The sequence below is a fragment of the Sphingobacterium haloxyli genome (assembly GCF_002980525.1).
Taxonomy (GTDB): Bacteria; Bacteroidota; Bacteroidia; order Sphingobacteriales; family Sphingobacteriaceae; genus Sphingobacterium; species Sphingobacterium haloxyli.
Genome location: NZ_PVBQ01000020.1, coordinates 1 through 57,671 on the forward strand (window position 1 = coordinate 1; position 57,671 = coordinate 57,671).

At 45.7% G+C, this 57,671-nt stretch carries 43 protein-coding genes (1 of these 43 running past the window's edge); 32 read left to right on the forward strand and 11 right to left on the reverse strand.

Annotated features, from left to right (window positions below):
* Positions 1-142 precede the first annotated feature (142 nt).
* The gene (locus tag C5745_RS17980; protein ID WP_133166382.1) at positions 143-385 is read right to left on the reverse strand and encodes a helix-turn-helix transcriptional regulator; all 243 of its coding nucleotides are present in this window, start codon (positions 383-385) and stop codon (positions 143-145) included.
* Between the two features lie 335 nt (positions 386-720).
* Here C5745_RS17980 and C5745_RS17985 point away from each other — a divergent pair, with 335 nt between their 5' ends.
* From C5745_RS17985 to C5745_RS17995, 3 genes are read left to right on the forward strand one after another with little or no spacing between them, the layout of a single operon-like run.
* Positions 721-1,044: an import component protein gene (locus C5745_RS17985; RefSeq protein ID WP_105718403.1), complete on the forward strand. Its 324-nt coding sequence runs from the start codon at positions 721-723 to the stop codon at positions 1,042-1,044.
* A 15-nt stretch (positions 1,045-1,059) separates the two neighbouring features.
* On the forward strand, positions 1,060-1,749 hold the full coding sequence (locus C5745_RS17990; RefSeq protein ID WP_105718404.1) for a hypothetical protein: 690 nt from the start codon (positions 1,060-1,062) through the stop codon (positions 1,747-1,749).
* Positions 1,750-1,780: 31 nt separating this feature from the next.
* Positions 1,781-2,335, forward strand: coding sequence for a hypothetical protein (locus C5745_RS17995; RefSeq protein WP_105718405.1), 555 nt, complete (start codon positions 1,781-1,783; stop codon positions 2,333-2,335).
* A 29-nt stretch (positions 2,336-2,364) separates the two neighbouring features.
* Here the strand turns inward: C5745_RS17995 and C5745_RS18000 are convergent, their stop codons facing one another.
* Positions 2,365-3,393 (reverse strand): hypothetical protein, encoded by a 1,029-nt coding sequence (locus C5745_RS18000; protein ID WP_105718406.1) that lies wholly within the window; start codon positions 3,391-3,393, stop codon positions 2,365-2,367.
* A gap of 302 nt (positions 3,394-3,695) precedes the next feature.
* Here C5745_RS18000 and C5745_RS18005 point away from each other — a divergent pair, with 302 nt between their 5' ends.
* Complete coding sequence (locus C5745_RS18005; RefSeq protein WP_105718407.1) at positions 3,696-4,196, forward strand: hypothetical protein; 501 nt, start codon at positions 3,696-3,698, stop codon at positions 4,194-4,196.
* Between the two features lie 108 nt (positions 4,197-4,304).
* Here C5745_RS18005 and C5745_RS18010 read toward each other — a convergent pair whose 3' ends face one another.
* Positions 4,305-5,087, reverse strand: coding sequence for a glucose 1-dehydrogenase (locus tag C5745_RS18010; RefSeq protein WP_243403388.1), 783 nt, complete (start codon positions 5,085-5,087; stop codon positions 4,305-4,307).
* A 150-nt stretch (positions 5,088-5,237) separates the two neighbouring features.
* Here C5745_RS18010 and C5745_RS18015 point away from each other — a divergent pair, with 150 nt between their 5' ends.
* From C5745_RS18015 to C5745_RS18025, 3 genes are all read left to right on the forward strand, one after another.
* Complete coding sequence (locus C5745_RS18015; RefSeq protein ID WP_105718409.1) at positions 5,238-6,059, forward strand: helix-turn-helix domain-containing protein; 822 nt, start codon at positions 5,238-5,240, stop codon at positions 6,057-6,059.
* Between the two features lie 63 nt (positions 6,060-6,122).
* Positions 6,123-6,695, forward strand: a complete 573-nt coding sequence (locus tag C5745_RS18020; RefSeq protein WP_105718410.1) for an NAD(P)H-dependent oxidoreductase — start codon at positions 6,123-6,125, stop codon at positions 6,693-6,695.
* A 157-nt stretch (positions 6,696-6,852) separates the two neighbouring features.
* On the forward strand, positions 6,853-7,746 hold the full coding sequence (locus C5745_RS18025) for a bestrophin family protein (RefSeq protein WP_105718411.1): 894 nt from the start codon (positions 6,853-6,855) through the stop codon (positions 7,744-7,746).
* 53 nt (positions 7,747-7,799) lie between these two features.
* On the opposite strand, the gene C5745_RS18030 is transcribed toward C5745_RS18025, so the two are convergent.
* A complete protein-coding gene (locus C5745_RS18030) occupies positions 7,800-8,645 on the reverse strand; it encodes an SDR family oxidoreductase (protein WP_105718412.1) in 846 nt (281 codons plus the stop codon).
* A gap of 56 nt (positions 8,646-8,701) precedes the next feature.
* Positions 8,702-9,112 (reverse strand): Rrf2 family transcriptional regulator, encoded by a 411-nt coding sequence (locus C5745_RS18035; protein ID WP_105718413.1) that lies wholly within the window; start codon positions 9,110-9,112, stop codon positions 8,702-8,704.
* A gap of 285 nt (positions 9,113-9,397) precedes the next feature.
* On the opposite strand from C5745_RS18035, the gene C5745_RS18040 reads away from it, so the two are divergent.
* The 21 genes from C5745_RS18040 to C5745_RS18140 all read left to right on the forward strand — a co-directional run bounded on the left by C5745_RS18040 (position 9,398) and on the right by C5745_RS18140 (position 46,354).
* Positions 9,398-12,232, forward strand: a complete 2,835-nt coding sequence (locus C5745_RS18040) for a TonB-dependent receptor (protein WP_207795844.1) — start codon at positions 9,398-9,400, stop codon at positions 12,230-12,232.
* Positions 12,233-12,271: 39 nt separating this feature from the next.
* Positions 12,272-13,885 carry a hypothetical protein gene (locus tag C5745_RS18045; RefSeq protein WP_133166383.1) on the forward strand — a complete coding sequence of 538 codons (1,614 nt, stop codon included), beginning with the start codon at positions 12,272-12,274 and terminating at the stop codon, positions 13,883-13,885.
* A gap of 15 nt (positions 13,886-13,900) precedes the next feature.
* Positions 13,901-15,472: a hypothetical protein gene (locus C5745_RS18050; RefSeq protein WP_105718415.1), complete on the forward strand. Its 1,572-nt coding sequence runs from the start codon at positions 13,901-13,903 to the stop codon at positions 15,470-15,472.
* A gap of 37 nt (positions 15,473-15,509) precedes the next feature.
* Positions 15,510-16,730 carry a purple acid phosphatase family protein gene (locus C5745_RS18055; RefSeq protein WP_165793136.1) on the forward strand — a complete coding sequence of 407 codons (1,221 nt, stop codon included), beginning with the start codon at positions 15,510-15,512 and terminating at the stop codon, positions 16,728-16,730.
* Between the two features lie 96 nt (positions 16,731-16,826).
* Positions 16,827-20,903, forward strand: a complete 4,077-nt coding sequence (locus C5745_RS18060; RefSeq protein ID WP_105718417.1) for a hybrid sensor histidine kinase/response regulator transcription factor — start codon at positions 16,827-16,829, stop codon at positions 20,901-20,903.
* A gap of 133 nt (positions 20,904-21,036) precedes the next feature.
* Complete coding sequence (locus tag C5745_RS18065; RefSeq protein ID WP_105718418.1) at positions 21,037-21,603, forward strand: RNA polymerase sigma factor; 567 nt, start codon at positions 21,037-21,039, stop codon at positions 21,601-21,603.
* Between the two features lie 47 nt (positions 21,604-21,650).
* Positions 21,651-22,832: a FecR family protein gene (locus C5745_RS18070; RefSeq protein WP_105718419.1), complete on the forward strand. Its 1,182-nt coding sequence runs from the start codon at positions 21,651-21,653 to the stop codon at positions 22,830-22,832.
* A gap of 37 nt (positions 22,833-22,869) precedes the next feature.
* Positions 22,870-26,208, forward strand: coding sequence for a TonB-dependent receptor (locus C5745_RS18075; protein ID WP_105718420.1), 3,339 nt, complete (start codon positions 22,870-22,872; stop codon positions 26,206-26,208).
* Positions 26,209-26,215: 7 nt separating this feature from the next.
* A complete protein-coding gene (locus C5745_RS18080; protein ID WP_105718421.1) occupies positions 26,216-27,811 on the forward strand; it encodes a RagB/SusD family nutrient uptake outer membrane protein in 1,596 nt (531 codons plus the stop codon).
* 10 nt (positions 27,812-27,821) lie between these two features.
* The gene (locus C5745_RS18085; RefSeq protein ID WP_133166384.1) at positions 27,822-28,835 is read left to right on the forward strand and encodes a DUF6528 family protein; all 1,014 of its coding nucleotides are present in this window, start codon (positions 27,822-27,824) and stop codon (positions 28,833-28,835) included.
* Between the two features lie 100 nt (positions 28,836-28,935).
* Entirely contained in the window at positions 28,936-30,090 is a 1,155-nt protein-coding gene (locus C5745_RS18090; protein ID WP_165793137.1) for an FISUMP domain-containing protein, read from the forward strand.
* A 363-nt stretch (positions 30,091-30,453) separates the two neighbouring features.
* Positions 30,454-31,065 (forward strand): RNA polymerase sigma factor, encoded by a 612-nt coding sequence (locus C5745_RS18095; protein ID WP_105718424.1) that lies wholly within the window; start codon positions 30,454-30,456, stop codon positions 31,063-31,065.
* Positions 31,066-31,141: 76 nt separating this feature from the next.
* Positions 31,142-32,323: a FecR domain-containing protein gene (locus tag C5745_RS18100; RefSeq protein WP_105718425.1), complete on the forward strand. Its 1,182-nt coding sequence runs from the start codon at positions 31,142-31,144 to the stop codon at positions 32,321-32,323.
* A gap of 113 nt (positions 32,324-32,436) precedes the next feature.
* Complete coding sequence (locus tag C5745_RS18105) at positions 32,437-35,763, forward strand: TonB-dependent receptor (RefSeq protein WP_105718426.1); 3,327 nt, start codon at positions 32,437-32,439, stop codon at positions 35,761-35,763.
* Positions 35,764-35,774: 11 nt separating this feature from the next.
* Positions 35,775-37,460, forward strand: a complete 1,686-nt coding sequence (locus C5745_RS18110; RefSeq protein WP_165793138.1) for a RagB/SusD family nutrient uptake outer membrane protein — start codon at positions 35,775-35,777, stop codon at positions 37,458-37,460.
* Between the two features lie 18 nt (positions 37,461-37,478).
* A complete protein-coding gene (locus C5745_RS18115; protein WP_105718428.1) occupies positions 37,479-38,687 on the forward strand; it encodes an endonuclease/exonuclease/phosphatase family protein in 1,209 nt (402 codons plus the stop codon).
* A gap of 48 nt (positions 38,688-38,735) precedes the next feature.
* Positions 38,736-39,884, forward strand: a complete 1,149-nt coding sequence (locus C5745_RS18120; protein ID WP_105718429.1) for a fibrobacter succinogenes major paralogous domain-containing protein — start codon at positions 38,736-38,738, stop codon at positions 39,882-39,884.
* 55 nt (positions 39,885-39,939) lie between these two features.
* The gene (locus tag C5745_RS18125) at positions 39,940-41,859 is read left to right on the forward strand and encodes an FAD-dependent oxidoreductase (protein WP_105718430.1); all 1,920 of its coding nucleotides are present in this window, start codon (positions 39,940-39,942) and stop codon (positions 41,857-41,859) included.
* Positions 41,843-43,435, forward strand: coding sequence for a LamG-like jellyroll fold domain-containing protein (locus C5745_RS18130; RefSeq protein ID WP_165793139.1), 1,593 nt, complete (start codon positions 41,843-41,845; stop codon positions 43,433-43,435). The genes C5745_RS18125 and C5745_RS18130 overlap by 17 nt, the downstream gene beginning before the upstream one ends.
* Before the next feature lie 7 nt (positions 43,436-43,442).
* Positions 43,443-44,510, forward strand: coding sequence for a hypothetical protein (locus C5745_RS18135; RefSeq protein WP_133166386.1), 1,068 nt, complete (start codon positions 43,443-43,445; stop codon positions 44,508-44,510).
* A gap of 62 nt (positions 44,511-44,572) precedes the next feature.
* Positions 44,573-46,354, forward strand: a complete 1,782-nt coding sequence (locus C5745_RS18140; RefSeq protein ID WP_105718433.1) for a DUF4091 domain-containing protein — start codon at positions 44,573-44,575, stop codon at positions 46,352-46,354.
* A gap of 47 nt (positions 46,355-46,401) precedes the next feature.
* On the opposite strand, the gene C5745_RS18145 is transcribed toward C5745_RS18140, so the two are convergent.
* Together C5745_RS18145 and C5745_RS18150 are read right to left on the reverse strand one after the other, a co-directional pair.
* Positions 46,402-47,184, reverse strand: a complete 783-nt coding sequence (locus C5745_RS18145) for a TerC family protein (protein WP_105718434.1) — start codon at positions 47,182-47,184, stop codon at positions 46,402-46,404.
* A gap of 106 nt (positions 47,185-47,290) precedes the next feature.
* Positions 47,291-48,772, reverse strand: a complete 1,482-nt coding sequence (locus tag C5745_RS18150) for an aminotransferase-like domain-containing protein (protein WP_105718435.1) — start codon at positions 48,770-48,772, stop codon at positions 47,291-47,293.
* A 65-nt stretch (positions 48,773-48,837) separates the two neighbouring features.
* Here C5745_RS18150 and C5745_RS18155 point away from each other — a divergent pair, with 65 nt between their 5' ends.
* Together C5745_RS18155 and C5745_RS18160 are read left to right on the forward strand one after the other, a co-directional pair.
* Positions 48,838-49,464 (forward strand): FMN-binding negative transcriptional regulator, encoded by a 627-nt coding sequence (locus C5745_RS18155; protein ID WP_133166387.1) that lies wholly within the window; start codon positions 48,838-48,840, stop codon positions 49,462-49,464.
* A complete protein-coding gene (locus C5745_RS18160; protein WP_105718437.1) occupies positions 49,461-49,922 on the forward strand; it encodes a GNAT family N-acetyltransferase in 462 nt (153 codons plus the stop codon). The genes C5745_RS18155 and C5745_RS18160 overlap by 4 nt, the downstream gene beginning before the upstream one ends.
* Before the next feature lie 22 nt (positions 49,923-49,944).
* Here the strand turns inward: C5745_RS18160 and C5745_RS18165 are convergent, their stop codons facing one another.
* Positions 49,945-51,108, reverse strand: coding sequence for an iron-containing alcohol dehydrogenase (locus tag C5745_RS18165; RefSeq protein ID WP_105718438.1), 1,164 nt, complete (start codon positions 51,106-51,108; stop codon positions 49,945-49,947).
* Positions 51,109-51,636: 528 nt separating this feature from the next.
* On the opposite strand from C5745_RS18165, the gene C5745_RS18170 reads away from it, so the two are divergent.
* Positions 51,637-51,999: a hypothetical protein gene (locus C5745_RS18170; RefSeq protein ID WP_105718439.1), complete on the forward strand. Its 363-nt coding sequence runs from the start codon at positions 51,637-51,639 to the stop codon at positions 51,997-51,999.
* A 181-nt stretch (positions 52,000-52,180) separates the two neighbouring features.
* On the opposite strand, the gene C5745_RS18175 is transcribed toward C5745_RS18170, so the two are convergent.
* The 3 genes from C5745_RS18175 to C5745_RS18185 form a co-directional block, all read right to left on the reverse strand.
* A complete protein-coding gene (locus C5745_RS18175; RefSeq protein WP_105718440.1) occupies positions 52,181-53,257 on the reverse strand; it encodes a tyrosine-protein phosphatase in 1,077 nt (358 codons plus the stop codon).
* 59 nt (positions 53,258-53,316) lie between these two features.
* On the reverse strand, positions 53,317-56,163 hold the full coding sequence (locus C5745_RS18180) for a TonB-dependent receptor (RefSeq protein ID WP_105718441.1): 2,847 nt from the start codon (positions 56,161-56,163) through the stop codon (positions 53,317-53,319).
* Positions 56,164-56,304: 141 nt separating this feature from the next.
* A complete protein-coding gene (locus tag C5745_RS18185; protein WP_105718442.1) occupies positions 56,305-57,390 on the reverse strand; it encodes a helix-turn-helix domain-containing protein in 1,086 nt (361 codons plus the stop codon).
* A gap of 131 nt (positions 57,391-57,521) precedes the next feature.
* On the opposite strand from C5745_RS18185, the gene C5745_RS18190 reads away from it, so the two are divergent.
* Positions 57,522-57,671, forward strand: partial view of a hypothetical protein gene (locus C5745_RS18190; RefSeq protein ID WP_133166388.1) — the 5' portion only. 147 nt of this gene lie beyond the right edge of the window; only the first 150 of its 297 coding nucleotides appear in the window; the start codon lies at positions 57,522-57,524; its stop codon lies off the right edge, out of view.

Sequence of the window (57,671 nt, forward strand, 5' to 3'; positions counted from 1 at the left end):
TACATATTAAATTTGGGGATAGGATTAAAGCCTTCGGCAACTCCTTTTAGGGTTCGCACTCGAGGCTTTCAGCCTCCGAGAACGAACCCTAAAAGGAGTGATGTGACACAGTTCAATTTACACTACCCTATTTGACACTAAATCACTTAATATTTGTCAGAAAATCTTCTAAGTCTACCTCCTTGTCCAGCCCAAATTTTTGTTTTAACCGATACTTAAACATCCGTACACTCTGAGGTTCAACATGCAGTGCCTGAGCGATTTGTTTGGTCGTCATTTTGAGATACAGGTAAGTGCAATATTTCTGATCAAGAAGGGTGAGTTTTTGAATGGCCTTATCACTCAGCCGCTTAAAAAAGTCCGGATGAAGTTTCTGTATCTGCATTTTGATGTCTTCAAAATCGGAATTCAGCAACATTTCCTCTTTGATTAATTTCTGTATATGTCCAGCCTCACCACTTTGGATCTTATATAGGTTCTTTTCATGCTGTTTCTATCTACAATCAGAACAAAGTAATGAAAAAAGCAGGTCATATGCGAATAGTACCCCGTCGAATCGGTCGGTATGAATTATTGAAAAAACACTCATTATCAGTTAATTGTACTATTTGTATATACTTTGTATATACAAATATAAATGGTGTAGATGGTTTGTTCGGGGTGTATGGATGATTGTCTGTCTGTTTATTCGGATTTTTGTTCAAACAAAATTATCAAATCATGACTCCGAAAGTACAATCTATTTTAAGCTACCTTGGCATTTTATGGCTGATCGCCTATTTTGGTGGAAAACAGGAAAGAAATGATCTGAGCAAGTATCATTTAAAACAAGGTCTTGGCCTGTGGATAATTGCTGTTATTTTTAATATCGTAATATACATCGTTGTGATGGTCGTACCTTCTCTGGCTGCAATCCTTAGTGCTGTCAGCATCATTTTTCTTATCCTGATGATATTCGGGATCATCAATGCCGCTAATGAGGTGAAAAAACCTTTGCCCGTTATCGGCAAGATGTTTGAAGACAAGTTTAATTTTATTGGCTAATAAAACACAAAAATTATGTGGATAAGAGTAGCAGACATCGGCCTTAAACAAATAGACGCAAACCAGTTGGAAAATCCGAAAAACCTTGGCACGCCAATGGTACTCGATTTATTCCAGCGGGAAACCGGAACTGCGTTTTGGATTGTTAAAAACAAGAAAGTTTTTACTCGATTTTTAGAAATACCGTCCGGAAAAACTATTCCAAAAAGAAAGTGGACGGACAAAATGAAAACTTTTGCCCAAAGCGAAATGGAAAAAATATCTCCGCAAAAAGGTCGAATTAAAGTAACCATTTTTGGTTGGCTGCTGCTTTTGTTCGCCTTTGGCACACTGGGGTATGTTGCTTACGAAGGTTTACAGGCTCCTGGAAAAGCAGCAAAATTTCAACAAAGAATGGCTGAAGCATCCACTGTTCACGAAGGTGATATTTATATGGGTCGCATAGGAGTGTACAAAGAAAAAGGAAATTCACTCGGAATGGAAGGTGGTTTTGGTTTTTTTAAAGTGGTGAAAATAAACGGAGACACCTACCAGATTGCAAAAAGCGTAGAAATGAGCAAAACCGCTAAGCCTAAAGAACAATTGAACAGTACCGATTTTGAACAGGAAACGTTTGCTGTTAAAGCAAAAGAATTGGAGGCCTATCAAAAATCATTTGTTTCGGAGGATGGGCTTGTAGAAATTTATTTCAGCGAAAAAAAATAATAAAGTATTAGCGATTTAAAATGATAGAGACATGAAATATATAGCTAAGACAATAATGCTTCTTACCGTTGTGATAAGCATATTTTCCTGCAACGGAGTTTCACCCGATAAACTAGTGGCGCAAACCTGGCTAAATGTCAACAATATCACATCACACTACTCGCCTAATTTTTTTCGCAATTTGCAGGAAATGAAATCAAAGGACAATATTACTGTAATCCGCAACAATGAAGTAGTCAAAGGTACTGCGGTAGAATACGTCAACCAATATGTAATCACTCCGCTAGTCGAAGCCCAGAAAAAAGTAGAAAAATTACCGGTAAAGGAAGACACCGAAGAAATAATAACGGCGTCGCTGGCAGTTTATCAATATGGAAAAACGGTTTTTGAAAATGAATACCTTACTATCGCTACAATGATGGACGAGGGAAAGCCCGAGGCTGAAATCTATGCCGCTATTGAAAACCTATATATTGTTCACGACCCTGTTATGGAAAAAAAGCTCGATAGGTTAGATGAGTTGGTATTCCCATATGCCAAAAAACACAACATCCAGATAAAGACTTACGGGAAGGGACTACAGTAGGGTAAATAATGCTTGCCCCACAAGTAGAACTACTTGTTCTTAACGAGGTATTCGTAGGTGTTATCGTATCGTAGGGTTACGCCAAATGCATCTTTCATCAAGTAATAATATAGCGGATAATCGTATTGGGTATTTTTGTCATCCCATTCTTGATGGAACGTATTGATCAACGTTAGAATATCCTCTTTACCATCAGCTTTTGCGACCAAGCTTTCCTTCTTGCCGCCACGATAGTATAGCAGCATCTTACTAGCCGCTACGGTTTCTTCATCTGTCTTATCTAAGCTTTCACGTCCAATCAATTTGCGAAACGCCGAATTGATACTACCTCGTACAGAATCGCTTTCTACCATGATCACATACTTTTTGCCGTATGCTACTGACGAAACCATATAAAGGGACTTATTCATCGCCTGCATAGCTTTTCGGTCATCGTCACTCATCTTATCGGCCATATCTGTAAAATCGATATTCATGTGGGTAGCTATCTCGCCATTAAAAGAAGAGGAATAGGGTTTGCGAATTACCGTAGAGTCGTTTACGGTCGCTAGCGCAAGGAACTTCTGACGATCTACATTGTCGGGCAAAATACCTTTTATAAGTGCGTAGTCGTCAAAGCTGCTCCCAGACCCTGCTGACGCCTGCGATCCTATAGCGGGTTTCGCCGCGACGATATAATCCCGCATCGCCTTGAAACTGGGAATCGCTGTTGTACTCAAGATGCCCGGGCCCTCAAAGAACAAGGCGCATTCAAAAAGCGGAAATGGGAATTTTTGTTTCTCGAGTATTACTTTATCGGTTGTATCCTGCAAATGCCACAGGCTGCCAAGGTATAAATCTTGGTTGATGTCACTTGCTGTATAATGACGTATAACAGAATTTCTTCCTTGCTTTATAGTGTACAGCTCTTGAGGTGATTCGTTCTCATTGTCATCGTCATCGTCGCCGTCTTTTTCTGGTTCTGGTTCTTCTTTCTCGGTTGGTGGTGGAGTGAGCGGTGATTTGCTACACGCGGCAAAGCATAATGTAATGGCGAAAACGTAATATATTAATTTCATTGTCGGTTGTTTTTGCGAGTTGCATGCCAAATATACAGTTTTTCAAAAATGTACGAAAATTTCTTTTTCCGGCAACAAAATCGATCAACTCGCATTCAAAAAAAACAACCTATGCAATAAGAAATTCTACCTATTTTCCGGCAGCTAAATATGTCCCGAAAGGGGTTGAAAATTCCCTCTTTTCGGGGATTTTTATTTAGCTTGCTTTGTTGTATTTTAGTCATTCAATCATATAAAGCTAATCATCTACTTTTAAACTTATAATGATGCGGCACAGTAAACATTTTTTTATAGTCCCTTTGATGCTTTTGCTTGCAACGCTTGCACAAGCACAGAATCAAGATGCTACCACATCTAGCAGAAGTCCCCTTAAATCGGGATTTGTGCTTTTACATAGATTGGGGGTCGCAAATCAAAACAGTTGGAGCGTTGATTTGGGTTTGGCATCCTTCAGTTGGTACAGGGACAGCGCCGAGAAGTTATTTGATGTTTCGTTTGGGGTGGAATCGCATTTTATAAAACCTTTTGGCATTGCACCCAAAGTTAACTTTGATATGGGATTTGAAGTAGGTAATAGTATGTATTTTATAACTGGCGGTTTAGACGCTGGGCTACTGACAGATTTTTCAAATAATTCGTTTTTTGTTACTCCAAAAGTGGGTTTTAGCGCAGCGTCGATTGTGCGGGTGTATTATGGCTATCACATTTTGCAAAAACCGACGGATTTCCCCAAAATAGGTAACCACCGCATTTCTTTGGAAATCAATATGGCGGCATTTCACAATTTTAAAATTATACAGTAATTCGTATCCGTTTGTTAACTCTTACATGAACTCCCGGGGCGCAGCCTCGGGAGTTTTTTTTGTTTCGGCATATAGGGCAATGTATCTGCTGATGCGGCCTAGCTTTCACTACGAATTTCCGTAGAGATTGGATTCACCTCCATCGATAGCAATAGTCTGTCCATTTACGTAACCATTTTCTTCACCGATAAGAAAAGCTACTAGTTTAGCCACATCTTTTGGCTGTCCCAAAGCACGGGTGGGATTACGTTGCGAATATTCGCGTTCGGCAGCTTCTGGGTTATCAGGATTTACTTGTTTGAAAGCTTCGGCGACCATGGGCGTCAATATGGCGCCTGGAGCAATGGCGTTGGTCAGTATACCATCTTTTCCGTATTCGATGGCCGCATTTTTTGTCATACCACTTACGGCGTGCTTGGTGGCTACATAGGGCGTCTGGTTTACGACGCCTCGAATACCGCCTACAGAGGCTACATTCACAATACGACCGTACTTTTGTTTTTGCATAACCGGGATAACATGTCGCATGCCAAAGTACACACCCATAAGGTTAATATCGACGACTTTACGGAACACATCAAGATCGTATTCGGCAAGCGGAGCCTGACGGCCTTCGATACCTGCGTTATTGTAGAGACCGTCTATCCTGCCAAATGTAGATTCGGCAAGCTCAATATAGGCCTTTACATCTTCTTCTTTGGATACGTCTGCGACGTGGGTTACAATTTCTACATCAGGAAATTCCGCACGGATCTCATCTGCTGCTTTTTCAAGCGCTTCTTTATTGTAATCTACCAATACTTGTTTGGCACCTCTGGCAGCAAACTCCTGGGCTGCAGCAAGACCTAGTCCCATAGCTGCTCCCGTGATAATAATTACTTTTTTATCCATCTCTTTAATGTTTAAACCAGACTACAAAGGGTGTAGTTGCTGGATGTCATATCAAATATACTGCTTCTATGTTAGTGTTTTGTTAATGTAGGGTAATAATGCCATGTCGGAATTTCGCCGATATTGACGAACTTTGCTGGGAGGTGTACAATGACGCAACACGGCGAGACATATAAAGATTTCCGGATAGCTGTTCCGACAGGCTATGAAAATGTATTTTCTCATTTCTATTTTGCCCAAAATCGGACCAATGAGACAATAACAAAAACGCTATTGCCTTCTTATCAAACGATGTTGATTTTCAGTTTTGGAAAGAAAGCACTGCTTAAATCCAAAAATAATAGGCAAGTAGAGGTGGACAAGTGCCTTGTATTGGGAACAATTAGAAGGGCTTTTGATTATTCGTTGCCGCCACAATCGACAATTTTAGTCGCCAACTTTAAAGATGATGCGTTTTATCGGTTCTTCGGTAGTAGCGCTTGGGCTAAAAATTTACTAATAAATCCCGATGAACTGCTGGACGAAAACTGCTTCACGGCATGGTGGTATGAACTTAGCAAAATGGATGATGTACACCAACAGGTAAGTTATATGCTTCATTTTTGCAGCCTCTATTTACGAGAACAAGATCCGATTGCAAAACAATTGGCAGATTGTAAGGAACAATCATTAGATCCGGTAAAAGCAGTTGCCAGTAACAACAATCAAACGGAGCGCAATATCCAGATTAAACATAAAAAACACTTTGGGTATTCTGCGAAAGAAATTAACCGATACCAACGGTTTTTAAGAGCGGTTGAATACATAGAGAGCATGACTTCCAAGATGACAAAAGAAGATTGGTTCACCATCATTAATTCGTGTGGTTATTACGACCAAAGCCACCTGATCAAGGACTTTAAACATTATCTTAACCTCAGCCCAACAAAATACCTGAAAATCCAACAGGACATATGTAATCCTATAATCTAATTTTCGTTTTCTTACAATTTTGGCAAAGTGCGATGCAATAATTTTGCTATAAAATAACAGAAAATGAAACACTTAATTATTTACGCGCATCCAGATCAACAAAGTTTGAACGGATATCTAAAACAAGTGGTGGTAGAACATCTTACTAACAACGGACACGAAGTAAAGGTTCGGGATTTATACCGGCTGAATTTTAATCCTGTTCTTTCATCGCAAGATATAGCAGGACAGCGCATGGGAAAGGTTGACGAAGATGTAAAAATGGAACAGAATTACATTGTCTGGGCCGATTGTATTACATTTATACATCCAATCTGGTGGACGGGGCTGCCGGCTATACTGAAAGGTTACATTGATCGGGTTTTCAGCTATGGTTTTGCTTATCGATATGAGCAAGGCATTCAAAAAGGCCTGCTTGGCGGCAAACAAGCCATCATTATTAATACGCATGGAAAGTCGCACGCCGAGTACAGCGATATGGGAATGGACAAAGCGCTTTCGCTTACATCGGACAAAGGTATCTACACCTATTGTGGTTTAGAGGTAAAACAACATTTTTTCTTCGATAGAGCGGATAGAGCTGATGTCGAAACTATTGGACATTGGACAGAACAAATCACATCGAAGATGGAGTAACCACCCCAAGGAACTTCTTGGATTTTACGGGATATCGTTCTGCGGGTGTGTTATTGCTGCTGACGGAAGCCAGCAGTTCAAACCATGGTGGGAAGGACTTCGATAGCAAAGTGGAAACTTTGACAAACACATCCAAAATATATTTGTTTATCATAGTATGATACTGAATTCTTCTGGTGTTCCCTTAGGCTATGTACTTAACAAAATCAAAAGGGAAGTGGCCACAGTGGCTACTGTGGGCTTGATCTTCAATGCCTTTACGTATTTTCTGGGTGATCGCCTTCCAGACATGCCTTTGGGTGTTCCGGCATTTTTAGGTACAGCAATATCGGTGTTATTGTCTTTTAAGATGAGTCAGTCGTATGAACGCTGGTGGGAGGCACGCAAAATATGGGGCGCAATTGTAAACGATTCTCGTTCGCTCGTCATACAACTTCAAAGTTATGTGGACAGCGCATACGAAGACGTGATTAGGGACGTCGCTTATAAACAGATCGCGTGGTGTTACGCCTTAGGCGATTCGCTGCGGGGGCTGAATCCATTGAGCAGACAACTGAACTTCACGTCGGTAGAAAAGGATGCGCTTCGAGATCATAAAAATGTGCCGTTGGCCATAACCCAGATGCAGGCAGCCCGTATAAAGGAAGTCGCAGACAAACAGGCAATCCCCGAATTTTACAGGGTCCAACTGGATCAGACCTTAGTGCGCCTTGTGGATTCTATGGGCAGGGCAGAACGTATAAACACGACCGTATTTCCAGTAACATATCGTTTTTTTCTGCATGCAGCTATTTATCTTTTTCTGATAACGTTATCGATTGCGATACAAGATGTTCACGCAATTTTCGAAATTCCGCTGTTGGTACTTATCGCCGCCTTGTTTTTTCTTGTCGAAAAAACCGCGTACAACTTGCAAGATCCTTTCCGCAATCGACCTAGTGATACACCTGTAACGGCCATAGCGCGCAATATCGAGATTAATATCAAGCAGTTGCTAAAAGATACAGAAATTCCTGAGCCGCTAAAACCGAAGACCTTCTTTATTCTTTAATAGCGGCAGGCTTCCGCACAACGGTGTCGAAAGCCTGCCTTGTTTATTGCTCATTAAATCAATGCAGCTTTAACCGACTCGGCTAACGGTGTGGTAGGCCGCCCAATTAGATCGGACAGGACTTTCTTATCATTAAATAGATCGCCTTTGGAGGCGCCTACATCCCAGCTGGCGATTGCTTCTGCGATACCCTGGGGTAGACCTAGCGAGGTGAGTACACCTGCGTACTCCGCTTCGGGCAGGTTATTGTACGGAATGTTTTTACCCGTTTGCTTGCTAATTTCGGCTGCAAGATCCTGTAGGGTATAAGCTTCGTCGCCGGCTAGTTCGTATACATTGCCGATATGGCCATCGCTGCTCAGTACTACTGCGGCTGCTTCTGCATAATCGGCGCGTGCGGCAGAAGAAATCTGACCTTCACCGGCACTACCGACAAAAGCGCCCGCCTGCAAGGCTCCGGGAATCGAGCCTGTATAGTTTTCGGTATACCAGCCGTTTCTTAAGATGGTGTAGGGGATGCCAGAAGCCTGAAGTAGTGCTTCGGTTTCGACATGTTCTGCTGCCAAACTCAACGTGGATGTAGCTGCATGGAGCAAGCTGGTATATACGATCCATTTAACACCGGCCTTACGTGCGGCATCGATAACACGTTGATGTTGTACTTTGCGTTGGCCTACCTCGTTTCCGGAAATGAGCAGGAGATGTTCGATACCGTTTAACCCTTCGACTAATGTCTCGGGTTTGTCGTAGTCAAACACGGTTGACGCAATACCAAGATCTGCAGCTTTCTCGGGCGAGCGCACCAAGGCGACAAGGCTTTCAGCGCCTAAGCGTTGTTTTAATTGTTCTACTACCAAACGACCTAGTTGTCCGGTAGCTCCGGTAATTCCTGTTTTCATATTGTATTCTTAAAGTTATTGTAATAAAAATTGTTACATTAATATAGAAAAAAATTTTATTCAAATTGTTGCACAAAATTTTCGAGTGTCCTGTGGGAAAGAGCTGCATACAGCAATTCGTCCGTTTCGATAAAGAGCTGCTCTAACTGGCCGTTAACTAGTTTCCCTACCGGGCATTTGGGATTGGGATTCTGATTTTTTTTTCCCAGCACGTGCGAGCTTTTTACCGCGTGATAAACATCAGCTAGGCTTATTTCACTGCTTGGTACACCCAGCATGGATCCACCTTCCTTACCTTTTTTGCTGATCACCCAGCCCCGATCCTGCAGCACGCCCAGTTCTTTACGGATAATCGCTGGGTTTATCTGGATGCTGCCTGCAATCCAATCGGAACTTAACCATTCGCCTGGCGCTTTGGCCAGGAGTGTCAAAATATGGATAGCCGTTGCAAACCTCGTGTTACTCATAGGGCAAAGATACAATAAATATTTAAATGTAATAATTATTATTACATTTTAAAACATGCGTTAAAGAGACAGACTTCCTTGCGGTAGTCTCAGACAATAGGGGACAAAATGCTAATTATGAGTTAATACCGCTGCGTTAAGCGCGTATTAACGCAATATCAGCAGGATATTAAATTATACCGAAGTAACATTTTTACCCTATTTATGTAACGATTTTCCGCACGACTTCACAGACTCCCGTATACTTTTGTACACAAACTTATTCTGTAAAGGAGGACAAAAAACGTGAAGAAATCCACCCTCGTTAATTTATTTTTATACTGCGCGCTGTTGTTGTTTTTGCCCGTATTGTTACACGCGCAACAGGATTTTCGTATCCGTGGCTTCGTTGTAGATGCAGGGACAGGAAACCCATTACCGGGGGCCTCCGTCCAGATCGAATCGACGCCGTTGGAGGTTACAACGGATTTAAACGGTCAGTTTGTTTTTGGGAGGGTTCAGGCTAAAACAATCGGACTGAAAGTCTCTTACATGGGATATAAGGAAGAGCATGTGGTCTTGACACCTGAACGGATAGCAAACGGTATCCGTATAAGTCTACAACCCATGGCTAACGTCATAGATGAGGTGTTGGTTTCGGCAAATCTGGAAGGACAACAAAAGGCCTTGAACCAGCAACGAAATGCAGATAATATCAAGAATATTATTTCCGCCGATGTGATCGGCCGTTTCCCAGATTTGAATGTCGCTGAGGCGTTACAGCGGGTTCCGGGGATCAACATACAGCGCGATAAAGGGGAGGGTTCAACCATTTCCCTGCGAGGTACGCCTGCACATTTTACAACGGTGCAGATCAATGGTGAACAATTGCCCAGTGTGCAGCAAAGTGGTTCCCGGAACGAAGCGCTTGACCTGATTCCGGCAGATCAGCTGGCGTCAATTGAGATCATTAAAGCGCCCACTCCTGATCTGGATGGTGATGCAGTGGGCGGAATTGTCAACCTGCGGACACCCACGGCAAATAAACGGAGATGGACCGGTAAGGCGGAAGGTGCGATGGGGTACAACGATATTTCTGGCGGGCTTAACGGTATCGGTAAATTACGTATCGACCGGCGCTTTTTAGCGACAGATAAAGTTCCCGAAGGGAAGATCGGCGTCATGCTGAGCGGTTCTTACTTTAGCTCCAACAATTCGGAAGACCGCTTGGATGCGGTGTGGGGTGGTGCGGATATTGTTGGCCAGGAGGGAACTTGGGTCCTTCCTCAAAACTATGGCTTTCGTAAAACTGAAAATGAGCGGAAACGTGCCGGTCTGACAGGTACTTTCGACTATAAACCGGACGGTTTTAACCACCTCGTGTTTAACTATATGTTCAACCAGCGGACCGACCACGATGTCCAAAACCGGCAGCGTTATGATTTCGACAGGAGCGGCTCAGAATGGGTCTCCCTGAATGAAGCGACAGGTGCACGCGCGCGTAGAGATATTAACCTTTGGGACGAGGATAAAAACAATCATAACCTGAGTGTGCAAGGCTATCATACCATGCGGTCGTGGCAGCTCGACTGGGCTGGATCCTATACACGTTCCTCCCGGAAATTCACGTCGACCCGGGGCGATTTTTCCTATGACGATATCGATCTGCGTGTGGCGGGCGAAAATGATATTTATAACGCGTATCCCGTCTTTGAAGCGACCCAGCCTCAGTTGGACCTCTACAATCCGCTATTGTATAATGACTTTAGGCGTTATGAGGAAGATGCTGAAAATACGACCGCAGACAACTTCGTGCTGCGTGCGGACCTGACAAAGCAGACGTGGCTATGGGGCTTTCCGTTAGCCATAAAGGTAGGCGGAAAGTACCGGACGCAGTCGAATAGCAAATTGCGCAATAATCAGGTGCTGGCGTTCTGGGATCCAAACGAGGTACTGAATCTAAATGAAGCCTTTACACGTGTAATAGGAAATAAAGAACCTGCGAATTTTCTGTTCCGTGATTATCGTTTCGGCCCGCTTATCAACGAGGAGAAGTTCACCAGCTATATACACGAAAACAGATACCTATTGACGGAAGGAAGTGATGCTTGGGATGCGGAACGATTGTCTCTGAATGACACCTATGATGCCTTTGAAGATATCTACGCAGGATATGCGATGGGGCGTTGGCAAAGGGATAGATTAATGGTGCTTGCTGGGCTACGCTTGGAGTCTAACAGTGTCCGGTACGATGCATTTGACGTATTCCGTACGGGGACGGTCGTGGAGGCCTCGCCTATATCAGGGGATAAGGATTATGTTTTTTTCTTGCCTCACCTCCATCTAAAGTATGGGTTGGACGAGTGGTCTAACCTGCGCTTTTCGGTATTGCGTAATTATGCACGACCAAATTTTGTGGATGTGGTCCCCTTTGTCAACTACGATGTGGATGCGTTGCGCCTACAGCTGGGGAATCCAGACTTGCAGCCGTCAACTGCATGGAATGTAGATGCTATGTTTGAACGTTATTTTGCAAATGCCGGTCTATTATCTGTTGGGGTGTTCTACAAAAATCTGGACCGGTTTCAGTTTACCAGCATCATTAACTCGCTTCCGGAGCCGTTTCCTGGATACCCTGAGACGCAAGGGTTCGAATTTCGGCAGGTGCAGAATGGTAAACAGGCAACGGTGGCCGGGGTGGAGGTAAATCTGTCGCGTTCGCTCGATTTTTTACCCGGCATAGCCAAAGGGCTCGCTGTCAATGCAAATTATACGTTCGCCAGCTCAAATGCGCATACGCAGGACCGATCGGATATACGTTTGCCGGGACAGGCAGAACACACGTTCAATGCTATGTTGGCATTCGATTACAAGCGGTTTACGATCCGAGGCTCAGTGAATCATAATGGTTCGTATGCGAACTCAATCGCCAGCGACGCCGACGGCGACATCATACAGCGACATCGCACACAACTGGATATGAATGCCTCTTATAGTTGGAAAAACTTTCGGTTGTTTACAGAATGGATCAACTTGTTGAATGAGCCAAGTATACGTTATCAAGGTACATCCGATTACGTTTCGCGTGTTGCGTACTTCGGTTATTCCGCTCGTGCGGGAATTGGCTATGTCATTCGGTAAATGGAGATAAGGTACTAAGATTAAAGTAAAACAAAGAAAATGAAAAATAAATCGTTGCATTTCCTGGTCGTGATACTCCATCTATTGATGACGGGTTGTGCGGATAAGGAAATTGATTTTGTCTTTCCTGAACCACTGATTTTGAGTATGACGGATGAAACGGCGCTAACGCTGGTGCAGGAGCCTGGGAAGATTATTAACGTGCCGTTGAATGTACAAGCGGCCTCTGGCCTGGAATCGCTTGTGGTTTATCTGGGGGCAGAGCGATATGATGAAGTCAGTTACACGAACAATGAACTATCGGCCTCTTATGATTTCAAGTTTAACGTCGCAGCGGACGCCTCCTTAGGGACCGTATATGATTTTGTGGTAACCCTAACGGATAAGATAGGTCGCTCGACGAGCTTTCCGATTACCGTTTCAGTCGATGCGACATATACCATAACGGTGGAAACAGTAGCCGGAAAAGAAGTGTCGGTTATTCAAGGAAAAATCAATGGAGATTTTCACTTCGCAAGAGAAAAAACATATGTGGTAGCGGGAACGCTGGCTGTCGAAGACGGGGGAACCTTGACGATCGACGCCGGCAGCACGGTCTATTTCCGGACTAGTGCTGACAACGCTGTTAATTCCCGTTTGGTTATCGCACGCGGCAGTAGGATACAGGCGACCGGTACGGCAGCGACACCAATTGTCCTGACCTCGGAGAAAGTACTGCGCGGAGAGGATCCTTCCTTCGATGATTGGGGCGGCTTGTTTTTATTCGGGGCTGCGCCGACGAATCGTGGGAGCAACGTGGTCGAAGATGGCTTTGTTTACGGCGGGTCGGCAGCAGCGGAAAGTTCTGGCCGCCTGCGCTATGTACGGATAGAGTACGCCGGTAAAGACGATTATCACGCCTTGAATTTCTTCGGTGTGGGTTCTGCTACAGGGATTGACCGTGTGCAGGTATTCCAGTGTCAGAACAATGCATTTCGTATTCGTGGCGGCCGTGTAAATCTACGGTACATTGCTGCCATTGATCACGGTGGATATGGCTTATGGGCAGACGAGGGCTGGCAAGGAAAGGGACAGTTTTGGTTGTTCCAAACAAATATTTCGGCCACCTTGGTTCCGAGAAACTTTTGGAATCAGGCGCGGTCGCTCGAACTACGGAACCATGATAGTTTCTATGATTCCAGTCCGCGAACGACCTTCCAGATAGCCAACGTGACGCTGATCGGCAATGGTGAAGGGACCACAGATGGCACTCGGCGGGGAGCGCGGGTCAGAAGGGGGGCCATAGGGCAGCTGCGTAACCTGATCGTAGCACATTTTCCGAGCGATGCGGTGCGTGTGGAGGATTTACCCGTAGAGGTGCTTGGCGGAGAGATGGTGCTGGACAATGTAAGAGCATTCCGGTCGGCAACCAATTATGCACAGGAAGCGGAATCTATATTTTTCCAATCCGGCTTATACGATGTGACGGAAGACGTGGTGAGCGGTATCACACTGGATAACTATGTGGGCTCGGTCTCTTCCGTATTCAATCCACAGCAACTGGATCCCTGGTTTATCGCAGCAGATTACATTGGCGCTGTCCAGCATGCCAACAACGACTGGACACGAGAGGGCGTGTGGTTTAAGAATAGGGATGGTAGTATTAGCGAATAATTTAACTTAAGTAATATGAAAATGACAAAAAGAAACGGCGTATTCGCCGTTGTATTGGCCGGCATGATCTGGACCTTTGCCTCCTGCTCGAAAGACGACGATACTATTCCGGCAAACATTGAAGGAAACGCGATAGAGGTTGCGCAAGCAAGTACAATAGCAAAACCAGGGACCACGGTATCGGTTGCGCTCTCGTTTGCTGACCCAGGAAACGGAACGATGCTCGTCATCCACCGTGATGAAGCCCCGCTTCGTAGCGTGCCGCTCCAGGACGGACAGACGAGTTACACCTTTGAGGATATTTTACCGGCAGACCTTGAAGAAGGCGACGTTGTCCCCTATGCTTTCTTTATAGCAGATGAAAAGAACACCATAACATCGGATGCATCGGCATTCGAAGTATCTGTGGCGCTTTACGATGAGATAACGATTGGATCCTCTCCTGTATACCAGATCGAGCTTCCAGAGGATGGTATTATCGAAACCGGGAAGGTAAAATTAGCAGCCGGCCGTAAATATTGGCTGCCCCATTCGGTGCACTTTATGAGCGGAACGGAGCTGCAGATGGAGGCAGGCGTGGAGCTGTACATGAACACCGAAACAGGAGAAACATATGATGTGGTCATTGATGAGGGAGCACGAGTGGATGTAACGGGTACGGCGACTGCTCCAGTAGTGGTGACCAGTGACAAATTGTTGCGCGATCAGGATGCAGAACCAGGTGATTGGGGGCAGTTTAATATTAAAGGTGAGGGCAATGGTAGTTCAAGTGGCCATGTCGAATATCTTCGGGTAGAATATGCGGGAGATCGTGGTTTCCGCTTGCAGGGTGTAGGTAGCGGGACAACGATCAACTACGTACAAGCTTACCGGGCGCTTGGTGAAGGTATTATGCCAACGGACGGCGATGTGCGCATGAAGTATCTTGTGGCTACCAATTGTGAAGGTGGTGGTTTTCGCTTTGGTGATGCGTATGCGGGGTATGTGCAATTCGCAATTTCACAGACCACCAGCTTTTACGATGAGGTGGAGGCGTTCACGATCCGGGAAACGGCGTCGCCAGTTATCTCGAATGTTACGGTAGTCGGTCCCGGAGAAGATGTTGATGATACGCATGGTATGCGTTTGCGTGCGAATAGCAGCGGAAAGGTGTATAACAGCATAGTAGCAGACTTTCCCAGACGCGGCTTGCGTCTCAACGATAAGGTTACCGTGACGGATCTACAAGGGTCCACCGTTTTTGCCTATTCGTATATTTTCAATGTGCCTCGCGATCCTTACCGTGATGATACCGAGAACGGTAATCCTTTCCGGGGATACTTGGATGCGGAGAATGTTTTCCAGAATCCGTTTTTCAATAATGTTACAGGTTTCGAAGATAATGATGAGGATGAACCGATTCTGGCAACGATCGATGGCATCGGCACGACAAGCTATATACCACAGACAGTCAAGAACAGTGCGTTTAATCCTGCTTCTATACATGCGTTCTTCTCGGAAGCAAATTATGTAGGCGCTGTAAGCGAGGCAGCTGCAGATTGGACGAAGGGCTGGGTCCGAGATTATGAGGGGAATATCCATCAATAGAATGTATAGATTATTTTTTGTTATATATTTATTTTTCATGGGGGGAAGCTGCTATGCCCAACCCCATGAAAAACAATTACCTCCAGACCGGCCGTTAATACGCTACAAGGCTGGTGAAATGCCGGATCGGATCTTGATGTCAATCACGGATTCGCTTGCACAGAGCAGAACAATCACCTGGCGGACGAGCAAAGCCACGCCGACCGGAACACTGGAATGGTCGGACAAAGTAAAGCAGGTTGATTTCTATCGGGAGGCCAACCGCATGGATGCCTTGAGTGAACAGTTTGTGACATACGCCGGTGATACGGTATACTACCACACGGCTACGCTCCGCGCGCTTAAGTCCGGACAACATTATGTGTACCGGGTAGGCGAAGGGGATATGTGGAGCGAATGGATCGACTTTTCGATGCCAACAGACGAGGATGCGTTTCAGTTTATTTACATGGGCGATGCGCAAAACGACATTCGCCCGCTCTGGTCCCGTGTATTTAGAAAGGCATATGCTGCAGCACCAGCGGCTGATTTTGTGATACACGTGGGCGATTTGATCAATCATTCGCAAAACGAATATGAATGGGCAGAATGGTTCCGTGCGGGCGATTTTATGCTTGCCGCGAAGCCGCAGCTCGCCGTACGTGGTAACCATGAGTATGTAAAGGACGAAAAGGGCGTGAAGCAATATAGCACGCCGAGCTGGCCGCATCAGTTTCGATATCCACCTAATGGTCCGTCGTCCTTGCCTAACGGCGCTTATTTTATCGATATCAAAAATTGCCGTTTCGTCTTCATGGATTCCAATGATGCACTGGATCTGCAGGGGCAGTGGTTGGAGCAGGTGCTAAAGAACAATACAAAGAAATGGGCTATCGTGGTTTGCCATCATCCGGTCGTTTCGGCCACGGAAGGAAGAATCAATGACGGCGTCATGACGCATTGGAAACCACTATTCGACAAATACAACGTTGACCTCGTGTTGCAAGGGCACGACCATGTGTATGCCAGAGGTCGAATCCCTAATTCGGAAGGTAATCGTATAGGACCGACTTATGTGATTTCTGTTGCAGGAAGAAAGGCATATGCGGTGGGGAATCATCCTTGGATGGAGGTAAAGATGGGTAACGTACAGACCTATCAGCTGGTCGAGATGTCTGATGAAGCCATCGTCTTTAAAACATATGCGTTGGACGGCCAGGTACAGGATGTTTTTCGCATTGTGAAGCGGGATGGCAAGCCCGTGGTAGAAGATAACTGAAAAAATCACGATAGCATAATATAACGGTAATAGTAGGTTAATTTATTGTTTACAATTTTGTAACACGCTTGTGGCGTCATTATTATCCTGCTTACTATGATGAGCTGTCTATTTCGAAATAAATGTTTTCTCTGCGTCTTCATTCTTATAAAGAGTTTCTATTTTTCTTGCTCTTACGCGCAGGATCTTAATTTTGAGACGATATCGCATAAAGACGGATTGCCGCAACGTTCTGTATTAAGCGTCTATCAGGACGGATTTGGTTTTATGTGGTTTGGCACACGCGACGGGTTGTGCCGCTATGATGGTTATGAGTTTGTCGTGTATCGACATCAAACGGGCGATCCTACGAGCATCGGGGGCAATACTATTTTTTCGATTTCCGGAGACAACGAAGGCAATATATGGATAGCAACGGACAAGGGTCTAAGTTGCTATCATCGCAATCATGACAAATTCACCACCTATACGTTAGCGCCGGGCATCTATGAATCTTCTTCGATCCATGAGGTCTTTGTGGGACGCGACGGACGTGTATGGATGGGATGCCGTTATGGTCTGTTCGAGTGGGACCGCCTCTCCGGCTTGCTGACCAAACATAGTTTTGTAGCGGACGGTATGTATCACTTAGCGCACGGGACGGTAAGTGCCATCGCCGAAGATCGTACGGGAACGCTGTGGATTGGAACTTCGAAGTTCGGACTGTTTACGTATAACCGAACAACGCGACAGGGACGTTCCATAACGAGTGAACGGGATAGGAAGCTGTTCCCATCGCGTATTGAATCGTTGGTGGTCACCGATTCTGTTATTTGGGCGGCAACCTATGGTTCGGGGCTATTTTTACTGGAGAAGAGTGGCGAAATTATTCGGCAATGGCATACCCAGGCTGCGGACGAACGGAATAGATTACACGCTGATCTTATTCGCGACCTGATGCTGGACCAGCAGCAAAGGCTTTGGGTAGGCACCTTTGAAGGCCTTTATTGTCTGGCCGGCAAGCGGATTCCGACAAAGGTGGCTTTAGGACGCTTCATAGACGGTACCGCTCAGGATCAGGAAAGTATACGTGCTATACGTTTGGACCACCTTGGCAATATCTGGGTAGGGACCTATGCGGATGGTATCAAATTATATCGGCGAGGTGATCGCCGTTTTCTGCTCAGCCGACTGTATGGCGCCGGCAGCAAGACCTCTTCCACTAGTGTTTCTGCTTTATTGGCATCGACACCGGATGCCGTGCTGATCGGAACAGAGGATGGCGTGTTATATCATGCTACAGCTGACGGTAATACCCGTCATGAATTGCCCGAAAGGGGCGCTATAAAAGCGATATACGAAGATGTAAAAGCACAGGTATGGCTTGGCGTATTTGGAAAAGGTCTGTACAGCTTTTCTGCGACCACGGGAACCTTTAAAAAATATGGGCTACCGGAATCTATCCTCGTGAACCGCAATAAAGGGCTAATTATAAATTCGATAGCGGGGGATAGCGGTGGGTTATGGATTGGAACAGATGGGGCTGGTGGGCTGCATCGTTTTGACCTGGCAACAAAGGGTTTTGTCCCGTTTGAAGGCGACAAACAGCTACAGGAGTTATTGAATCATCGGGCCGTTAAGCATGTGTTCATCGGAAAAGACGATCAGATTTTTTTGGCGACGTATGGCCACGGCTTAGTGATATACAACAGCAGGACGGGAGCAATTAGTCATAAAAATAGGTTTAGAACGGGTACGGCCGAGCTTAGAGTAGACCAGATTAACCATGTGCTAGAGGAAGTGGATGGTACCCTATGGCTGTCAAGCAATGGCCAAGGGGTGTTGGGCTGGAATCCGCGGTCGGGCGACTGTAAACATTTCCACGCGGGCAACGGCATGCTGGACAATCTCGTGTACGGTACGATCGTAGATCGATCGGCCGAGAAATGGTTTGTGTCTTTACATGGTGTTAGCCGGCTGGACAAGAACGACCGGCTGCGGCCATTTGGTTACGAGGAGGGCATGCTCCTCGAGGAAATAAATGAAGGTGCTTTTGCGCAGGACATTTCCAATAGCTTGCTGCTCGGCGGAAGTGAGGGGTGGTTACAGATGGATATGACTACGCCGCATCGCTTATCTGCACGAAACCGGCCCGTGCGGTTTACTGCTTTGCGAATTGGGAACCATCGGGTAGAACCCGGTGATAGCACGAGGGTACTGCAGACAAGTCTACAATGTACGCAGGCTATTCAACTGAGCCATCGTCATACTGATTTCGAACTGGAGTTTTCGGATTTTGGTTATTCGTCGGCGAACAGACATTCGTTTTACTATAAGCTGGAGGGGATTCACGAGGAGTGGATCCGACTAAACGGGAACCAGGTGGCATTTACAAACCTCAAAGCGGGCGACTATACACTCAAAGTCCGTTCGACCGGCGCTCATTCTTCCATAGGAGAAGCTCAGATGTCGATAGAGGTACTGGATCCGCCATGGTTGAGCTGGTGGGCGAAATGTCTTTACCTACTGTCTGTAGGGCTGATCGCAGCGCTTTTTTGGAGTCGTTATCTGCAAAGTTTGAGACTGAAGCATTCCTACCGTATCGAACAACTGGAAAAAGAGAAATGGAAGGAAATTCACGACGTAAAACTGAGTTATTTCATGGACGTGTCGCATGAATTCCGTACACCTCTTTCGTTAATATTGGCTCCGCTTGAAGAGCTGGTAGCCTCGGGAGAACAGTCCATGTGGAAGAAAAACCGGTTGGAAATTATGCACTTTAACGTGCAACGGTTACGGTTGCTGACAGAACAGATTATGCAGATCCGTGAAATTGATACCGGACAGTATGCCATCAATAAGGAGCTGGTGCCGCTGAGAAAGCATCTGGAGGAAATATTGATGAGTTTCTGGCCGATGGCCGAGAAGCAGAATATTCAGCTATTGGTCGATCTTGAAGCACTTGATGAGGTGATACTACTGCTCGATAAGGATAAGATCGAAAAAATCATTTTCAACCTGCTGCAAAATGCCTTTAAATTTACACCTCCTAAGGGAGAAATCGGGATCAGTGCTTCTTTTACGGACAACGTGCTGGCCTTGAAAGTCTGGGATACCGGTGTCGGTATCGATGAACAGGATTTGCCGCATATTTTTGATCGCTTCTATACGAAGGGAAGCCCCGGCCATGGCGTAGGAATAGGCCTGTCGTTGTCCAGATCGTTGCTGGAGATGATGGATGGCCGTATAACGGTGCATAGCGAGGTCGCGCGGGGCACATCGTTCATGTTGACCATACCCTGCGAGATGTTGGACACGGCCGCACTACGGGAGGAAGACCAAAAGCTGCCATCGGATAAATTAACTTGGAACGAGCCTGTCGAAGTCGTGGTACATAGGGAGGGAACCGGCAACGGCGCGAAGCCTGATATGGGGACAATATTATTGGTGGACGATAATGCCGTAATAGTGCACTATCTGGAAGCACAGCTCAAAACGACATATACGGTCTTGACGGCCTATGACGGCCTGCAAGGCCTTCAAAAGGCAGAGGAACTGGTGCCCGATCTGATCATTAGCGATCTGCTAATGCCTGGCTTGAATGGATACGAATTATGTGCCAGTATCAAGAGTAAACCGGAAATCTGTCATATTCCCCTGATTCTTTTAACAGCGATGGACACACACGCGGCAAAGATGGAAGGACTTGGACATGGAGCGGACGAATACCTCCCGAAGCCCTTTCATATAATGGAGTTGAAGCTAAGAATAAAGAATATAATTGATAATCAAAAACGGATTCATGCGCGTTATCGTACAGCATCTTACCTGCCTAATCCCGCGGATGTTACCGGCAACGATCATGATCGGAAGCTTTTAGACCGGGTTAACACGATCATTTCGGAAAATCTGGAAAATACCGATCTGAGTGTGGAATGGCTAGGTACCGAGGTTGGCCTGAGTAGAGTGCACCTGTTTCGGAAGATCAAATCCCTGACGGGGTTGTCTCCTTCGGAATACATCAAAAACTACAGAATGAAATATGCTTGTCAGCTTTTGACGCAGACGGATCTCCGGGTTTCTGAAGTTGCCTTTCGCGTGGGATTTCAGGACAGTCAGTATTTCGCCAAGGTATTTAAAAAGGAGATAGGGAAGAGTCCGACAGCATTCATGAATACGTGCGAAGGTGACTAATGCTTAGTTTTCCCTGCGGTAGTTACAGACGGTACCCTAGCCGTTTTTACCTACTTTTAAATTAATGGTTGTTTTATATTAGGATAATCTTAACTTTATACCAATAACTTATTATTGCGGCAGTTTCTCAAACATGAATGCAAACGACCTAGGCACACTTAATCATACAATCAGCTTGCTAAAAGAAGGCGACTTGGATGCCTTTCGTGTCTTGTATGACCGCTACTTCGAAGTTTTGACGCGACGGCTACAGACATTTTTGCACGACGATATATTGGTTCAGGAGGTCGTGCAGGACACATTTGTGCAGGTGTGGCTAAAAAGAGAAACGATAGACCCAGCCAAAGACTTTCTAGCCTGGATCAGCACTATAGCCAAGCGAAAATCCATCGACATCCTCCGCCGTCAGGTCAAACTTACGCTTGCCATGGACGAACTTAAGGCCGAGGAATCTTATGAACCTAGCGCCGAACAGGCACTGATACAACGTGAGGAGCACGAAAAGCTGTCCCGCCTGTTGGATGTACTGCCTGAGCAACAGCGGCAGGTATTGATGTTGGCCAAGCTTCATGAACTCAGCTATCAAGAGATAGCCGACAAGATGAACATCTCCAAGAATACGGTGAAAAACCACCTTGTAAAGGCTATGAAAGTCCTTAAATACCGGACGACTATTTTTTTTATATTTTTTCTTTTCTGACTAGTCCTTTTTTTTCTTCCATTCGTATTAAGGGTAACAAAACAAGTATGGATCAAAAAGAACGAATAGCAGATCTGATCATCCGGTACGGCCAGCAGCAGTTAGACGCTGCGGAGCTTCAGGAACTATCAGCCTATCTTACACAGCAAACAGACAGTGAACTATCGGCGGTGCTTGACGATCTCATGGCAGGAGAAACGTCTGGTAGAGGTAACTTGGATAAAGAGCAAGTTTTTCAGCTTATTGTCAACGACAAGCGGATGGCGTCCGATTTTCCGCAGCAGTCACGCAGGCGGATAGCGAGTTTGTGGCCAAAGCACATTCTGCGCTGGGCAGCGGCCATCGTTGTCTGCTTCGGAGTAGGTGTGGGTATCCAGCAATGGAAGGAAGGGACAACAGACAGCAACACCGCCGTCGCTGCAGCCATCCTTCCGGCGAAGCCTTCCGCCAGCCTGATGTTAGCCGACGGTACGGCCTTACCTCTTGCTGCCGGCCAGCAGGAGATTGTGCTGGAAGACGGAAGAATATTTTACGCCAGTGGCGAAAGCGTCGGCCTGCCGCAGCTGCCGGCAGGAGAAACCGTTGTCTTGGCCACGCCCATGGGCGCCACCTACAGCGTTCGGTTTGCTGACGGGACACACGTGAATCTCAATGCAGGGTCTAAAATCGGCTTTCCGCTCGTCTTTTCTGCCGAACGGCGAAAGGTGGAGCTTGACGGAGAAGCGTATTTTGACGTGCAAAAAGGAACAGCAGCAAACTGGCCGTTTGAAGTGCATTCCGGAAACCATGTAGCCCGTGTGTTAGGGACCACCTTTAACATTCAGGCCTACAGTAGTAAGAATAAATACACGACAACGCTGTACACCGGCAGCCTGGAAGTCGCGGATACAAAGCAGCCTGATAAGAAAACAAAACTCCTGCCGCGGCAGCGCCTAGTAGCCGAAAAGGAGAAGGCTCCCACGCTTACCGCACTTGCCGATACGAGGGAGACCGATTGGACACAGGGTACCTTTGTTTTCAATGACCGGCCGCTCTCCGACATTGTGGAGGAGCTTGAGCGATGGTACAACGTCGAGTTTGTATTCCAGGACAAGCTTCAGCAGGAAGTATTCACCGGTGTGGCCTCCCGACGGCAGAGTCTGCAGGAGGTTCTAGGGCTTCTCGAGCTGACCGGTACGGTCGAATTTCATGTTCAGCAGCGTAAAATTTCCATATTCAAGGGTATATAAACCTGTATCAAACTTCATAAACTTTTATTAACTCAAAATGAGACGACGATTTTCATTTCGCCGCCTGTTGTACATCCAAGCGAGGAATGGCTACAGGCTGGCAGCGTCATGCCTGCTCGCTGCAGTGTTACAGCTGGGAGGGCAAACGATGGCGCAAGAGATCAACCTGCAGAAAAAGAACTATGCGCTTAGCGACCTGCTTGAGCGGATGGAGGAGCAGAGTGGCTACAACTTCTTTTACAACAGGAAGCATGTAGAGGATAAAAACGTGTCCATACGGATTCCGCAAGGCACGGTGATAGCGATCCTTGATAGCGTGCTGCCGCCGCTGGGCCTCCATTATGAAAGGAGAGAGGATGCCATCGTGATTTCACAGCGGAAAAATCCGGCCGGACAAACAGTAAATCAGCAGGTGCTTCAAGGTAGGGTTCTGGACAGCCAGGGTCAACCTTTAAAAGGCGTAACCGTCCGCGCAACGGATGGAGGAGCTTCGACATCGACAGACGAGAACGGTGCCTTTAGCCTTAGCGGAGACGCCCCGATGGAAGTGTCCTTCCATATGGTGGGATATAACACGCTCACCCAGACACTTACAGATGAAGCCGGTCAAGCAATCACACTTACCCCGTCGAACAGCGAACTCGAGGAGGTTGTCGTCGTCGGTTATCGATCTGTGCGACGCGATCAGGTGAACGGCGCCGTATCCGTGGTGAAGATGGAAGACAAGGAAAAACAGACTATTACGCACTCATCGCAGGCTTTGTACGGGACGAGCGGTGTCTGGATTAATCAGGCGGGCGCCAAACCAGGAAGAGACGGGGCAACCATTCGCATACGGGGAGTAAACACGTTGAATAATGCTAACCCGCTCGTGCTTCTTGATGGCATTGAATATTCGCTCAACGAGATTGATCCCGCCGATATCGAAAGCATTACCGTGCTGAAAGACGCTGCCGCGGCGATCTATGGCTCGCGTTCTTCCAATGGGGTAATCCTTGTCACCTCCAAAAAGGGCGCTGCCGGAAAGACGAAGATCGATTTTAGAGCGCATACAGGTATCCAGGAAGCGAGCTTCCTTCCTGACGTGGTGGACGACCCAATATTGTATATGCAGATGCGTAACCGCGCGGAAGCTAATTCGGGAAAGACGGCGCTTTCATACTCCCAAGCGCAGATCGATGAATACCGTGCGGGACTCGGGACAGATCCGTCCGTTTATCCGGCGTCCAACTGGTTCGACATCGCCCTGGACCGCGGTATGCTGCAACAGTATAATGCGCGCGTGACGGGAGGAAGCGAGCAGATCAATTTCACTGCCGGAGCAGGATATATGGACCAGAAAGGGATTTTCATCGCCAACGACGATGCCAAACGATACTCCTTTGATATCAAAGTATCGGCACAGGCGACGCCCCGTCTGAAACTGAATGCCGGTTTTATCGGAAACCTTAGGGAATTTAATGAGGTGGGCTATGGTACGAGCACGGTAATGAGCGTGATCATGCGCGGCTTGCCCATCATGTCGGACTATAGGAGGGGCAACGTGTATGGTTCTACCTGGCTCTATACCCCGGGGCGTAACAATATCGAAAACCCACGTATGGAAGTGGAGCAGGGGTTCACCCTCCGGGATTATCAGGAAACGTTGACCAACCTCTCGCTCGAATATAAACTTCCATTGGGCATTACCTATCATAATACACTCGGCTACAGGCGTATTGATCATTTTAGTAAAGACTTTATTCCGCAGATGTATACGGTGGATCCTAAGACCGGCGATATGCGTAACTTCAATGGTTCTGCGCCCCGTGTAAAAGATTGGGATTCCTTGGACAAGCAGTTTACCTTGTCGCACCGGCTGGTTTTCGAGAACCAATGGGACGGGCATAATGTGCACGTGATGGCCGGGCAAGATTATCAGATCAACGACGGACGTCACTTTCAGGCTTATAACTGGGGTTTTTACGACAATACGTTATGGGAGCTTAATGCGCTATCGGACCAAACGAATGCACAGGCGACGGGTGGATCCGCTGTCAGCAAGCTTGCGTCGGTTTACGGCCGATTAGCATACGATTATCAAGGCAAGTACACCCTAGAAGGAAGCCTACGCTATGATGGTTCTTCTAGGTTTGCGCCGGGCAACCAGTGGTCGTTCTTTCCATCGGCATCGGTGGGTTGGACGGTTAACAAAGAGTCCTTTTTCCAATCCGAATCCATCAACTTTTTAAAGCTGAGAGCATCGGTGGGTAAGCTGGGCAACCAGGCCGTGGGTATCGGCGTTTACAATAGTACCTTCAACATAAACCCGAGTTATAACTATAGTTTTGGTGGGACAACAGTCGGCGGTGCCGCAACGGCAGCTCTGACAGACCGGAATATCCGTTGGGAGTCGACATTATCGTATAATGCCGGTGTGGATATGAGCCTCTGGAACAAATGGAGTATTACGGCCGATTATTTTTATAAACGGACTTTTGATATCCTCCGGGCTATTAATATCGCAAGCCAGGTGGGTGGGCTGACAGGGCCGACTGTAAACCTCGGGAAGGTGGACAACAAAGGCTGGGAGGTAGGGTCGTCATTTACGGATAGAAAAGGCGATCTTTCGTATTCGCTTAATGGGTCGGTATCCTATGTCAAAAACAAGGTCATCGATATAGGCGGGCAGCAGGTAATCTCCGGGCGGCATATTATTAAAGAAGGTTATGGGATCAACTCGTACTTCCTGTACGAAGCGACAGGCTATTACCAGTCGCAGCAGGAAATTGATGAGGCGACAGCCGTGTACGGAACGCGGTCTAAATTGAAACCGGGGTATATAAAGTACGCAAATCATAATGGTGATAACTACATTGATGATGCTGATAAGATTATTACGGGGAGCTCCATTCCGACCTGGACGTACGGATTCGGATTACGTGTAGGATATAAAAGTCTAACGTTGGAAAGCCAGTTCCAGGGTGTTGCGGATGTCGATGTTTATCCGACGGGTAATGTCGCCTTTCCTTTCAACAATGGAGCCAACGTGACATACGAATGGGCGAGGGATTCTTGGACGCCCAGCAACCCGAATTCAGAACTGCCGCTCCTGACGACCTATACCGACGCGGGCGAGAACTTTATCAATTCTACGTTTTGGCTGCACGATGCATCGTATCTGCGGATGAAAAACATCACCCTGGCCTACCAGGTTCCGGACAGCTGGATGTCACGTTTAGGTGTACGCAAATTATCGATTTACCTTAGTGGTCAAAATCTGTTGACGTTCAGCAAGTTCAAGCTGTGGGATCCAGAGCTGACGACGACCAAGGGAGATCTTTACGAGTATCCTAATTTAAAGACCTACAGTGCGGGAATCAATCTAAATTTTTAACAAGATCATGAAAAAGAACAAAATAGGAAAGCTTTTACTCCTGGTTGCGACGGCGTCTTTCTTGGGCTCCTGCGACCTGACCGTAGCGCCTACCGACAGGTACGACCAAGAAAGTTTCTGGCTGGGAGCTAAGACGGCCCAAGCCGGACTGGTGGGCTGTTACTCTGCTCTTTCCAACCAATATCTGTATGGCAATGCCTCGGTACTCTGGGAAGAATCGGCATCGCCAAACGCCTACAACTACGATAATAGGCTTGGATGGAATAATGTGGCATTGGGCACGCATACGACAGACATTGCACTTGTGAACGGAAGGTGGTCTGCAGCGTACACCGGCATAGGTCGATGTAATGCGCTACTTGACAATATTGACGGTAACCTGGATCTCACGGTGTTGCAGATCGCGCAGATGAAGGCAGAGGCACGCTTTCTGCGGGCGCTCTTTTACCATCTGCTGATCAGCTACTATGGAGACGTGCCCTTGATTACGGCCGAGGCCGACATTGCGCAGGGCTCCCTTCCGCGTACAAAACGGGAGGAAGTAGCCCAGTTTATTGTCCGTGAGCTCGATGAGATAGCCCCGGCTTTGCCAATACGTTATCTAGATCAAGCCGATTTTGGAAGACCTACGCGGGGGGCAGCGCTCTCGTTGAAAGCAAAAGTCCTTCTATTCGAGGCCAGCCCACTTTTCAATGCGGACGCCGACCGCGAAAAATGGCGGCAGGCGGCTGATGCGGCGAAGAGTGTCATCGATCTTGGTGTCTACAGCTTATATCCTAACTACCGCACCTTATTCTCCGCCGCTGCCGAAAACAGTTCGGAATCTATCTTTGATATCCAGTTTATCAACGAACCTAATCGCGGCAGCAGTTTCGATGTGACGATCCGGCAGTATGGCAATGCCGCACCGTTGCTCGATCTGGTGCAAAGCTACGTTATGGTGGACGGAAAGCAGCAAGACGAGTCTGCATACGGTGAATCGGATACCTACGAGAACCGCGATCCACGTTTCAAGCAGACCATCGTTTATCCAGGATCCACATTTTTAGGAGAAATTGTCCGCAATGACGGTAATAATACCAATTTTAAGGTTGTGCAAACGGGCTTCGCCTTTAAAAAATATAGTATATACGACGCGGGAGCGGCGACGACGGCCCAGATACAGATCGGAGACAACATGTCGGAGATCAACTATATGGTGCTGCGTTACGCGGATATATTGATGATGTATGCGGAAGCGAAAAACGAACTGGGCGAGCTTTCAGAGGATGTATGGAACATGACGGTGCGTTCTATACGTCAGCGGGCGGGCTTCTCGCTGCAGAGCGCGTTGGACTATCCGGGTGGCGATCCGTCGAAACTACGGGAGCTTATACGGTACGAACGCCGCATAGAGTTTGCCGGCGAAGGATACTATTACAACGACGTGCGGCGTTGGCGTACAGCCGAAAATGTGCTTAGCGGTACGATCCGTAAACATGATGGCACGCCGATCATAACACGGACGTTTGACGCGGCCCGTGACTACTGGTGGCCCATTTCAACGACACAAATGGAACTGAATCCAAATCTTAAACCTAACAATCCCGGCTGGGGACAATAAAAATAAAACAATGAAAGTAATACGATATTTTATTTTAAGCTGCATGGTGGTGTTATTATCATGCAAGGAGGACCAGGCACCTATCCTCGATTTCTCGGATCCTTTTGGTGATAGCTCGGACGAAAATGTGCCTGTGCCTGGACTATGGGAGAGTGAACGTCCTATTCTGATCAGTGAACAATCGGAGAGCCAGGTGCTGATCATCGATTCGGCAAGTAAAGGGGAACTATGGTCGTGGAAGGCTTCTGAAGCGCTAAGCGCGGCAGAGGCCGCATGGTTCCGGCAGATCGACGAAGCGAAAGCGGTATACAATCGGGAGTATGTGCTGCTGACGGCGTCGAGTGGAGGTGTTGCACTGGTTCGGATAGCTGATAAGAAGATCATGTTCTATACCAATGCCAGGGGGAATCCGCACTCGGCAGAGGTGCTGCCCGATGGAAACATCGTCGTGTCTTGCAGTACGACCTCGGATGGCGAGGGGGATGCACTCAAGCTATATAAGGTGGATTCGTTGTCGGCATATGTGCCAAAAGAGGTAAAACGCTATAACCTGACGTTTGGGCACAATGCCGTTTGGGATCTGAAACGGGCTGTCCTTTGGGCGACAGACGATCAGAATCTCTATACTTACCGCTATAATGGTGACAGCGCTGATCCCGAACTGATAAAGCAGGAAGTCTTTTACGGTCTGCCGGATAAGAGCCCGCACGATCTTTTTCCTGTATACGGAAAGGATCAGCTTTACCTCACTACGGCAACTGGAATTTATATTTTCGACATTGCATCGGAAACATTTTCAGCCCACCCGCATGGTAAAGCTAACATCAAGTCGATTTCTGACGGACCGCAGGGCTTTGGCACGCTGGTCATCGAGCCTAACATGTCTTATTGGACGGACAGGCTGACGAATATTCGTGGGGTCAGCGTCTTTTTCAAACCGGGGTATAAAATGTACAAGGCACGATGGTTCATAGATAACCCCTTCAGCTATCCTAAGGATAATCCTTATGTTCAACTAAATTAAGGCACTAAGGGATGACAATTTATTCATGTACTGATGCTTAAAGTAACTTATTAAAATGGCAAAAAACATCTTTTTATATCTGCTGCTGTCGACACTTTTAGTGGGCGCATGTCAGCGTGCTGACGATCCGCAACCCTGGCAACCGGACTTTATCAGGACGAACCTTCCCGCAACCTTGTCCATAGAAGGCGGTGTCGAGTTTGAGTTGTACATCGCCGACGCGGAGCCCGGCGTGCGATATGTTTGGACAGTGCCACAAGCACTGGAAATCGTCGAGGGCCAACAGACAAACCGGGTCGTCGTACGGGGAAGCGGTGAGGGCGGCGTTATTCCGGAAAAATCTATCGGCGTGCAGGGCGAACGCAATGGGGAAACGAGCTTTACACGTTGGTTCTACAAAGAGATCACGGTCCTGGCACCGCCACCGTCACTGGAGAACTACCGGACAAAGCGCTACGGTAGCAAGACCTGGATGATCGAAAACCTCAACGAGAGGGGCGCAGACGGCAACCTCGGCTGGGATTACAATAACGATAATAGCAAGGCTTCGACCTACGGCAGGTTGTATACCTGGCATGAAGCGATGACCGGTATATCCAAAGCCACGGAAGCTGACAATCCTTATATCTGGGGAGCGAGTGGCGTCGACGACGCGGGCAACGCTTACATTCTCGACGGCACAAGTGTGAACGCGTTCAACATGCAGGTTCAGGGAGCCTGTCCGACGGGATGGCATGTGCCTAACGTCAATGACTGGTACGATCTGCTGGTCGCCATTAAGACCGAGTATGCGTTACCAGGCAATACACTGGCGGATATCGGGTCAACCAAAGATGGCTATACCATCGGCTGGGGCCGCGAAATAGGTGTGGTCAACTCGATCACCCTGACGAACTGGGGAATCGTTGCTCCTTACGTGAAAGGTAGCAGCCCGGTGAGCAGCGGCGGGCTGTGGCAGGGAGGAACGACGTTTTATTACGGCGGCAATGCCAACTTCCCTGGCGGAGATTATCCACTATATAAAGAGTTAAGCCGTGAGATAGATTTTAACATACTGCCCGCTGGCAGGTGGAACGAAGGTTCCAAGATCTTTCAACAGGAAGGGGTTTACTCTTATCATTGGGTCGCGTTTCTAACGACGGCGGGAACGCATAATCCACTACGTGTTACGGTGGGATCGGGTAATGCCAACTTCTCGAACGGCGCCGAAACTGCCGCAAATGGGCATTCGTTGCGTTGTGTAGCAAACTACTAGCGGTTAGCGTATAGAGATCGGCTTGGAATTTCCAAGCCGATTTTTTTGTTTCCACGATTTTACAGCTTTACGCATTCTTCGGCGTGGAAAGCGCCGAAAAATTATGGATACAGATCTTTTCGATCCGGTAGGTTGTTTATTTTTACGAAAATAAAATAAGAGTTCGTTTCTTTGACGATAGTTAATTAAGTTTGCGTAACCAGTGTTTAATAAACCTGCTGCTAATAGGGCAAATACGGGATCGAAGAGTGTTTAGATAGTATTAAGTCGAGATGAATAATTTGTTATATTCTACCTAACACTGTCATTTTAATTGTGTTCCTGCTACCTTTGATAGATTGTGATATAAGTTTAACGGAGTTGATGAAAAAGACCGATATTACGTACAACATCCCAACAACGACGGACGAATTCGTTTTGGTGGATTCTTTGCATCGCGGCGAAGAAGCGGGATTGGTCGGTATTTATCGGCTTTATAATAAACAGATATTGTTTTTTGCGCAGAAATATGTCAAGAATTATCAAATTGCGGAAGAAATTGTCGCCGATGTGTTTGTGAAGCTTTGGGAGCGTCGTGCTTCGTTTTCTAGCCTGTATCGTATACGGGCATTTTTATACATCGCTACGAAGAATAAATGCCTAAATCAACTACGCGGAACAAGCCTTTGTGAATCGCTCGATGACGTGGAAAGTTACGAAGAACTATTGAGCGAAGACGCCGACGCTTTTACGAAGATTATTCGTACAGAATTGTTGAAGGCTATTTACGATGAAGTACAGAAACTGCCGGAAAAGCAGCGCGAAGTGTTCAACAAGACATTTCTGGAGGATAAAACAGCGGAAGATATCGCCAAGGAAATGAATATGGCTCCTCACGCCGTATATGCAAATAAATCAAGAGCGTTAGCGGCGTTAAGGCACAACCTGCGTCTGAAAGATGCTTTCCTTTTGTTGGCTGTCCTCTCTAGCTTGTAATACCCTGTTTTCTTTTTTTTATAATTTCATGTAAGATGTTGGCAATTGCTGTGTTTTCATAGTAAACACGCACTACATGCAAAGAATAGATGATATTGTAAATCTTCTAAAGGACTACCTCGCTGGAGACTTGGATACGCAAAGGAGGGCAGAGTTAGAACGATTGTTTACCGAATATCCACAACTGAAGGAGATTGTTGAAGAACTGGATAGTGAAGAGGAATTACGGGAAGCACTCTATGCCTACGAAGAACTTTATACCCCTGCCTTCAAAGAGAGGGAAGAACGTGTATTAAACCGTGTACTTTCTCAGATAGACCAGCAACCTCCTATAAGGAGAACACGGTTGTTATCGAGACGCTTTGCCATCTATTCTGCTGCTGCGGCCATCGCCGTACTGGTACTATTTGCCGCTATACTATGGAAACAAAAAGTTGTACAGCCGAACACCACGGAAGAAATCGTAAGCACCTTTATGCCGGGGGGTAACAAAGCTCTATTAACCTTATCTACTGGCCAGGAAGTAAATTTGAGTGATGCCTATGCAGGTATTGTAGTCGATGACCAAATAGGATATGAAGACGGTTCCGCCCTGTTCGACGAAGATAGCATGGAAGAACATATGACGCTGACGCTTTCCACACCTCGTGGGGGACAGTATCAGGTGACGCTTTCCGACGGCACAAAAGTGTGGCTAAATGCGGAAAGTAAATTACACTATCCTTATCGCTTCGCCGGTGATGCTCGGCAGGTAGAATTGGAAGGTGAGGCATATTTTGAAGTTGCCCATCGGGATAATGCACCATTTATCGTAACGACATCGAAAGAAAAGGTAGAGGTGTTGGGAACGCATTTCAACATCAATTCCTATCGCACAGATATGAATTCTACAGTGGCCCTTTTAGAGGGGAAAGTTAAGGTTTCGCTAACGGACAAAGTCTCCGCAGTGCTAAAGCCTGGTCAACAGAGCTTAGTACATAATGGCAGGATGGAAGTCCAAGCCATCGATTTGGATGAAAGTGTGGCGTGGAAAAACGGAGAGTTTATGTTCAATAACGAAACGTTGGAAAATGTGGCAAAAAAGATAGCGCGATGGTATGATTTGGAAATTGAGGTTTCTCCGAAACTAAATGATATCAAGATTTGGGGGTCTGTATCCCGCTATGATAGTTTTAAACAAGTCCTTAAATTAATCAAAATGACAGATGAGAGTATTCGGCTCGAGGTTGAAGAAAGGAGGGTGAAATTTGTGAGATAACCAGTCGTAAAGAAAGGAAAAGGTAACCGGGAAAGCTGGCACTAACCCGGTAAATGTTCCTAGCATGAAATAAGTGAGTTAAACAGATTTATACTAAAAACCAATCAAATGTAATGAAAAATTATTTGTTATCGAGTGGGCAATATCTTTTCTTTCCCACTAAAAAATACCTCTTAATTATGAAGTTGATGATGGCGTTTGTTCTCTGTGCGGTGTTCCAGCTGCAAGCAAGTAGTGTGGCTCAGACGATAACAATAGAGAAAAAAGATATGACCTTCGTAAATATCCTCCGGGAGATCAAAAAGCAGACGGGCTACACCGTAATCTGCAATACGGATATTATCGAAAATACAGCTGCGTCTAATGTCCGTTTAAGAAACGAACCCCTCAAAAAAGCGCTGGATATCATACTGACTCCGAAGAACCTGACCTACGTGGTAGAGGGAAAATCGATTGTAGTCAGAAAGGGGAATAAAGAACCAACGAAATCTGCCCTTAGGGTAGACGAGAAGCAGCAAAATAGCGTTAGGGGAAGGGTTACCGATGATGAGGGTATCCCGCTGGCGGGTGTGAATGTTGTGGTGAAGGGTCAGACAAATACTACCTCCACTGACGATCAAGGTGACTTTGTTATTGTGGTAAACAGACGGGAGACGCTCGTGTTTAGCTTGTTAGGTTACACGAAAAAGGAGCGCCTGATTGGTGATTCCAATGTAATTAATATACAGCTAGTTGAAACCCAGTCCGATATAGAAGAAGTGGTGGTGGTGGGATACGGCACACAGAAGAAGGTCAATCTGACCGGTGCAGTGAGTTCCATCAATGGCGAAGAACTTGCGAAACGTCCTGTACACCGGGCCTCCATGGCTCTACAAGGGATGGCTCCGGGAGTCACCGTTACCCAAAACTCGGGCAGGCCTGGAGGAGACCACGGTACAATCCAGATTCGAGGCATTGGAACGCTAAATGATGCGTCTCCTTTGGTATTAGTGGACGGTGTCCAAAGTAGTCTCGACGGTGTCGATCCTAACGATATCGAGAGCATCTCGGTTTTGAAAGATGCTTCTTCTGCTGCAATATATGGCTCTAGAGCTGCAAATGGTGTTATTTTGGTTACGACGAAAAGTGGCAAAGGCGATCAATTGCAGATGAATTATAATGGATATGTTGGCCGTCAGGTTTTTACGGAACTTCCCGAATTTGTTGATGGGTATACGTTTATGAGTAAACTGAATGAAGCTTATGCCAATATGGGGCGTAGTCCCGTTTACTCAGACCAGTTTTTAGACGATTATCTGCGGTATAAAAGCATAGATCCTGATAACTATCCTGACACAGACTGGCAGGACGCGGCATATACGGAACCTGGTCTTACGCAACATCATCACTTAAGTGTGAGTGGGGGAGAACGGGTAAATTTTATGGGTTCTGTTGCCTATCAGGATCAACAAGGTGTTGTTCCTAATCACAGACAACAGCGGTATTCGTTTAGACTTAACGCCAAGGCGCATATCAGAGATAATCTACAGTCTACATTCCTGATTGCGGGACGGACCGCTCCTACCGGTCAACCGAGAAGTCAACCGTTTGGTCAGATTAATCGTATTTCTCCCGTGGGATCGCCCGTTAGGTTGTCTGACGGAAGATGGGGGATCGGAACAAATGGTGCTAACCCTATTGCGATTCTGCATGATGGAGGGTATAATCGCCATAATTATGATCAGCTTCGCGCTACCCTTCAAGCAAACTATCAACCTTTTAGCGGTGCAGATTTAGAAATCCACTTTACACCGGAATTTAGAGGAACTGACCGACGTTACTTCAACCAGTCCATTGAGACATTTGTTCCGGGAATGGAGACTCCAGCTTATACATCGCCTGTTCTGAGCACGTTTCTACGGAGCAATGTTCGGACTTGGGAAAATACAGCGCGCATCATCGGTCGTTATGACAAGGAGTTTGATGAACACGCAATAGGTTTTATTGGCGGATATGAACAGATCGGTTATCGCACAGACAGCTTTGAGGCGTCTCGTGAGGGTTATCCGCTGCCCGATTATCAGGAGTTGGATGCGGGAGCTATCGATAATTGGCGAAATTCGGGTAGCGCATCCGAATGGTCATTGCGCTCTTGGTTTGCCCGCGTCAACTATAGCTATAAAGACCGCTACCTCTTGGAGGCTAATGTTCGAGTAGATGGAGCCTCGAGATTTCCAGACCGGCATAAATACGGGACATTCCCATCGTTCTCTGCTGCCTGGCGTCTTTCCGAAGAGCACTTTATGGCATCGTCAAAAAGCTGGCTTTCTGAATTAAAGATCAGAGGATCTTGGGGCGCGTTAGGGAATCAGAATATAGGCAACTACCCCTTTTCCGCGGTGATGGCCTTAGGTTCTAGCTATGCATTCAATGGGGTTCCTGTTCAAGGTGCCAATCAGCGGGAGATGGCAAACTTAGGGATTTCTTGGGAGAGTACCGAGACGACCAATATCGGGATTGATTTTGCAGTTTTAGCTAACAGGCTTTCGGGAAGCTTTGACTACTACGTTCGCAACACGACCGGTATTCTATTACGTTTGCCAGTTCCGGGTGTTATTGGGCTCTCTGAACCCTATCAGAACGCAGGCGTGGTTAGAAATAAGGGATGGGACCTCAACGTAAATTACCGGGGAGGTAATGCATTTAAGTATTCCGTTGGCATGAATCTTTCGGATGTACGTAACGAAGTCGTGGATCTCAAGGGCGCCGGTCCTATTATCAGCGGGTTTAGTGTAATTGATGAAGGCCTTCCGATTAATACCTTGTTTGGATACAGAGCACTTGGACTTTTTCGGGACCAAGAGCATGTCGATGTCCATCCCCAACAAAACTTTACCAACTATGGCCCGGGTGATATTATCTATGAAGATGTGAACGGCGACGGCGTAATTAATACGGAAGACAGAACACCTATAGGTAATGAAATCCCTCGTTACACCTTTGGACTGAATCTGAACGCCAGTTACAAAGGAGTTGACCTGAGCATTCTGCTCCAAGGAGTAGGAAAAAGAGATGCTATTTTTACAGGAGATGCCATTTGGGCAATGTATAACAATGGGAAAATGCAACAATGGCATTTAGACCATTGGACGCCGGAAAACCTTGATGCCACTTATCCACGCCTGATTGCTGAATCTACCCACAATAACTTTATGAATTCAAGCTGGTGGGTATACAGCGGAGCCTACGCTCGGCTAAAAAATGTGCAGATTGGCTATACGTTTCCACAGCACTGGTTAGGAAAACGCATGGTGAAAAGATTGCGGGTGTACGCCACGGGGGATAATATCTTGACGATTCACAAAATGCCGCAGGGATGGGATCCCGAAACCAGGAGTGGCAATGCGGCTATTTACCCGATATCTTCTACATTTTTGTTTGGTGTCAACTTAACATTTTAATGAATTATCTTATGAAACGAGTAAAAAATACGATCATAGCCCTTTTTTCATCGATTATTCTATTTACTTCATGTAATAGAGAATTTTTAGATAGATTCCCGCTGGATAGTCCTTCAAGTTCTACGTTTTTTTCGAACGAGACAGAATTGACATTGGCTGTGAATAGTGCGTACAGGAGTTTACTCTGGTTGTCTTCCCATGAGGTTCCGTATATTATGTGGCTGGACGGTTCGACAGACATGACCTGGACACGGGGAGACTATGTGGATATGCTCAGCCTACAGTCTGGAAACGTAACAACGGAGACCAGCGTATTTTATGATACTTGGAACTTTTATTACAATTCGATTATGCGCTGTAATAATATTCTGCAGCATATGCACCGTGCACAGGAAAACGTGTCGCCCGAATTTTATAACCAAACGGAGGCACAGGCTAAGTTTTTGAGAGCGTGGAATTATAGCTTTTTAATCAGTCTTTATGGGGACGTACCGTTGGTAACCACGATGTTGGAACTCGACGACGCTTACGCGGGACGAGCTGTAAAAAGCGATGTGCTAACGCTTATTTTTGATGATTTGGACTTTGCCGCGGCACACTTGCCTGTGCGATGGGATGAAGCTGATAATGGAAGAGCGACACGTGGTGCAGCCTTAACATTGAAAGCTCGGATAGCCTTATATGAAGAGGAGTACGAGATCGCCTCCCGGGCCGCAAAAGAGGTAATGGATCTAGGTGAATATAGTCTTTATGCCGATTATGAAAATCTGTTCAAACGCGCTGGTAGTGGATCTTCAGAAGCCATCTTGAGCCTTCCGTTTGTGTTGAATTTTCAAACGAGCCAAATACCACGTTATCTAGGTACGCGTACGGCACCGGGTTACGCTATCCTCGTGCCTACGCAGACAATGGTCGACACTTATCATTGTATAGATGGGCTACGCATTGATCAATCGACCTTGTACGAACCTACTAACCCTTACAAGAACAGGGATCCCCGTCTCGAACAGTCGATTCTTCGCCCGGGGGAGTGGTACAATAATTTCAAGTTTGAAACGCATCCAGACTCAACCACAACGCTTCAAAATGTAGGGGGTACCCTAAACCGGGTGAATAACTTGGAAGTGACGAATCAATATGCAACCTTTACGGGTTATCATTGGAAAAAATATTTTGATGAGACGGAGCTTCCGACCCAAGTTACGCGGTCTGAGCTTGATTTTATGTTGATGCGCTATGCGGAAGTGCTGCTGACCTACGCTGAAGCGAAGATTGAGTTGGGGGATATTGACCAGACCGTGATCGATGCAATTAATGAGGTGAGAGGTAGGCCGAGTGTGCAGATGCCGTTGGCACAAGCGAATGCTTCCCAACAAGAACTTCGAAAGCTTGTTCGCTATGAGCGTACAGTAGAACTGGCATTGGAAGGTTTCCGCTTTTTTGATATTCGTCGTTGGCGTATTGCAGAGGACGTGCTTCCGGGGAATATGTTAGGTCGTCGAACAAAAGCACATTGGTTCGATGAGGTAATCCCCACTTTCAATGCTGTCGGAAAACCGGCATACAATAATGAAAGGCAAATTTTTCAAATCCTTAGTACGAATACCTTTGATCCTGGCAAGCACTACCTCTGGCCGGTACCACAGCGGGAACTGGATCTTAACCCTACGTTGGGACAGAACCCAGGGTGGAGATAATGATGAAACTAAAATGATATGAAAACAATAAGAATTTCACATCTATTTCTGCTATTCGGTATTTTAATAATTTCCTGTTCAAAGGCTCAACAGACAGACGAGATTAAAGAGTCCACAGAAGATGGCCCCGAAATTACAGAAGTAAAACGCTATTTGCACAGGGTTATTCTCTCTTGGAGTGCGGTAAACGGAAGCTCGCGGTACGAGATTAGATATGCCAAGAATAGCAGCATGGAAAAAGCAGTCGTGCTAAAATCCGGAATGACCTTTCTTGAAGTAGGCGGGCTGGACGCCAATCAGGCCTATTATTGGCAAACGAGAGCGGAGATTAACGGCGGGTGGACAGATTGGTCGCCGGCTAAACAGGCAGGGACAGCTTCCTATGCGACTTCTGTTGCCACCTATAATATATTAGGTGCTGAACATGATGCGAATATTGAGCCAGATTTCGCCTGGCATTTACGGCGAGACGCTGTTCGAAACATTATTCTGCAACGGAATAATAACCCAGATATTATCGGGGTTCAAGAAGCTCGCGTACAGATTGGAGAGCTCGTTAATTTGTTGAAACAGGATTACCATGTTCACGTGTCAGCCCGTTCCCTTTCTCCGCAGGCTATCTTTTGGAAGCCAGAGAAGTTTGAGCTGATAGGTTTCAACGACGATATTGATATTTTCGGACCCTCGATTTCAGGATATACCAATCAACGTTACGTTACGCAGGTTCGGTTACGCGAACTGAATACCGGAACGGAGCTGTTAGTGTATAACCTACATATACCGTCAGGAAGCAATGCGGACAGACAGCAAATCAGAGGAACGGCGGCAAGAAATATCGTGGCGCATGCGAAGGCACAGATCACACGGTTTAAAATACCAGTAATCCTCCTTGGAGATTTTAATAACTATCCCGAAACCGTTATTGATGGGTTGCCTTCGTCGCCGATGGTAATAAAAGGAAACGGCTTTCAGGACGTTTTTGATATTGCTGACAATCGGGTGAACGCTGATTATGGGACGACAGTGAATCGGGTGACTTCGGGGGCTCGGAGAGGTGAAAATGGAAGCATGCGTGTTGACTATATATTTGTATACCCGTCAGACCAAATAGCTGTTACGCAGCAGGCAACGATTATTAATTTTGAGGGATCGTCATCTACTCTATTGGAACGTCCAATTCCCTCGGACCATCATCCGGTTCGGGCTGTGCTGCACCTCTCTTATTAAATACAGTAAGGAAGAGATAATATAAACAAGTAACGAATAATTAGAAAAATGAGAACTTCAATTATGATACGCGTCCTATCCCTCGGGATGATCTGCCTACTGGCATTTCACTCATGTAAGGACGAAGAAACCGATATAGTGCCTAAATTTCTGGATGTAAATATCCGTTTTAATGGTGCCGTTAAACCGCAGATGGGTAGTACGCTGTTATTGAACTTGTACTACAAAGATATGACAGGTATATCGTATGATATGGGAGTGCCAGACGAGCAATTGGAGGTGGTACTGACGGAAGACCAGATTACACAGGGTATGCGATTGACCTTTGACGGTTTTAGTGAATCGGCAGAGATTGCACAGGTTTTCGCTTTTGTAGACTTAGACGGTGATGGCGTTTTAAGCGATGGGGATTTGGCGGGATACTACAATGACAAAACACTGTCCGGGGTAGAATCTGGAGAAGAACAACCGGATAACGTTATCGCTGAATATGCGATTACGTTTAACGTGAATCAGCTCAACGGACAGATTATTGGAGAGAAGTTGACAGATATCGATGGGAACGAGTACGAAACGGTGTTTATCGGCGAACGTGAATGGATGAAAGAGAATTTGCGTGTAACGCGTTATCGCAACGGGGACGCTATTCCTACGGGTTTAAGCAATACGGAGTGGAGCAATACTACCGCTGGTGCATACGCCGTATATCCACATGCGGACGTAGATTGGATAAACAGTGAAGAAGAGATGGTGGAGTCGTACGGATTGTTGTATAACTGGTATGCTGCCGATCACCAAGCTGGAATCTGTCCTGAAGGATGGCGAGTTGCAACAGACGACGATTGGCTAAATCTTGAGATGGCGATAGGAATGGCACCAGAGGAAGCGGCGGTGGTGAATCAATGGAGAGGAGATCATGCGCATCTGTTAAAAAGTACAACAGGTTGGACAGAAGTGGAGGGTGTGGAGCGAGCAACAGATGAATTTGGCTTTAGTATGGTCCCGGCAGGATTAAGACAACCTGGAGGAACATTTGTAAATATAGGGCGGTTGAGCTATTTCTGGACCTCTACTGCTAGTACGACTACCCCTGGCAGGGCGATTAGAAGAGTAGTGCGAAATACCACGAATAATATTCAACGCGGGAATATTGATAGTAGGGAAGGGTATTGTATCCGATGTGTAAGAATCCCCTGAATAGTGGATAGTATGTACTAATCGTTTATTTTTTGATTAAAAAACTGATAGACAAATGAAGGAGAATAGAAGAGATTTTTTAAAGGCACTAGGCTTAAGTTCTGGTGCACTCCTGATGAGCCCAGTTAGTTCTGCTTTTGCGGTTCAGGGGGACAAGGCGAGCTTGCTTAAAGCACAGGATTTCAATTCATCGATGTATGCCCAACGTAAATTGGAGACGGATATTTTAATAGCAGGCGGCGGAATGTCGGGTGTTTGTGCTGCGCTTGCAGCGGCACGTAATGGGGCGAAAGTCATCTTGATTCAAGACCGTTCTCGTTTAGGTGGAAACGCGAGCAGTGAAATCCGTATGCATATCAGTGGATCGAGCCAGTTAAAGCAGGTGTGGCGGGAAACGGGTATTTTGGAAGAATTGATGTTAACGGAATCGGTTACCAATCCGCAGGCGTCTTATGAAATGCAGGATTATGTGCTATATGATAAGGTGTTTTCAGAACCTAATATCACCTTGTTATTGGATACGGCTGTTTATGAAATTTCCGCAGATGATCGGCGGATTCATACGGTTAAAGCGTTTTGTTCACAAACCGAGGAAGTTTATGAAGTTTCTGCCTCGTTTTTTACGGACTGTACCGGAGATGGTACATTGGCAGCACTTGCCGGCGCAGAATTTATGCGCGGTAGAGAAGCCAAAAAATCTTTTGGAGAGTCTTTGGGCTTAGAAAAAGCAGATGATATCACCATGGGAAACAGTCTCCTGTTTGAAGCTCGTATGCATGACCGCCCTATGCCGTTCAAAGCACCTAGTTGGGCACGTAAATATACGTTTAAAGATTTTGAACACCGCAAGATAACTTCCTATGAATATGGTTATTGGTGGATTGAGCTTGGTGGGGTGGAAGATATTGTGCATGATGGTCAGAAGATTAGAGATGATCTTATGGCTGTTGTGTTCGGAATTTGGGATTATATTAAAAATTCTGGTGATCATCCCAAGTCCGCTAATTGGGCGCTGAGCTGGTTCGGAATGATTCCTGGAAAGCGCGAAAGTCGTCGTATTACGGGAGATTATATTATGACACAACGGGATATTCAGGCTCCAGAATTATTAGAGGATCGGGTCGCCTATGGTGGATGGCCTTTAGATGATCATTTGCCGGAAGGAATGGACGATACTTCTCAAAATCCTTTTCGATCAATTCCCCTAAAAGGTCCGTACCCCATACCACTAAGATCCCTTTATAGTAAGTCTTTTGATAATTTATACATGGCAGGTCGAAATATAAGTGTGTCACACGTTGCACTTTCTTCGACTCGGGTGATGGCTACATGCGCTACGATGGGACAGGCGGTGGGGACAGCAATGGCGTACTGTCTCAAAGAAGAATTATCCCCACGTGATTTGTTCCACAATAAAGAACATTTAAAGCGTTACCAACAGATTTTACGGAGACAGGATCAGTCTTTATTAGGCATAAAGAATGAAGATGAGCAGGATCTCGCCCGCAAGGCAAAAGTATCCGCATCAGAGGAAGATTTAGATGGAGAAGCGGCGCAAGTGATTGATGGGTTTGACCGGGATGTACAGGATGGAAAAAGCCATCAATGGCGTGCCGTAATGGAAGAGAATACACCTTGGGTTGAACTGCGTTGGAGCAAAATGCAGCAAATAGGCTGTATAGAGTGCACATTTGACACAGGCTTAGACCGATTTTTACGTCTCTCGAGCGAAGCCGTTGTTCAACAAAAGCAAATCCGGGGATATCAGCCAGAAACTGTGTCTGATCTCAAAATCGAAGTGAAACGAGATAGCCAGGTCGTATATGAGACCTTTATTAAGGAGAATTATTTAAGGAAATTTGTACACCATTTTTCTGTTGTACAAGGAGATGCCGTTCGTGTCACCGTGCATAAGACGCATGGCCATCACCAGGCTCGTATTTTTGAAATTCGATGTTATGATCAGAATAGTTAGACGTCTTGCACTAGCGGTATGCCTCACCATCTGGGGAATCCTGGCTTTTTCACAGTTTCCGGTAGTAATCGATTTCGAACAAGAGCCCCATATCGAGACGACAACCGGCGTGCAAGGAAAAGCGTGGAACCTCGGAGATGTGTCTTATCGCATGGCTTTACAAAAGAAAAACCCTATTAAAGAGCAGGACCATTTTACGGTTCTGCTCTGGGTAAAAAGTGACGCACTGTCCCGGGAAGACTATGTTATTCTTTCAGAAATCGGTCAAGTGAAATACCCCGATGATGGATGGAAACCGCGTGTGATGGGAGGAAAGCTCAAAGATGCTGTCCATTATGAAGGCTGGAAGATTGGTGTCCAAAAAGATGGGGCTTGGAGTTTTAGCGCGGGTGCTGATGGATTCTATTATCAATATAATCCAACAGCATACAGACAATCTATCCGTGATGGAAAATGGCACTTGTTAGGATTTAGTTTCGACAAAGAGAACGCTGAAATAAAATTTTATTACGATGGTGAGATGAAAGCGATCTATCAGGTACCGGAGCTTAAAGCTATGTCGCGGGCAGATTCTATTGTCATAGGGAACAGCGTTGATAACGAACAGGATTTCCGGACAAAATCTTGGCATTCGTTTTACGGGGAAATAGACGATATCACTTTTTTTGACCGCGTCTTAAACCGGGAAGAAGTCAGCCAGATTTATAACAACGCATTTGCTACTATCGAACTTGACCAGATGGAGCCTGAATCTTTCTCAGACCTCAAGGTGACCGCTTTCAATATTTTCCATGGCGGACAGGAAAGAGGAATAGAGGTAGGGAAAAATCGCACGATTGAACTGTTGAAAAAAGAAAATGCAGATGCCTTTGTAATTGTGGAAACCTATGGCTCAGGGGAAAAAATAGCTGATGCATTGGGATATGAGCTTTATTTAATCAGTTCTAATTTGTCCATTGTCAGTCGCTACCCGATTAAACAGACTTTCCCTATTTACAAACCTTTTAATAGCGGAGGTGTGGAACTAGCCTTACCGAATGGCGAAAGCGTGGTCGTCGTGGGGGTGTGGCTCAGTCATTTGCCGGGATATAAACGGCCATTTTTTAAAAATCCGAACGAAGATATCCAAGCTTTCTTAGAAGGGGATAAAAATAGTAGAGGACAGCAATTACAGGCGATTTTAGAAGATATAAGGCCTATGTTGGCCCAAGCAGAATCAATCCCTGTTATAGTAGCCGGCGATTTCAATAGTGGTTCGCATCTGGATTGGACACCAGAATTTACGGACGCTCACAACGGATATATTATCCCCTTTACCTCTAGTGTAATGGCGCACGAAGTAGGTTTGGTCGACTCATATCGGCTGATCCATACGATGGATGAAAAAGACGGAATCACTTTCTCGGTCTGGGACAATAAGCTCGATTATTTAAGAGATAGAATTGATTATATTTACTTTAAAGGGAAAAAACTACAAGCAACGGAATCCAATGTATTCGGTATACATCCGAAAGGTTTTCCGTCGGATCATGCCGGAGTCAGTACAATATTCAACTGGAAAAGCGAAAAAAAATAACTCTGATATGCGGTATTGGTATAAAGTTAACGGTTTGAACTTCGCCTTTATTATATATTTCACCTTTATTTCGATACTCCAGGGCTATGCACAGGATCAAGATATAATTAAAAAGGCTTTTTTTTATAAAGTTAATGATTCGTTATCCGTGGAGGTAAAAATATCGCTTGATGATGGGCATCCAGTGACGTATTTTTCTCACTTGGAAACGGACGTCTGCTCAGATGGACTGTGTAAGCCTATAAATCTAACTATATATTGGGACTTGTTAGGAAACTTTTTGTCCTATCGTACAGATCGTTTCCGTCCCTTAACTAAATTTGATCATATTGAGATGACCGAAGACGATCACCGTCAGCTTCATAAGATATTATCCGATACAAGCTCGTTGCTTCGCGATTACCATGTGGAGGATATGATCGACGCTCATCAAAATGTATATTCTGCAAAAGCAGATGCCGTGACAAGACCTACGAGTAAGACTTTTGAAAATGTGACGGTCGAAGGTGCATTATATACAGTTTATACGTTATGGCATTTTGTCAATGGCGGAATTCGTCAAGAATTGTTAGAATATACATCCACCTTATTTTCAGAACCTTTAATTAACCATATGCTTCAGTCTGATAACAGAGACTATATAAGGTTCGCCCTCGAGCATGAGGATTTTTTACGCCAGTTTGAGACTTTTATTCCGCAGACAATAGCATTGATTACACATAGTGACGATTATATTCCACATTTTGCAGTGGCCAAATTAAAGGATTCTATTTTGATGGATACATCGTGTCAATACAAAATTATGTATCAACTGGTAAGGGCAAATCAACACGTTAAAAACCTATTGTTAACGCGATTTGAGAATATACCGTTGCATAACGCTTCAATAACAGAACTAATAATCAATATTCCAACAATGAATGTAAGCCAGTTAGAAAAAGTGGCCCAGATATTATATAATAACAAAAATAGCATTACAGAGGAACAATATAATCGTTTACGGGATGTTGCAAATACAAAAAATGACGAGTCAATGGCTGTTACTATTGAGAAGTTGTTGAAAAGGATAGAATGAATTTCGATAAATATAATAGTATCCATTCATAATCATTAGGAAGCTGTAACAAAACATAACTTATGACAAACTCAAAAAAAGTATTGATAACTATATATGCTTTGCTCTTGGTAGTGGGCGCAGCGTGTACACAGGAAAACGATAAGCGTATTGAGGGCTTCACAGAACGTCCAGATCCAACAGCAGACACCTTATCCGATTGGTCGGGGACACCCGAAGGGTTACAGGTATCCTTTGTTTCAATTGATCGGAGATACCCAAAATCGGTCCTACCCGAAATCACACCTCGGGAAACGACTAAATTAACGGGCTGGAAAGGAGAAAGGGTTTCTGCGCAGCTATTGCTATGGACAGGGGAAGAAATCGAGCATGTGGGCGTAAATTTCACGGATTTTCGTGCAGATGACGTTGTTCTCTCTGATGAGATAGCCAAAGCGAGATTTGTCCGTTATGTACTGACAGATGAATTCGGAAAAGGTTGTGGTAAACGAAAACCGGAGGATTATGCCGCCTCGTTGTCACCCGATATGCTTGACAACCTTTCCCACCTTGATCTCGAAGCAAAGAAGGTTCGTCCGGTTTGGGTTAGCGTGGAGATACCGCGCAACGCCGACGCCGGTAGTTATAGCGCCGAGGTAGAAGTTACGGGAAAGAATATCTCGTCGAAAACCTTGACAATAGAATTGGAGGTGATCGATCAGATATTGCCGGCAGCATCGGAATGGGATTTTCACCTCGACCAATGGCAACACCCGTCTGCTATAGCAAGGGTGGATAATGTTCCTCTGTGGAGCGATAAACATTTCGATGCTATGAGGCCCGTTATGCAGTTGCTGGCGGATGCAGGACAGAAGGTGATTACGGCAACGTTGAATAAAGACCCTTGGAATGTCCAAACTTTTGACCCTTACGAAGACATGATCATCTGGACAAAGCATGAAGACGGTTCCTGGAGTTATGACTATGCGATCTTTGATCGCTGGATACAGTTTATGATGGATATGGGCATCAATAAGATGATCAATTGCTATTCTATCATTCCTTGGAACAATGAAATTCATTATAAGGATGAGGCAACGGGTAAGTTCGTGAATGTCAAAGCTGATCCCGGTACGCATGTTTTCAAAGAGCTTTGGGGAAACTTTTTGATGGATTTTAGTAGCCATCTGGAAAAAAGACGTTGGCTGGATATCACAAATATCTCGATGGACGAGCGAGATCAGGAATCATTAGACGCGGCTTTTCACCTTATCGATTCGGTTGCCCCTGAACTGGGCGTCTCGTTTGCAGACAACAAGAAAACGTATCAACGTTATCCGAACAGCAGGGATATCAGTGTCTCATCTCAGGATCCTTTTTCGCCGACCGACTTGGTCGACCGTCGGAACAGGGGCCTGAACACTACTTTCTATGTATATTGTGCAACACCCTTTCCCAATCAGTTTACTTTTTCCGACCCTGCCGAATCCACGTACTTGGCTTGGTATGCTATGGCCGCTGGTTTCGATGGCTTTTTGCGATGGGCCTTTAATTCTTGGGTGGAAAACCCGTTGCATGACTCCCGATTTAGGACTTGGCCTGCCGGGGATACGTATATTGTATATCCCCAAGGGCGTAGCTCTATCCGGTATGAGCGTATGCTGGAAGGTATACAGGATTATGAAAAGGTCAGAATTATAAAAAGCATGCTGGAAAAGCAAAACGATATCTCGACGTTGGAGCGGTTAGAAACCGCTATTCAAAAGCTGAATAATGCACAACGGCGAGACGGATGGAATGAAGAACTGAATGCTGCCAAAAAAATGTTAAATGAAATAGCGCGAGTAATAGAACGAAAGCAGTAGTGCGAAATGTCGCAAAAGGTGCAGCACAGTACTGGCCAAAACCGATTTCATTTGGTATCACTCTCGACTTCGTCTTTCAATTTTTGCAGCGCTGTCTTTTCTGTCCGGATGTTAAGAAACTCCACAAGAACAGAGAAAGCCATGGCAAAATAGATATAGCCTTTGGGAATGTGCTGGTCAAACGCCTCAGCTGTTAACGAAACCCCGATAAGTAGCAGAAATGCCAATGCAAGCATTTTCACTGACGGATAATCATTAACAAATCTCGAAATTGTTGAAGCGGAAAGGAGCATAATCCCCACGGCGACGATGATTGCTGCTACCATGACGCCGATCTCATCCACCATGCCAACCGCAGTGATGACCGAATCGAGTGAGAAGACCAAGTCTAATATAATGATCTGGATGATGACGTTAGTGAAAGTGATGGGCTTGTTCCTGCTGGAAGTGGATTCGATATGGCCCTCTACCTTATGGTGAATTTCTGTTGTCGCCTTGTATATCAAGAATAGACCTCCGAAAAACAATATGAGATCCCTGCCTGAGAGGGTAAGGTACCGATACCATGATTGATTTTCTATATTAAATGTATCGCCTAGATTGAGGAAGGGTTCGGTTAGACCCATAATCCATTTGATAGAAAACAATAAGCCGAGTCGCATAACCAGTGCGAGCGACAAACCGAGTTGCCTGGCTTTCTTTTGTTGTTCTGGTGGGAGCTTACCACTCTGTATAGAGATAAATACGATATTGTCGATTCCAAGCACAATCTCTAGGAGCGTTAGCGTTAAAAAGGAAATCCAGATTTGGGGATCGGTGATCCATTCCATAACAGATGATTTTAGTTCTTAAGTAATACACCGAATGGACTAAAAATGTTTACTTGTGGATACAAATCTTTTCCATCTAAATGATTTGAAACCTTAGGCACCATCGCTACGCCATTTGCTTTTCAATAGCCTCTTTCATGATCAAAACCGATTTCTCCAATTCACTTTCTGATGAGGAGGCAAATCCGAGCCGGATCCCGTTTACACTATAATCGACATAGCGATGCGCCTTTCCGTTTGAAATGGCGAGGTTTTGGCCGAGACAGACCTGCGAGAGGTTGGGGAGGTCGATAGCCGGAGCAAACTTGGTCCATACCGCCAAACCTCCCTTGGGCTTCTCAAACGTTATCCACCTGCTAAGCTGTGTCTGCAATAACTCACAAAAGACATCCCGTCGTTGCCTGTAGGTTAGTAATGATTTACGGATATAGCGTTTTAGGGTTCCATCCTCTAGTAGATCGGCGATGGTATTGTCCATGATATGGTCGCCCTGTCGGTCTACTAAAAGCCTGATTTTGGCCAGGCGGTCGATGATGTCGGCCGCGGCGACGATGTAGCCCATCCGAAAGGCCGGCGAAAGGTTCTTGCTGAAGGATCCGCAATAAATCACACGCCCTGACTTGTCCATGCTAGCCAGTGGTAGAAAGGGGCTTTGGTCGTACTGGTAATCAAAATCGTAATCGTCTTCAACGATCAGAAACCCGTAGCGATAGGATAAGTCCAACAGTTTTAGACGCCTGTCCAGCGACAAGTAGACTGTGGTAGGATATTGATGATGCGGGGTGATGTACACCATCTTTACAGGACCTTTTCTGCAAACTTCTTCCAGCTGCTCGATATCCAATCCGTGTGCGTCGACGTCTAATCCTACACGTAGGCATCCGGCATACTTAAATATCTGCTCGGCCCTAGTCCAGGAAGGTCGTTCCATAACGACGGTGTCTCCGGCAAGTAAAAATGCATTGCTGATCAGATGGAGAGCCATGACCGTCCCATTGGTCGATAGCACGTTTTCAGGGGTAGATTGCAGCGCCCTCGTGTCATTGAGATAGACGGCCATCCGCTCTCTAAAAGCTACGCTGCCTTTCGGATCACCATAACAGCCGAACTTGGTATAATACCCGCCGCGGTTTAGCTGATTTCTGTACGTCTGGTAAAACTCACGTAACGGGCTACAGGCAGGATCGGGAAAGCCGTCGTCTAGGTGCAGCGTGGTATTGGGCATAACAGGAGGCGCCACGAGTTGATCCAAGTCGGGAAAGGTAAGAGATGGCGACGGAACTGCTGGGCAGCTGCAGGCTAGATCTGGTCTTAGGCGGCCGTCAGTTTGATAAGCCACAAAATGTCCGCTTCCCTGCAAAGGCTCAATCCATCCCTGTTGCTCTAGCTCCCAATAGGCTTTCGTCACGGTGGACCGGTTGATTTGAAGCTCGCTGGCCAGCAGACGAGTACTAGGCAATTTCTGCCCCGACTTTAATATGCCGGCCTGTATGTAATTCAGTAGTAGGCTAGCTAGCGATAGGTACATGGTTTTACCCGATTCACGGCTGAATTCATTTTTTAAATTTCCTACAAGTGGACTGTTCATTGTTTTCAAAGTGGATTACTTTATCGATCCAATTTACAATTAATTTTGCTGATCAACAATTCGAAATGACGATGTATGTACCGGCTCTATTTCGGTTTACCGATTTTGAAGAACAGCTGAATTTTATGCAGAAATATAGTTTCGCAACGGTTTTAAATTATAATGGTGAACGCATTGTGGGCAGCCACCTGCCGCTGGTGGCTACGAACGAGGGAGACGAGATGGTTCTTTTGGGACATCTTGCCAAAAGTAACGAACAGGCCGGGCTGCAGAATGGGGCCGACTGCTTGGTTGTATTTTCTGGTCCGCATGCCTATATCTCCCCCCGCTATTACGACAAAGCGGAGTCTGTGCCGACGTGGGATTACATAGCTGTACATGCTTACGGGACGTTTACGATAGAGGTAGATAAGAAGATGGCCATCATGGAGCAGACAATCTGCTATTTTGAGGAGGAATACATGGTGCAGTGGGAATCACTACCTACAGCCTATAAAGAAAAGATGATGGATCATATTGTGGTGTTCAGTATTCGCGTTCACCGGATCGAAGGACAGAAGAAACTAAGCCAGAACAAAAAGCCGGAGGAGATAGAAAGGATGAAGCGCAATTTCGCTGACGGTGCGGATCCATACGCTCAGGATCTGGCCCAATATTTAATGACCCGCGGAAGCGAAAACTTTTATCGATGAAAGAAATAGTATCGGTTAACAGGGAGAATGTCGACCTGGTTTACGGTTTGTTTAATCTTTACCGTGTATTCTACGGTAAAGAGCCGGATCTGGCTCTTGCTCAAAAGTATATCGACGACCGTGTGCAGCAGGCTGATTCGCTCATTTTCGTTGTTATGGAGAAGGGTAAACCCGTCGGGTTCACGCAGCTGTATCCAAGCTTTTCGTCTGTCCGTCTCGTTAAAAACTGGATTATTAATGATCTATACGTTGTTCAAGAATGCCGATCCCAAGGTGTCGGCACCTTGCTGCTGGAGCACGCTTTTAGAGAGGCGAAGGAGAGAGGAGCAAAGGCTGTATTAATATCCACGCAGCGAACCAACCAGCCGGCGCGGTGTCTGTACCAATATCTCGGCTTCAGGGAAAAAGAAGATTCCGCCGAATTTGTTGATTACCGGCTGGAGCTGGATCCGGCTTGAACGGATAAATTTAGCCTAGCTGCTAATAACTCATTTGTACAATTTCGTATACATCATCCGGTGTCAGGGATTTGTACTCGCCGATGCCGGTCAAGTTTCTGTTGATGAAAGTCTGTTTAATACGTGCTGCGGTATCTTGGTAATCGGTTACGTAATCGGAAAGCTTGGTGGCAATATCCATGCTGTGGAAGAAGTGTTCCATCTGCGCAATGCCTGCTTTAGCTTTTTCTTCAACCGTACCTTCGGTGACTCCCCATACACGTTCTGCATATTGCGCCAACTTTTCTTTTTTAGTCTCAAAATTATAGCGGTAATGGGATGGAGCGATAATCGCCAGGGTACGTGCATGGTCGATGCCATAATAGGCTGTCAGCTCATGCCCCATAGCGTGTATTGCCCAATCGGTTATTACCCCTTTTTGAATGAGACCGTTGAGCGCCATGGTACAGCACCACATAAAGTTTGCCGCGGCACCGTAATCAAATTCCGGTGTCATTAGTTTGGGGGCTGTTTCTTGCAGGCTGATCAGGATACTTTCGGCGATCCGTTCTTGCAGATCAGCCGCTGAAGGCGCGGTGATGTATTGCTCCAGCACGTGTGTATACGCATCGGTGATACCATTGACGATTTGCCTTCTGGGGATTGAGCGTACAACTTCGGGATCCAATATCGAAAACTGCGGAAATACACCCGGGCCGCCAGCAGCCAACTTCTCGTTTGTTTCTTTTCGGGATACCACATATCCCGAGTTCATCTCGGAACCGGTGGCTGGTAGCGTCAGAATAGTTCCGAAAGGCATACTCTGACCTTCTTCTGTCCGAATCCGAAGTTTCAGGATATCCCATGGGTCTCCCTGATAACCTACTGCAGCGGAAAGAAATTTGACGCCATCGATCACAGATCCGCCGCCGACAGCTAAGAGATAGGTTACTTTCTTCTCTTTGATAAGGGCTAAAGCCTGTAGCAGTATATCATATTCTGGATTGGCAGGAACACCCTCGAATTCATAAACGGTATGCTTATCCAGTGCGTCCTTAACTTGCTTGTAAATGCCGTTTTGCTTGATGCTCCCACTGCCGTATACCATCAATACGTTGGCATCCTGTGGGATTTCGAGCGCGACTTTAGGTATCTGGTCTTGGCCGAAAAGTATTTTTGTTGGGTTCTTATATTCGAAATTGATCATGTTTCTTGCGTAGTTTATGGTACGAATCTAAAGAATAAAACAGTTTTCTGTGTTGTTTTAATGTCAATTCCGAAACGTTCAATTTGGTGTGTCTACCTATACCTCGGGAGTTTGTATTCCCAAAAGCACGCCTTGTCGTTGGACAAATGTTAAAATACATGAAAAGGCATCTTTTAATAAAATATATAGTGACACCTCCGAACTATTCGCAACATCCACCTAAAGGGTAATATATTAAAGGTTGTCCGGTTCTATTCTTTTAGAAAAAAATGCTTATTCGTTGTGTGTGCAACTATATCAATTGACGAAGTATTTATTTTTTTGGCTTAATTTTAGATGTATTCGTAAAACATTGTTATAGAGCGATAGGGGCATGTGGTAAGTAATAAAAAAATACTAAATAACTTTCTGAAGATATAATTCAGAAAAAATATTTACTACGTTCCTGTATAAATGTTGTTTATACGACATGTGTTCTTTTTGAACACAAAATACACCTTTTTCCTATAGGAATGATCAAAGAGTACAATGAAAAAGAGCAGAAAAGACACACAAATAGAAGCTGTGAAGGCTATTCTTGCAGGAGAGTTATTGTTGGAAGAGGCCATGGAGAAATATGACGTTAGAGACAAACGGACAATTTTAAACTGGATGAAATCCATTTCGCCCTTAATCCAGAACAAGACTGAACCAGTCCCCGATGTTCACGAGTACGTGATAAAGGAAAACTCATTATTAAGAAGAGTGATCGGCCTGCAGGATCAATTGCGGGAGCTTGAAGAAAAAAACGCGCAGATCCTAGCGCAACGGAATGTCCTGATGGACAAAGTAACTCGGTTAGAGCTCAAACTACAAGTCCAAGACAACTACGAAACAACTTCGGACGCATAATTTCCATCGACGATCGTGGATGCCGTCTACTGTCGTCTTTGGCAATACGGCGTTGAACAAGGATACCATGTTCAAATTAATTCGCGACGATAGCCGCGACGCGGCTGATAATTGTTTTTAAACGCTGAGGTGAACTCCCGGGCCGCAGGCCACGGGAGTTGTTATGCAAGGTATAATAAATTTATAGCGTATAGCGTTCCATATACATTTTCCGTTTTTCGTCCGTGATACCCAGTCCGTTCCGTATGAAATTGTCCACGCCTCCGTATTGTTTATCAATCTCGTCAAATGCTGCTTCTAGATATGTTCGATCTACAGTCATGAGCGACAACAAGCCGCCGTTAGCTTGTGCATAGTTTGACAAGGTGCCCTGTGTAAGCGTTCTTTGGACTTTATCGATGGTGTAGTAATTGGTCATGGTATACTCGTTGAGAATTGTTTCCCGGTCCACCCCGAGTATGGAGAGGATCAACGCTGCCGTAAAGCCAGTTCGATCCTTGCCTGCAGTACAATGAAAAAGAACAGCATCGTCGCCATCCATCAGCTGGGGGATCAATGTTTTGAACCGATCTAATCGATCTGCTACGAATTTATGATTGACTTCGGCAAGTAGTTCCCCCGCCTCAGCAGTTGTCAGGTTTCCGCTCATGACCTTTTGCATAATCGCTTTCATCTCTTTAGAATCTGCGCCTTCCTCAAAGATGGGAAAATGGATCCATTTCGCGCTAGCAGGTAGATTATCCGGCTTTTCGTTTACTTCCAGCTGCGAACGTAGGTCATACACACTTTTGATTCCGGTGCTCTCAAAATAGGGGAAGTCGGTATCGGCAACGGAGGCGAGTGCGTCCGACCGATAGAACGCACCCCATGTGGTGTATTTGCCATTTGTCGTGCGAATACCACCTAAGTCACGGAAATTCGATGGTCCTTTCAGGGCAATGAGGCGCTCGGATACCACGACCGTATCACCGGGCGCAGCGACAATGCTGAAAAATTTGCGTTCGTCAGCCTCAGCGGATATAATGACGTTTCCAGCGGCTTCCAGTATAGGCTGATCGTAATTTATTTCCCGGGGGCTATTGCCCTCAAATATCCGATAATTGCCGGCTGGTAGTGATAGTTGATAGTATCCGTTTGCAAGCCGTACGGCTGAATATCTTTCGGCAAGCGTCGCTTCCCCTTTTATACTTTGAGCATGGAGCTGTCCTATGGAGAGGGCTGCTAGAATGGCCATTAGACTATTGTTTATCTTATTCATTTGTATGTGTGTTTGATTCTTTTTGAGAAATGTTTTTGCTGATGTGGGGTGATGTGTATTTAGAAAATCTGGTAATTGATACCGATCATACCGCGTTGTGAGTAGTGTTCTAGTTGCTCCAGACGGCGTGCATCTCCGTGATAATAACGTAGACCTTCATTGGTAAGGTTATTGATTTCGGCAAAAACGGACAGCTTGTTGTTAAATCTGTAGTTCGCGGATAAGTCCATCGTGAAATTTTTGCCATACCAACGGTAATTTTCGACGTTGCCCTGTACCAAGGCCAATGCAGCACCTCTATAATTTCCCGCCAAGCGGATCATCAATTTATTGTTTTCATAAAAAACAGCCGTATTAAAAAGGTGCTTGGACTGATTCGGAAGAACCTCTTCTGTTACTAGGCGTTGGATGTTTCCGTCTTGATCTTCTTCATAACGTGGGACTTCCATCTTCGAATCTGTAAACGTATAATTGGCATCGACGCCAAGGCCGCTCCAAAATCCGGGAAGGAAAGAAAGGCGTCTAGAAATACCCACTTCGAAACCGGCCAACCAACCATTCTCTGAATTCTCAGGTTGTGTTATACGATGCATAACGCCATCTATTGCTTGAAAAGATTGCGCGGAGTAGATAACATTTTCCAGCTTCTTGTAGAACAGACCTGCACTAGCTACACCGATATTATCAAAAAAGTATTCCGCCATGAGGTCAAAGTTGTTGGCGAATGTGGGCTTAAGATGGATGTTTCCTCTGCTTATCGAGGGTACCGTGCTCAATGGGTTGATACGCTCCGTCGGATTTAAGTCTGAAAAGTTTGCTCGCGCGAATGTCCGGGTATAGGCACCACGGATGTTGAAGTTTTCCAACGGTTTGTATTTGACATGCAGCATGGGTAGGAAAGATCCAAAGCTGCTTTTATTGGTGATCGGAGTGATTGTAGCATCATCCGCTGTCGCTTTAACTTCATAGCCGTTGTATTTTAAGGCAGTATGTTCATAACGCGCACCACCGACAATATCAAATTTGTCGTCGACTCGCCATTCAGCCATCGCGTAGCCGGCCCACACGTCTTCGTTACCGTTATAGAACGAGGGTGCTGTATCGGGGTCGTCCTGGTTACGCGCCAGATGATAATATTTTCCTTCGGTGAGCGCTTGTTCTGTAAAGAGCTGATCCAACTGTTCTAGCGATATCCCGTCGAAAAGGACGTTGCTGTAATCTGTCCCGGTCTCGCGCATGAACCCGCCGTTGAAGTTATAAGGCGTTGTTCCTAAGTCCGCTACGGTTGTGTTTCCTCCTGTATTGATGTAGATATCCATGGGGGATCCGCGCCGTAAAAATTTGGTTTTGTACTTGCCGCCAACTTTAACGGCGAGGTCCGGATTTAATTGATATCGCAGGTCTGCTTCGGCAATTTTATCACGTTCAAAACTCGGTGTCTGTAAGGCGATAAGCTGGTTTAATGTAAGATCGTCCGTTGATATGGGGGAAGCAAATACTGGCTGAAATTTTTGAAATGTGGATCCTGTGTACCCGTTAGGGGCATCCATATCGAGATAAGCTTTTCCATTGGATGCGACATTGCTGTATTGTGCATCAGTCTTGAAAGTAGCCATCTTATAGGTGTCATTTCCGGGGCCGCCAGCATAGTCAACCTTCCGGTTCTTCATATCTGTCTCATAGGAGGAAAGTTTCCAGCTTAGCAGTAATTTATCTTCCACGAAACGGTGACTTGCTCCGATTTCGCCGCCAAATAGTCCGATGCCGGTGATACCCTCTCGACGTCGTTGAGAAAATGATTCTTCACCATATAGAAAGGTGTGTTCTAAAGCGGTTTCCCTATCTTGAAAATCGGTTAAAATACCTCGGAAAAAAAGTCTGTGTGCCGGGTTGAAATTGTACTCCATACCTACATTAACACCATAGGTGGTACGTACGCCTTTATAGTCGCGTAGCTCGTAATCCTGAATGCTAAAATCATCGAAATTATAACGCGCTTCTATGTTGTCGGTTCCCCAGTTCCGCTTCCAATAGGACCCACCAATAATTAACGATAGTTTGTTGTTAAGGAAACGATCACCGTATAAAAGAGATCCACTGTATATCCCTTTTTCGGCTTGGCCATTATAACCGCCGCCAGCTGAAACCTTCATGATACGAGAAGGGGCTGAAGTGCGCGTAAGAAAATTGATGGATCCGCCGATAGCATCTCCTTCCATATCTGGCGTGATAGCTTTGGCCACCTGAACAAATTCGATCATTTCGGACGGAAATATATCCAACGGTGACGAACGTGTACCGGAGGTGTTGTCGGAGGTGCCTTCTGATGTGGGCATCCGGTTCCCATTGATCAGCGTAGAGTTCCATTGCATCGGCGTACCGCGCACACTCGCGTACCGACCCTCACCGTGGTCGCGTTCGATGGAAACTCCTTGGATCCGCTGTACAGCTTCGGCTGCATTTCGATCTGGAAGTTTACCGATAACGTCTGAAGCAATAACGTTCATAATGGCGGAGCTTGTCTTCTGGATGTTCAAGGCTTTTGCTTGTGAATTCGCGAGAGCTCCCTGGACAACAACTTGCTCAATTTCGTTTTCTCCCGAACCTCCTAATTGAATAACTCCCAGATCGACGGTTTTGCCCTCTTGGATATAAAGCTTTTTTACTAACGGGCTATACCCGATATACGAGAAGGAGAGCTCACATTCCCCGGCCGTAAAACCTGCGAGATTAAACGATCCATCTAAGGCAGAGGTGGTGGTTTTACCATCTGAGGTGCGTATGGTAGCTCCTGGAAGATGGCCATTACTATCTTTTAAGATGCCACTAACGCTCCCTCTTTCCTGCGCATGTGCCGTCAGCATGAACAGGAAGAACAACATGTTTAATACGTAATTTTTTTTCATCTTTTTTTTGCTAAAAACTGTCAGCAAAAAGAAGGAATTTGATGCTAGTGGTCGACCAAACTAATTAGGACGCACGTCCGTTGGTGTAAGCACCTCTGTAAGTAGTTGGTTGTCATTCACTTGGGTTTGTTTAAGTTATTGTTAACTTTTTATTGCTTTTAGGCTATGCTGGTGATGTTTCAGATATTCACTCGGAGATAGTCCGAGTTCCTGCTTAAAATATTTGTTAAAAGTGGACTTTGACTGAAAGCCGGATTCGTAAGCTAGTGCAAGAATGGTCTTGTTTTCTCCAATTATTTGATCGATGTGGTCTAAAAAATAATGTATACGTAGGGTATTAATATACTGGTAAAAATTTGTCTGCATCCCGTAGTTGAATACGATGGATAGCTCATGGTTGGATATGTCGAGACGGTTCGCTAGGTCGGCAGAGGCGAGATCCGCATCTAAAAATAGATTTTCTTTCCTCATCAGAGATGCTATCTCTGCTTTTTTATTTTCTAGATAGACGTTGTCGATGCTATTCTTTTGATATTTGACTGTCGACTTCGCCGGCGTGGAGGACGGATCTTCCATATTACGGGGGCGGTAATCACGTATAATCTTAAAATAGATAACTAGGCCCAGGATGATGGTCGTAGATGATAATCCTGTGTAAAGAAAGAAATGTGTCGCTGATAGATTAAAAAAGGAAAGCAGGAACAGCGTGCTTAGAAAGACTTTGTGGATAATAAAGGATATGCCTAACTGCGTATTGGGGTGCTGCATAGCGCGTTGTAGCGTATGACGATAGGTGTAAAGTAAGTAGCTGTCAAAAGCTAAACTGCTGAAGAGAACTACATCCCTGAAATGTTGTGTAATAGTTTGAGGGGCACCGATATGCATACCGTAGGGACGAGCAATTAGGTAGTAGATAAATAGCAGCAGAGAAAACAACAGTGGAATGGAGGCAATAAGTAAAGTTCTCCAGCTGGAGCTTCTTCCTGAAAGGGAGTTTTTTAGATACAAAGAGGAAAAAGGCGCAATACAGACCGTAGATGAAAAGCTGAAAAGTAAATCTTCCTCAAGGCCCATCACGATAACAAATAGCTTGGAAAGTAATCCTATAACGCCACCCGCAAGCATAATGATTAAGATTCTACTATTTTCTTCTTTCCATATCAGTTTCCAGATTGCGATGACACTGATGACAAGTTGGCTAATCAAAAACAATAAAAATGGTACCATACTGCAATAGTAAGTATCTATTGTTATGTTATGGAGAATTTTAGGTTAATTTAGGTTCTTGAAACCTTTTTGCTTTATCTCCGTTCATTTAATGTGATAGATAGTATAAGCTGTTATAATTAAGGAACGGTATGATGGAGAAAAACAGTTTGTTGCTCAACGAAGCGAATGTGCTACTGGATTTGTTGGCAAGGAGATATAACTATAAAGAAAAAACCTATGGTATTGCCGATCTGTCAGAATTCAAAGATAAAGTGTTAAACATTTCTTGGAATGATGAG

Bases quoted from the DNA above. Each gene is read 5' to 3' on its own strand.
- C5745_RS17980 (WP_133166382.1), bottom strand. From the start codon at position 385: ATGCAGATACAGAAACTTCATCCGGACTTTTTTAAGCGGCTGAGTGAT.
- C5745_RS17985 (WP_105718403.1), top strand. From the start codon at position 721: ATGACTCCGAAAGTACAATCTATTTTAAGCTACCTTGGCATTTTATGG.
- C5745_RS17990 (WP_105718404.1), top strand. From the start codon at position 1,060: ATGTGGATAAGAGTAGCAGACATCGGCCTTAAACAAATAGACGCAAAC.
- C5745_RS17995 (WP_105718405.1), top strand. From the start codon at position 1,781: ATGAAATATATAGCTAAGACAATAATGCTTCTTACCGTTGTGATAAGC.
- C5745_RS18000 (WP_105718406.1), bottom strand. From the start codon at position 3,393: ATGAAATTAATATATTACGTTTTCGCCATTACATTATGCTTTGCCGCG.
- C5745_RS18005 (WP_105718407.1), top strand. From the start codon at position 3,696: ATGCTTTTGCTTGCAACGCTTGCACAAGCACAGAATCAAGATGCTACC.
- C5745_RS18010 (WP_243403388.1), bottom strand. From the start codon at position 5,087: ATGGATAAAAAAGTAATTATTATCACGGGAGCAGCTATGGGACTAGGT.
- C5745_RS18015 (WP_105718409.1), top strand. From the start codon at position 5,238: ATGACGCAACACGGCGAGACATATAAAGATTTCCGGATAGCTGTTCCG.
- C5745_RS18020 (WP_105718410.1), top strand. From the start codon at position 6,123: ATGAAACACTTAATTATTTACGCGCATCCAGATCAACAAAGTTTGAAC.
- C5745_RS18025 (WP_105718411.1), top strand. From the start codon at position 6,853: ATGATACTGAATTCTTCTGGTGTTCCCTTAGGCTATGTACTTAACAAA.
- C5745_RS18030 (WP_105718412.1), bottom strand. From the start codon at position 8,645: ATGAAAACAGGAATTACCGGAGCTACCGGACAACTAGGTCGTTTGGTA.
- C5745_RS18035 (WP_105718413.1), bottom strand. From the start codon at position 9,112: ATGAGTAACACGAGGTTTGCAACGGCTATCCATATTTTGACACTCCTG.
- C5745_RS18045 (WP_133166383.1), top strand. From the start codon at position 12,272: ATGAAAAATAAATCGTTGCATTTCCTGGTCGTGATACTCCATCTATTG.
- C5745_RS18050 (WP_105718415.1), top strand. From the start codon at position 13,901: ATGAAAATGACAAAAAGAAACGGCGTATTCGCCGTTGTATTGGCCGGC.
- C5745_RS18055 (WP_165793136.1), top strand. From the start codon at position 15,510: ATGGGGGGAAGCTGCTATGCCCAACCCCATGAAAAACAATTACCTCCA.
- C5745_RS18060 (WP_105718417.1), top strand. From the start codon at position 16,827: ATGATGAGCTGTCTATTTCGAAATAAATGTTTTCTCTGCGTCTTCATT.
- C5745_RS18065 (WP_105718418.1), top strand. From the start codon at position 21,037: ATGAATGCAAACGACCTAGGCACACTTAATCATACAATCAGCTTGCTA.
- C5745_RS18070 (WP_105718419.1), top strand. From the start codon at position 21,651: ATGGATCAAAAAGAACGAATAGCAGATCTGATCATCCGGTACGGCCAG.
- C5745_RS18075 (WP_105718420.1), top strand. From the start codon at position 22,870: ATGAGACGACGATTTTCATTTCGCCGCCTGTTGTACATCCAAGCGAGG.
- C5745_RS18080 (WP_105718421.1), top strand. From the start codon at position 26,216: ATGAAAAAGAACAAAATAGGAAAGCTTTTACTCCTGGTTGCGACGGCG.
- C5745_RS18085 (WP_133166384.1), top strand. From the start codon at position 27,822: ATGAAAGTAATACGATATTTTATTTTAAGCTGCATGGTGGTGTTATTA.
- C5745_RS18095 (WP_105718424.1), top strand. From the start codon at position 30,454: ATGAAAAAGACCGATATTACGTACAACATCCCAACAACGACGGACGAA.
- C5745_RS18100 (WP_105718425.1), top strand. From the start codon at position 31,142: ATGCAAAGAATAGATGATATTGTAAATCTTCTAAAGGACTACCTCGCT.
- C5745_RS18105 (WP_105718426.1), top strand. From the start codon at position 32,437: ATGAAAAATTATTTGTTATCGAGTGGGCAATATCTTTTCTTTCCCACT.
- C5745_RS18110 (WP_165793138.1), top strand. From the start codon at position 35,775: ATGAAACGAGTAAAAAATACGATCATAGCCCTTTTTTCATCGATTATT.
- C5745_RS18115 (WP_105718428.1), top strand. From the start codon at position 37,479: ATGAAAACAATAAGAATTTCACATCTATTTCTGCTATTCGGTATTTTA.
- C5745_RS18120 (WP_105718429.1), top strand. From the start codon at position 38,736: ATGAGAACTTCAATTATGATACGCGTCCTATCCCTCGGGATGATCTGC.
- C5745_RS18125 (WP_105718430.1), top strand. From the start codon at position 39,940: ATGAAGGAGAATAGAAGAGATTTTTTAAAGGCACTAGGCTTAAGTTCT.
- C5745_RS18130 (WP_165793139.1), top strand. From the start codon at position 41,843: ATGATCAGAATAGTTAGACGTCTTGCACTAGCGGTATGCCTCACCATC.
- C5745_RS18135 (WP_133166386.1), top strand. From the start codon at position 43,443: ATGCGGTATTGGTATAAAGTTAACGGTTTGAACTTCGCCTTTATTATA.
- C5745_RS18140 (WP_105718433.1), top strand. From the start codon at position 44,573: ATGACAAACTCAAAAAAAGTATTGATAACTATATATGCTTTGCTCTTG.
- C5745_RS18145 (WP_105718434.1), bottom strand. From the start codon at position 47,184: ATGGAATGGATCACCGATCCCCAAATCTGGATTTCCTTTTTAACGCTA.
- C5745_RS18150 (WP_105718435.1), bottom strand. From the start codon at position 48,772: ATGAACAGTCCACTTGTAGGAAATTTAAAAAATGAATTCAGCCGTGAA.
- C5745_RS18155 (WP_133166387.1), top strand. From the start codon at position 48,838: ATGACGATGTATGTACCGGCTCTATTTCGGTTTACCGATTTTGAAGAA.
- C5745_RS18160 (WP_105718437.1), top strand. From the start codon at position 49,461: ATGAAAGAAATAGTATCGGTTAACAGGGAGAATGTCGACCTGGTTTAC.
- C5745_RS18165 (WP_105718438.1), bottom strand. From the start codon at position 51,108: ATGATCAATTTCGAATATAAGAACCCAACAAAAATACTTTTCGGCCAA.
- C5745_RS18170 (WP_105718439.1), top strand. From the start codon at position 51,637: ATGAAAAAGAGCAGAAAAGACACACAAATAGAAGCTGTGAAGGCTATT.
- C5745_RS18175 (WP_105718440.1), bottom strand. From the start codon at position 53,257: ATGAATAAGATAAACAATAGTCTAATGGCCATTCTAGCAGCCCTCTCC.
- C5745_RS18180 (WP_105718441.1), bottom strand. From the start codon at position 56,163: ATGAAAAAAAATTACGTATTAAACATGTTGTTCTTCCTGTTCATGCTG.
- C5745_RS18185 (WP_105718442.1), bottom strand. From the start codon at position 57,390: ATGGTACCATTTTTATTGTTTTTGATTAGCCAACTTGTCATCAGTGTC.